Origin of the sequence: Streptomyces sp. CB00455 (assembly GCF_001905445.1) — a bacterium.
Classification (GTDB): Bacteria; Actinomycetota; Actinomycetes; order Streptomycetales; family Streptomycetaceae; genus Streptomyces.
Genome location: NZ_LIVQ01000013.1, coordinates 55,491 through 109,537 on the forward strand (window position 1 = coordinate 55,491; position 54,047 = coordinate 109,537).

Consider the following 54,047-nt stretch of genomic DNA (forward strand, 5'->3'; position numbering starts at 1 on the left):
TCGCCGGTCAGCCCGTTGTCCAGGTGCCGGTTGATCATCTCGATCATGCCGTCCTGACCGAGGCGCTCCCGGCCCTCGCCGATGCGGCCCTCGATCAGCCCGTCGGTGTAGAGCATCAGGCTCCAGGTCCCGCCCAGGTCGACCTGGCGCCGGGGCCACCGGGCCCGGGGAAGCAGCCCCAGCGCCGGGCCGCTGTTCTCGTACGGGAGCAGCCGCGCGGGGCGCCCCGGCCGGGATATCAGCGGGGCCGGATGGCCGGCCAGGCACAGCCCCGCGCGGCGGCCGTCCGCAGAGATGTCCACCGTGCACAGCGTCGCGAATATCTCGTCGCAGGGGCGCTCCACCTCCAGGACCTCCTGAAGGGTGGCCAGCAGGTCGTCACCGCACAGTCCGGCCAGCGTCAGGGCGCGCCAGGCGATGCGCAGCTCGACGCCGAGGGCGGCCTCGTCGGGGCCGTGGCCGCACACGTCGCCGATCATGGCGTGGACGGTGCCGTCGGGGGTGCGGACGGTGTCGTAGAAGTCGCCGCCGAGCAGGGCCCGGCTGCGGCCGGGGCGGTAGCGGGCGGCGAAGCGGAGGTCGGAGCCCTCCAGGAGCGGGTTGGGGAGCAGTCCGCGTTCCAGCCGGGCGTTCTCCTGGGCGCGCAGTTTCGATTCCGCGAGCTTGTACTGGGCCGTGTCGGCCCGTTTTCTCTCGACCGCGTAGCGGATGGCACGGCTCAGCAGCCGCCCGTCCAGTTCGTCGCGGAAGAGGAAGTCCTGGGCGCCGACCCGGACGGCCTCGGCGCCGCGCTCGGCCTCGGTCTCGTCGGTCAGGACGAGGACGGCGTGCCCGGGGGCGATGCGCAAGACCTGGTGGAGGCCGGCCAGCCGGTCCACGGCCGGGCCGGTGGCCGCCGCCGCGGCGCGGGGCCCCGTGTCGGGCAGGGACAGGTCCAGCAGGATGCAGTGCACGTCGGGCGTGAGCAGCCGTGCGGCCTCGGTGAAGTTGCGGGCGGTGCGGAGCCGGATGCGGTGGCCGTCGGTGGCGAGGATCTCGGGGACGGTGAGGCCGCCCGCGGGATCGTCCTCGATGACCAGGAGGGTCAGCGGGGTCGCGTGGGTCGTCGCCGGTGCGACCGACGTCCCGGACACCGGTCCGGAGGCTGCTGCGGGTGCCGGTCCGGATCCCGGATCGGGTGCCGGTGCCGTCGCTCGCGCGAGGGTCGGTGCGGCCGTGTGCAGAACGGCCTGACCGCTCTCCGTGGCGGGGGTGTCCCTCTGCCGCGGTACGGGTACGGGCATCGTCTCCGGTTCCTTCCCTCCCCCCGGGGGTGCGCTCGTCCGGCCGACCCTAGCGGCCTTGGCCCGGCGAACGGAATGCCGTTCCGGGCCAGGGCCTGTGTCATATGCCGCTATCACGGGGGAAAATCGGCCACGCTGGATGACGAAAGTCACGGCGGGGCCGCGTTCGTCCCGTCTGGCGAGACGTCCCGGGGGGCCGGTTGGTTGCCTCCGCGCGCCGGTCAGGCGTCCGGGCGGACCACCGCCTTGATCGGCATGGAGCCCGCGCCCGCCAGGGTGACGCTGCGCCCGGGGCGCGGGGCGTGGACCATCGCGCCGTCGCCGACGTACATCGCGACGTGGCTCGCGTCGTCGAAGTAGATGATCAGATCGCCCGGGCGCATGTCCTTGAGCGCGACCTTCGGCAGCAGCCGCAGCTGCTCCTGCGAGGTGCGCGGGATCGGCCTGCCCGCCGCCAGCCAGGCCTGGGAGGTCAGTCCGGAGCAGTCGAACGACCCCGGACCCACTGCACCCCAGACGTACGGCTTGCCGATCTGGGCCGTCGCGAACTGCACGGCCCGCTTCCCGGCATCCGTCGCCGTGCCGCTGACGTCCTTCATCGCGCCCGTCGACAGCCAGGCCGTCTGCGCCTTGTACTGCGCCTCCTGCTCCAGCTGGATCAGCCGGGCCTTCTCCTCGGCTTCGAGCTTGTTCTCCAGCTCCTCGGCCGCCTTGATCTTCTCCTCGATCTGCTTCTTCGAGGCCTCCTGCTTGAGGCGGTTCGCCTCCAGGGTCGCCCAGTGCGCGCTCGCGTCCTGCGCGTACCGGTTCAAGTCGTTCTGCGTGCGGTCCAGTTCGGTCAGCAGGTCCGAGGCGGCTTTCTCGCCCTGCCGCAGCCGGCCCGCCCCGTCCAGGAACTGGTTCGGGTCCTCGCTCAGCGCCAGCTTCGCGCCCGCCGGCAGTCCGCCCGAGCGGTACTGGGCGCGGGCGGCGGCGCCCGCGCGGCCCTTGAGGGCGGAGATCCGTTCCTGGCCGGCCACGACCAGCCTGGCGATCTCCACGATCTTGTCCGACTGGGCCTTGGTCTCGGCCTCGGCGAGGTTGTAGGCGTCCGTGGCGGTGCCCGCCTGGCGGTAGAGGTCCTCGATCTCCTTGCGGACCTGCTCCAGGGACTTCGTGCCCGGCGCGGGCGCCGGGGTGAGCGGCGCCGCCGGCGCGCCCGGAGCCGCGTACGCCGTGCCCGGCACCAGGCCCGGTGCCGTCAGTATCGCCATCGTGCACAGCAACACGAGAGCGCTCGAACCCCGCCGTCGCCTTTCGGCTCCCATGGTCCCCCCAGGCACCCCGAGTCGGATCCGGCATCACTCTGCCTCAGATCTGACTATTCATCAGTAACTTGTCACTGCTTTCGGGATGGTGCCACGACTCGGTGGATTGCGACACCCTTGTGGACGCCCCGCCGATCTTGTCCGTGTCCACCGGAGCCCACCGGACGCCCGCCCCCACCCGATCGGACCGCTCCGCACACCTCAGCCCCGACGGCACAACGGGCGACTCCCCTCCCCGGTTCCCCGTCCGGCCGCTTTCACCCCGTGGGGCGCAACGCCTCCCAGCGCACCGTCAGTTCCCCCTGCCGCCAGCGCCCCGGCCCGTCCGCGAGCGGCCAGTCGCCCGCCAGCGCGCGCGCCGTGCGGATCCACCGCTGCCGCGCCCCGTACGAGGCGTAGGGAGCCGCCGCGGCCCAGGCCCGGTCGAAGTCCCGCAGGAAAGCCCACACCGGCTCGCCCGGCACGTTGCGGTGGATCAGCGCCTTCGGCAGCCGCTCCGCCAGGTCCGAGGGGCGATCCAGGGAGCCCAGCCGGGTCGCGAAGGTCACCGTGCGCGGCCCCTCCGGCCCCAGGGCCACCCACACGTGCCGCCGCCCGATCTCGTCGCAGGTCCCCTCCACCAGCAGCCCGTCCGGAGCCAGCCGCCCGCGGAGCCGTGCCCACACCGACGCGACCTGTTCCTCGTCGTACTGGCGCAGTACGTTCGCCGCGCGGATCAGCGCGGGCCGCTCCCCGCCGCCCGGCCCGTCCAGCGGAACCTCGAAACCGCCGTGCCGAAAGCTCAGCCCCTCCCGCTCGTACGGCTTGGCGCCCGCGACCCGGTCCGGCTCGATCTCGATGCCGACCACCCGCACCCGCGGAGCCGCCTCGCGCAGCCGCGCCAGCAGCTCCACCGCCGTCCAGGGCGCGGCCCCGTAGCCGAGGTCCACCGCGACCGGGTCACCGGCGCGGCGCAGCGCCGCGCCGTGTGTGGCCGCGATCCAGCGGTCCATCCGGCGCAACCGGTTCGGGTTGGTCGTCCCGCGCGTCACCGAGCCCACGGGACGGCCGGGGGCGCGGCGCGGGGGCGGGGTGGTGCGGGAGGCCATGGGCCGAGGGTAAGCGCAGCGGACCCGCCGGATAAAAATCCGGCAAACGGCGAGGAAGTCCCGTCGCCCCGGAATGCGGGGGACGGCCGTTCGGGTTGCACTCCTTGCAGGGCGCCGACCGCGCTCCTGTCGTCATGCCCGCCGTGGCGGTCGTGGCGGTCGTCACCGCGACGTCCGCCGCAGCCGTCGTGCGGCACGGCGTGCGGTCCCCGTCGCGGGCCCGCCCGTCCGTGTTGCCCGAGCCGTCGTCCGAGCGAGAGGAACTGCTCCCTTGAGCCAGTACGTGTCCCGCCTCGGCGGCAGTCTCGGCGGCCGCCTCGCCGCCGCCCGCGCCACCCGCCACGAACCGCCGCGGCTGCGCCTCCCGGCCGTGGGCCACCACCGCAAGCCCCGCCGCGTGGCCATGCTCAGCGTGCACACCTCACCGCTGCACCAGCCGGGCACCGGCGACGCGGGCGGCATGAACGTCTACATCGTCGAGCTCGCCAAGCGCCTCGCCGCGATCAACATCGAGGTCGAGATCTTCACCCGGGCCACCACCGGCGGGCTGCCGCCCGTGGTCGAGCTGGCCCCCGGGGTCCTCGTACGGCACGTGGACGCCGGTCCGTACGAGGGTCTCGCCAAGGAGGAGCTGCCGGCCCAGCTGTGCGCCTTCACCCACGGCGTGATGCAGGCATGGGCCGGGCACCGACCCGGCTACTACGACCTCGTGCACTCCCACTACTGGCTCTCCGGCCACGTCGGCTGGCTGGCCGCCGAGCGCTGGGGCGTCCCGCTCGTCCACGCCATGCACACCATGGCCAAGGTCAAGAACGCCGCCCTGGCCGAGGGCGACACCCCCGAGCCGGCCGCCCGCGTGATCGGGGAGACCCAGATCGTGGCCGCCGCCGACCGGCTCATCGCCAACACCGCCGAGGAGGCCGACGAGCTCGTCCGGCACTACGGGGCGGACCCCGGCAAGGTGGCCGTCGTCCATCCCGGCGTGAACCTCGACCGCTTCACCGCGGGCGACGGCCGGGCCGCCGCCCGCGCCCGCCTGGGCCTGCCGCAGGACGCCGTCATCCCGCTCTTCGCCGGGCGGATCCAGCCCCTGAAGGCCCCGGACATCCTGCTGCGCGCCGTCGCCGAGATGGTCGACCGGGATCCCTCGCTGCGCCGGCGCCTCTTCGTCCCCGTCGTCGGCGGCCCCAGCGGCAGCGGCCTCGCCAAGCCGGAGGGCCTGCAGAAGCTCGCCGCCAGGCTCGGCATCACCGAACTCGTGCACTTCCACCCGCCGGTCGGCCAGGACCTGCTGGCCGACTGGTTCCGCGCCGCCTCCGTGCTGGTCATGCCTTCGTACAACGAATCCTTCGGCCTCGTCGCGATAGAGGCCCAGGCCACCGGCACGCCGGTGCTCGCCGCCGCGGTCGGCGGGCTGCCCGTCGCCGTCGACGACGGGGTGACGGGCATCCTCGTACCCGGTCACGACCCCGTGGACTACGCGCGCGAGCTGCGCCGCTTCGTGGACGAACCGGGACTCGCGGACCGGATGGGAGCCGAGGCCGCGCGGCACGCGCAGTTCTTCGGCTGGGACACCGCCGCGAGCGGCACGGCGGACGTGTACACGGGCGCCATGCATGATCATCGCCGTCGCGTACGCTCCCACCATGGCTGACACCGCAGCGATCATCGAGAGCACGCTGACCGACGCAGGGCTTTCGTGGGAGAGCCCCGACGAGGGCTCGTACGTCGTCCAGCTCCCCGGTACCCGCAAGCTCAGCACCACCTGCTCGCTCCGCCTCGGCCGGCACTCGCTGTCGGTCAACGCCTTCGTGATCCGCCACCCCGACGAGAACGAGGCCGCCGTCCACCGCTGGCTGCTGGAGCGCAACCTCAAGCTGTACGGGCTGGGTTACGCGGTCGACGGCCTCGGCGACATCTACCTGACGGGCCGACTCCCGCTGGCCGTGGTCACCCCGCAGGAGCTGGACCGGCTGCTCGGCACGGTCCTGGAGGCCGCGGACGGCGCCTTCAACACCCTGCTGGAGCTGGGCTTCGCGAGCGCGATCCGGCGCGAGTACGCGTGGCGCGTCTCCCGCGGCGAACCGACCGCCAACCTCGATGCGTTCAAGCACCTGACGCAGCCGTCCTGAGGGGCGGGGGCGGCACGGGCGGGGGGCCGCCGCGGGCCGGGGCCGGCGGACCGCTCAGGCGGTCTGCGCGGCCGGATCGGCGAGCGGCTCCAGCCCGGCCGCTACGGTCACCTCGGCCACTGCGGTCACTGCGGTCACGTCGGCCACTGCGGTCACCTCGGCCCCTACGGTCACCTCTGCCAACGCGGGCACGGCAGTCACAGCCGTAGCCGCCGCCGCGGCAGTAACGGCGACCGCGGCCGGGGCGGGCGCCTCGCAGGCCCCGTCCGTGTCCCTCGCGCCTGCGCCTGCGCCCGCGCTCTGCGCCGCGCTCCCGCCCGCTGCCTTCCCGGCGGGCTGCCCGTCGCCCAGGTTCCGCATCAGCAGCCAGTAACCGACTCCCGCGGCCGTGCCCAGGAGCGCCGTGGTCCCCCACAACCATCCGGCGCCGAAGCGGTCGATGACCCCGCCCGCGAGCAGCGGTGCGACCAGCGAGGCCACCGCCCACGACAGCGTGTACATGCCCTGGTAGCGGCCGCGTCCGTGCAGCGGGGAGAGCCGCGCGACCAGGCCCATCTGGGTCGGCGAGTTGATGATCTCGGCCAGCGTCCAGACGCAGACGGTCAGCGTGAGGACCCCGAGCGAGCCGCCGAAGAACGTGAGCCCGAAGCCGTAGCCCGCCAGCAGCGCCGAGGCGACCAGCAGCTTCTGGGGGTCGCGGTGCTCGATGAAGCGGGTGACCGGGATCTGCAGCAGCACGATCAGGACGCCGTTCGCGGCGATGACCAGGCCGTAGTCACCGGTGGAGAAGCCCGCGGCGCCCATCGCGAGCGGCAGTCCGAAGGACCCCTGCATGAAGATCAGTGAGATCAGGAACGACAGCCCGACGACGCCCATGAAACGTCCGTCGCGCACCACCGTGCCCAGCCCGACCTCCGCCTCCGCGGCCACCGAGGCCGCGTCGCCCTTCGCGGGGCGGGACTCGGGCAGCTTGACGTACACGAGCACCGCGCAGACCAGCGTGAGGGCGGCCTCCCCGAGGAAGCCGGCCAGATAGCTGTACTCGGCGACGAAGCCGGCGACGGTCGCGGAGACGGCGAAGCCGAGGTTGATGGCCCAGTAGTTGAGCGCGAAGGCCCGGACCCGGTCCTCGGGACGGACGATGTCGGCCATCATCGCCTGCACGGCGGGCCGCGAGGCGTTGGAGGTCATGCCGACCAGCAGGGCCACGGCGGCGATCGCGGCCGGGTGCTCCATGAAGCCCAGCAGCGCCACCGAGAGGGCGGTCGAGGCCTGGGCCGCCATCAGGGTGGGCCGCCGCCCCAGCCGGTCGGTCATCACGCCCGCGACGAGGGAGGAGATCACGCCGCCCAGTCCGTGGAGGGCCACCACGAGTCCCGCGAAGGAGGCGGAGTAGCCCCGGTCCACGGTCAGGTACAGGGTCATGAAGGTGGCGACGAACGCCCCGAGCCGGTTCACCAGGGTGCTCGTCCACAGCCACCAGAACGCGCGCGGCAGACCCGACACGCTCTCCCGGGCGGCCCGTCTCAGACTGGCAACGGACATAAGGAATCCCCCCGGCGATGTAAGCGTCTCTCCTGCATCCCGCACATTACGAGGGGTCGCCTTGCCGACGCCACCCAATTGACGGCGGACGTCAATCGGCGGCCGTGGACACCGCGCGCGAGCGCCCCGGCCCGTCCATTAGGCTCGTACGCATGGCCGACGCACCGTACAAGCTGATCCTCCTCCGCCACGGCGAGAGCGAGTGGAACGCGAAGAACCTGTTCACCGGCTGGGTGGACGTCAATCTCAACGAGAAGGGCGAGAAGGAGGCGGTCCGCGGCGGTGAGCTGCTCAAGGACGCCGGCCTGCTCCCCGACGTCGTGCACACCTCGCTCCAGAAGCGCGCGATCCGCACCGCGCAGCTGGCGCTCGAGGCCGCCGACCGGCACTGGATCCCGGTCCACCGCTCCTGGCGCCTGAACGAGCGCCACTACGGCGCCCTCCAGGGCAAGGACAAGGCCCAGACCCTCGCCGAGTTCGGCGAGGAGCAGTTCATGCTGTGGCGCCGCTCGTACGACACCCCGCCGCCGGCCCTTGAGGACGGCACCGAGTTCTCGCAGTCCGGCGACCCGCGCTACGCGACGATCCCGCCGGAGCTGCGCCCCCGGACGGAGTGCCTCAAGGACGTCGTCGTCCGCATGCTGCCGTACTGGTACGACGGCATCGTCCCGGACCTGCTGACCGGCCGCACCGTCCTGGTTGCCGCGCACGGCAACTCCCTGCGCGCCCTGGTCAAGCACCTGGACGGCATCTCCGACGCCGACATCGCGGGCCTGAACATCCCGACCGGCATCCCGCTCGCCTACGAACTGGACGCCGACTTCAAGCCCCTCAAGCCGGGCGGCACCTACCTCGACCCGGCCGCGGCCGCGGCCGCCATCGAGGCCGTCAAGAACCAGGGCAAGAAGTAGCGGTACCCCTGCACGCGGCCGCCGCTGCGGCGGCCGCGGGTGGTGAAGGGCCCCGGCCGACTGGGTGTCGGGCGGGGCCCTTCCGGTGCGCTTGGCGGTGGGCGTCAGCCGCCGCACTGGCAGGGGGCGCCGGACTGGCAGCCGCAGCCGCAGCCCGAGCCGCAGCCGCAGGCCGCGAGCAGCGGGAGCCGCAGGGGTTGTGGCCGCGGCGGCTGCTCCTGCTCCGGTGTGACGGGGACGGGGGAATCGGGCATGGTTCCTCCTCGCAGGCGGCGTACGGGACTTCGCACGACGGACCGCCCTTCGCCTCATTCATGCCCAGCGGTACCGGCGCGTCAACGGCGCATCGGGGCTCGCGGAGCCGTACTCAGGCGCCGTCGACCTGGGTGGGGGGCTGGAGCTCGTCCGCGTGCTCACCCGTCACCAGGTAGACCACGCGCTTGGCCACCGACACCGCGTGGTCCGCGAAGCGCTCGTAATAGCGGCCCAGCAGGGTCACGTCCACGGCCGTCTCGATGCCGTGCTTCCAGCGGTCGTCCATCAGGTGCTGGAACAGCGTGCGGTGCAGCTGGTCCATCTCGTCGTCGTCCTGCTCCAGCTGGAGGGCGAGGTCGACGTCCTTGGTGATGATGACCTCGGCGGCCTTCGCCATCAGGCGCTGCGCCAGCTGTCCCATCTCCAGGATCGTGGCGTGCAGGTCCCGCGGCACCGCCGTGGCCGGGAAGCGCAGCCGGGCGAGCTTGGCGACGTGCTGGGCCAGGTCGCCGCTGCGCTCCAGGTCCGCGCTCATCCGCAGCGAGGTCACCACGATGCGCAGGTCGGTGGCGACCGGCTGCTGGCGGGCCAGCAGGGCGATGGCACGGGCCTCCAGGTCGTGCTGCAGGTCGTCGACCTTCTGGTCGGCGGCGATGACACTCTCGGCGAGCTTCAGGTCGGCGTCGAGCATGGACGTCGTGGCCCGCCCGATCGCGGAACCGACCAGCCGGGCCATCTCGACCAGACCCTCTCCGATCGAGTCCAGTTCCTCGTGGTACGCGTCACGCATGTTCGGTGTCCCTCTCTTGACCACTTGCCTTACCGCCCGTGGGCCGGGCCGGGGCGGCCTCGTGCCCCACGTTGACACGGTGGGCTCCGAACGCGTCCGACTCCGGCACCGCAAGTGAATCAACACCGTCTCCAGGGTGAACTCTGGGCGACGACTGTTCGAGGTGCCACCCGAACGGCTGTGGAAGTGTCGTTCTGCCTGCTTAACCTGGATGCATGGACGTGAACGCGGCGGTCGCCGCAGCTGCAGCGATTGCCGGTCTTTGCACCGGTGTCATCGCCATGCTGGCGTTCCGCTGGAGCGAGCGCGACCAGGCCCGCCCCACCCGGAGCTCCATGCGCCCCGACATCAATGCGGTGCTGCCGCCGGGGGTGGACACCGTGCTGTCGGTGCTCCGCTCCTCCGCCGTCGTACTGGACGAGGGCGACGCGGTGGTCAAGGCCAGCTCGGCCGCGTACGCCCTCGGGCTGGTCCGCGGCGGGAAGCTGGCCGTGGAGCCCATGCTGCACATGGCCCGCGACACCCGGCGCGACGGCGAGATACGACAGGTCGAGCTGGACCTGCCGCGGCGCGGCACCGGCCGCGGCGAGGCCCTGGCCGTCTCGGCGCGCGTCGCCCCGCTCGGCTCCCGCCTCGTGCTCCTCCTCGTCGAGGACCTCACCGAGGCCCGTCGCATCGAGGCCGTGCGCCGCGACTTCGTGGCCAACGTGTCGCACGAGCTGAAGACGCCGGTCGGCGCGATCTCCTTGCTGTCCGAGGCCGTCATGGACGCCGCCGACGACCCCGAGGCCGTCAGCCGCTTCGCCGGCCGCATGCAGATCGAGTCGACCCGGCTGATCAACCTCGTACAGGAGCTCATCGACCTCTCCCGCGTCCAGAACGACGACCCGCTGGAGGACGCCGAGCCGGTCCGCGTGGACACGCTGGTCGCGGAGGCCATCGACCGCTGCCGCCACACCGCCTCCTCCAAGCAGATCATCATGGCGGCGGGCGGTACTGCCGACCTGCGCGTCTGGGGCAACCGCGGACAGCTCGCGGCCGCCCTCGGCAACCTCGTCGAGAACGCCGTCAACTACAGTCCGGCCCGCACCCGCGTCGGCATCGCCGGGCGCAGGGTGGCGGCGCCCGGGGGAGACTTGATCGAGATAGCCGTGACCGACCAGGGCATCGGCATCCCGGAAAAGGACCGCGAGCGCATCTTCGAGCGCTTCTACCGCGTCGACCCGGCCCGCTCCCGTGCCACGGGCGGAACCGGCCTCGGCCTGGCGATCGTGAAGCACGTGGCGGCCTCGCACGGCGGGGAGGTCTCGGTGTGGAGCTCCGAGGGCCAGGGCTCCACCTTCACGCTGCGACTCCCCGAGGCCGCGGCGCACGCCACCACCGCGACCACCGCGACGGAACCGGCACCGGCACCGGCACCCTCGGCGTCACCCGACCGCACCTTGTCCCAAGCAGCACCAGCCGCAGCACCAGCCACAGCACCAGCACCAGCCATCCCTGCCCCGGAGGTCCTTCCGTGACCCGAGTGCTCGTCGTCGAGGATGAGGAATCCTTCAGCGACGCCCTGTCCTACATGCTCCGCAAGGAGGGCTTCGAGGTCGCGATCGCCGCGACCGGCCCCGACGGGCTCGACGAGTTCGAGCGCAACGGCGCCGACCTCGTTCTCCTCGACCTGATGCTCCCCGGCCTGCCCGGCACGGAGGTCTGCCGGCAGCTGCGCGGCCGCTCCAACGTCCCCGTGATCATGGTGACCGCCAAGGACAGCGAGATCGACAAGGTGGTCGGGCTGGAGATAGGAGCCGACGACTACGTCACCAAGCCCTTCTCCTCGCGGGAGCTGGTCGCCCGCATCCGCGCGGTCCTGCGCCGCCGCGGCGAGCCGGAGGAGGTCACCCCGGCGGCGCTGGAGGCGGGCCCCGTACGGATGGACGTCGACCGCCACGTGGTCACCGTCGCCGGCGGGAAGGTCGACCTCCCGCTGAAGGAGTTCGACCTGCTGGAGATGCTGCTGCGCAACGCGGGCCGGGTACTGACCCGGATGCAGCTGATCGACCGCGTCTGGGGCGCCGACTACGTCGGTGACACCAAGACCCTGGACGTCCACGTCAAGCGGCTGCGCGCCAAGATCGAACCGGACCCGGGCGCGCCGCGCTACCTGGTCACCGTGCGGGGCCTGGGCTACAAGTTCGAGCCGTAGGCCGGCTCCGCACACGGCAAGGGCCCCGGTCGCATCGGCGACCGGGGCCCTTCCCGTGTGCGGGCTGTGCGTGCGGCGTTGCGTACGCCGCCGCGTACCTCAGTGGCCGGCGCCGCCCGAGGCGGAACCGGACGGCGTGGCGGCCGGGCTGCCGGACGAGGCCCCGGCCGGGGTGCCCGGAGCCGCGCCCGAGGGGCTGCCGCTCGGCGAGCCGGACGGGGTACCGGACGGGGTGCCCGAGGGGCTGCCCGACGGGCTGGCGCCGGGGACCGCGGTGGGACCGAAGTTCGCGTACATGCCGGTGGCCGGGACCACGAAGGCGTCCAGCGCGACCTCGCCGGTCCGGCTCAGCTGGAAGACGACCTTCTGGACGTCGCCGTTCTCGGCGGCCTCGGAGCCCTCCTCGATCAGGGCGGAGGCGTTGCCCTTGCCGCCCAGCACCAGGGAGCCGCCCGGCGGGACGGTCACCTTGCCCGCGCCCTCGGCCGGCTTCAGCACGACCTTGCTGCCCTTGGCACCCGGGAGGGTGACGCCCTCCAGGGTCTGCGGGGCGGAGCCCTGGTTGAAGACCGTCGCCGAGACGGCGGCGGGGCCCTTCTTGTCCTTCGCGCCCTGGGTGATCACCAGTACGTTCTGGATCTTGACGTCGCCCTGGGTGACGGCGGCGTTGTCCGGCTTGATCTGAAGGGTCTCCGCGTGCTTGCCCGCACCGCATGCGGCCAGCGAGGCGATCGAGAACACGACGGCGGAGGCGGCGAGGGCGCCGCGTCGAAGGCTGCGGCTCACGGCGGCGGCAACTCCTTGGACGTACGGAAGGGGAGGGTGGGTGGTGGCTCCCCCCGGCTGCGACCGGGAAGTGCCCCCTCGAAGCGGTTGAGGTGAAGCCGCTCTAAGGGTGTGTCAGCGCGCTTAGGTTACCGAGCCGTGGCCCTGGCCCCGCACCCGACCCTCCGCAGCGCGGCGGCCGCCCCGCGCGAGGTGTCCCGGCCGTCCCGCCGCCGTCCCGCGGCCACCTCGCGATCTTGCATTCGGCCACGGGCACCGCATATCCCGCCCCGGCCCCGGATGATCAATTGCACGATTCCCTCGAACGCGGCTTCGTGATCAATTGCGGATTGGGCCGGAACCGTGCCGTGGGGGCGGCCGCCAGTCGAACGGAGTAGTTCGGTTTCTCGGCTGCGAAACGCGCAAAACGGGACGTACGTCACACTGATGCGGGTGCTGGGCGGGTGTAGCGTGGCCCTTTCGCCCGGTCCGTACAGCGCCCCCGACCTGCGAATACCCTCTTCCCGAGGCCCTGCGCAGCACGTTCGTGTTGTTGTTGTCAAGCCCCGAGATGTGCCCTGACCTGCGAAAACGCCATTCATAACAGTCGGTTCTCGTGTTACCCTGGATAGCCACGGAAGGGGTACCTGTCACATGACGTTCAAGGTTGGCGACACCGTGGTCTATCCCCATCACGGGGCCGCGCTGATCGAGGCCATTGAGACTCGTCAGATCAAAGGCGTGGACAAGACCTACTTGGTGCTCAAGGTCGCCCAGGGCGACCTGACGGTTCGTGTGCCTGCGGACAATGCGGAGTTCGTCGGTGTTCGCGACGTAGTCGGCCAGGACGGGCTGGACCGGGTCTTCGAGGTGCTTCGCGCACCGTATGCAGAAGAGCCGACGAACTGGTCCCGGCGCTACAAGGCAAATCTGGAGAAGCTCGCTTCTGGCGATGTCATCAAGGTCGCCGAAGTCGTGCGTGACCTGTGGCGTCGTGAGCGTGAGCGCGGGCTTTCCGCGGGTGAGAAGCGCATGCTCGCGAAGGCGCGTCAGATTCTGGTGAGCGAACTCGCGCTCGCCGAGAACACGAACGAGGACAAGGCCGAGGCCCTCCTCGACGAGGTTCTCGCGTCCTGACGCGAGTTCCCGTGCACTGAAGTTCATCAAAACAGTGGGTTGCACAGTTGTGCCGCGGTGCCCGATGACAGGGCCTCTCCTCAACGGGGGGCCTGTTGCCGGGCGCTGCGGCATGTCTGCATCCACGACCCGCTGAGCCCACCGCCTCACTGGCGGGCCGGGTCCGGGCAGCCTGCTCGACCGGTCGTTCCACGGAAGGGGCGAGGGCGTCGCACCCGGCACGCTTCAGGCCATACCCATGTCGGCCGAAGTCACAAACCTGGCTCGGAGCTACTGATGTCTGACGAAACGCGCCCCCACCGCACCGCCGCGGTGATCCCGGCCGCCGGCCGCGGGGTACGCCTCGGCCCCGGTGCCCCCAAGGCCCTGCGGGCCCTCGGCGGCATCCCCATGCTCATCCACGCCGTCCGCGCCATGGCCCGCTCCCGGGCGGTCTCCCTCGTGGTCGTCGTCGCGCCCTGTGACGGGGCCGCCGAGGTGCGCCTGCTCCTGAACGAGCACGCGCTGCCCGACCGCACCGAGGTCCTGGTCGTTCCCGGCGGGGAGACCCGCCAGGAGTCCGTGCGGGCCGGCCTCGCCGCGCTCCCGCGGGACGTCACCTCCGTCCTCATCCACGACGCGGCCCGGCCGCTGGTCCCCGTCGACACCGTGGACGCCGTCATCGACGCCGTCCGCGACGGAGCGCCCGCGGTGGTGCCCGCGCTGCCGCTGGCCGACACCGTCAAGGAGGTCGAGCCCGGCGGCCCCGGCGAGCCCGAGCCGGTCGTCGCGACCCCGGAGCGGGCCAGGCTGCGCGCCGTCCAGACCCCGCAGGGCTTCGACCTCGCCACCCTCGTGCGCGCGCACGAGGAGATCGCCGTCGCCGGCGAGGGCGCCACCGACGACGCCGGGATGGTGGAGCGCCTGGGCGTCACCGTCGTGGTGGTCCCCGGACACGAAGAGGCCTTCAAGGTCACCCGTCCCCTCCACCTGGTCCTCGCCGAGGCCGTACTCGCCCGCAGGAGGGCCACCGATGCCTACTAGCCCCGCCGACCCGGCGCGCCCCGCTGACGCGACCGCCGCCGCGCCGTTGATCCCGCTCGTCGGCATCGGCACCGACGTGCACGCCTTCGAGGCCGGCCGTGAGCTGTGGTGCGCCGGCCTGCTGTGGGAGGGCGAGGACGGACTCGCCGGGCACTCCGACGGCGACGTCGCCGCGCACGCCGCCTGCGACGCCTTGTTCTCCGCCGCGGGCGTGGGCGACCTCGGGGCGCACTTCGGCACCTCCCGCCCCGAGTGGTCCGGCGCCGCGGGCGTCACCCTGCTGGCGGAGGCCGCCCGCATCGTCCGCGCCGAGGGCTTCGAGATCGGCAACATCGCCGTCCAGGTGATCGGCGTCCGCCCGAAGATCGGCAAACGGCGCGAAGAGGCGCAGAAGGTGCTCGCCGCCGCGGCGGGCGCCCCCGTCTCCGTCTCCGGCACCACCACCGACGGACTGGGCCTCACCGGCCGCGCCGAGGGTCTCGCCGCCCTCGCCACCGCCCTCGTGTACCGGACGAACCGGGTCTGATCGAGACGTACGCCCGCACCGCCGGCCGCACTCTTCGGCAACAAAGACGCCCCGCGTCCCCAAAGGGTCGCGGGGCACTGCTACAGGCGCACTACCCTGGATGCCGTGACTATTCGCCTGTACGACACCAGCGCCCGGCAGATCCGTGACTTCACCCCGCTCACAGCGGGCTGTGTCTCGATCTACCTCTGCGGCGCCACCGTGCAGGCCGCCCCGCACATCGGGCACATCCGCTCGGGCCTCAACTTCGACATGATGCGCCGCTGGTTCGCCTACCGGGGCTACGAGGTCACCTTCATCCGCAACGTCACGGACATCGACGACAAGATCATCGCGAAGTCCGCCGAGCAGCGCCGCCCCTGGTGGTCCATCGGCTACGAGAACGAGCGCGCCTTCAATGACGGCTACGGCGCCCTCGGCTGCCTCCCGCCCACCTACGAGCCGCGCGCGACCGGACACGTCACCGAGATGGTCGAGATGATGCGCGGCCTCATCGAGCGCGGCCACGCCTACGAGTCGGAGGGGAACGTCTACTTCGACGTGAAGTCCTTCCCCGGCTACCTCTCGCTCTCCCGCCAGGAGCTCGACAACATCCGCCAGCCGGAGAGCACCGGCGAGACGGGCAAGCGCGACCCGCGCGACTTCGCCATGTGGAAGTCCGTCAAGCCCGGCGAGCCCTCCTGGGAGACGCCGTGGGGCCGCGGCCGCCCGGGCTGGCACCTGGAGTGCTCGGCCATGGCGCACAAGTACCTCGGCGAGGCCTTCGACATCCACGGCGGCGGCCTGGACCTGATCTTCCCGCACCACGAGAACGAGATCGCCCAGGCCAAGGCCTTCGGCGACGGGTTCGCGAACTACTGGGTCCACAACGCCTGGGTCACCATGTCCGGCGAGAAGATGTCCAAGTCCCTCGGGAACTCCGTCCTCGTCTCCGAGATGGTCAAGCAGTGGCGCCCGATCGTCCTGCGCTACTACCTCGGCACCCCGCACTACCGGTCGATGATCGAGTACAGCGAGGAGGCCCTGCGCGAGGCCGAGTCCGCCTTCGCCCGCATCGAGGGCTTCTACCAGCGCGTCATCGAGAAGGCCGGCGGCGCCGTCGAGCCCGCCGCCGAGGTCCCGCCCGCCTTCGCCGAGGCCATGGACGACGACCTCGGGGTCCCGCAGGCGCTCGCCATCGTCCACACCACCGTCCGCCAGGGCAACAGCGCCCTCGCCGCGGACGACAAGGACGCGGCCATCGCCCGTCTCTGCGAGGTGCGGGCCATGCTCGGCGTCCTCGGCCTGGACCCGCTCGACCCGCAGTGGGCGGGCGAGGCGGACCGGGGCGAGGACCTCCACGGCGCCGTCGACACGCTCGTCCGCCTCGTCCTGGAACAGCGCGAGTCCGCCCGCGCCCGCAAGGACTGGGCCACCGCCGACGCCATCCGCGACCAGCTCCAGCAGTCGGGCCTGGTCATCGAGGACGGTCCGACGGGCCCCCGCTGGACGCTCGGCCCCCGCTGAGCCCGGGCAGCCCGGTCGTTGTGCCGCCCGGCGTTCCGGGCGGCACACTCTTCATACGTACACACCGCAGCACCAACGAAAACAGGTAGAAGTCATGGCCGGGAACAGCCAGCGCAGGAACCGCCGCACGTCCAACAAGAAGGGCGCGACGGTCGGCAGCGGTGGCCAGCGGCGCAAGGGTCTGGAAGGCAGGGGCCCCACGCCCAAGGCCGAGGACCGCAAGAAGCACAAGGCGAACCGCATCAGCAACGCCATGGCCCGGCAGGCCGCCAAGCGCCGCCCGGCCCCGCGCCGTGGCGGTCCCAAGGGCGCCAGCGAGATGGTCGTCGGCCGCAACCCGGTCTTCGAGGCGCTGCGCGACGGGGTCCCGGCCACCACGCTGTACGTGCAGCAGTTCATCGACAACGACGAGCGCGTCCGCGAGGCCCTCCAGCTCGCGGCGCAGCGCGGCAACATCAACCTGATGGAAGCCCCGCGCCCCGAGCTCGACCGCATGACGAACGGGCTCAACCACCAGGGCCTGGTCCTCCAGGTCCCGCCGTACGAGTACGCGCACCCCGAGGACCTCACCGCCGCCGCCTACGACGACGGCGACGACCCGCTCATCGTCGCCCTCGACGGCGTCACCGACCCGCGCAACCTCGGCGCGATCGTCCGCTCCGTCTCCGCCTTCGGCGGTCACGGCGTGGTCATCCCCGAGCGCCGCGCCGCCGGCATGACCGCCGGCGCCTGGAAGACCTCGGCCGGCACCGCGGCCCGCACCCCGGTCTCCCGCGTCACCAACCTGACCCGCGCCCTGCAGGACTACAAGAAGGCCGGCATCACCATCGTCGGTCTCGCCGCCGAGGGCGAGCACACCGTCAACGACCTGGAGGTGCTCGCCGGCCCGGTCGTCATCGTCGTCGGCTCCGAGGGCAAGGGCCTGGGCCGTCTCGTCGGCGAGAACTGCGACTACCTCGTCCGCATCCCGATGCCGGGCGGGGCCGAGTCCCTCAACGCCGGTGTCGCCGCGGGCGTCGTGCTCTACGAGGCGGCGCGCCGCCGCGCCGACCGCGGCCGCGTCTGACCTGCTCCGGCAGGCGGATCCGCTTGATCCACTTGGCTCATGGAAAGTGACCCGTGAGCGTGTCACCCCGCCCCTCGTGGGCGGGGTGGCTTGATCTTGACGGGCCTCGGACAGATCCCTGACGTCAAGGCAGTGTCCTAACCACTGATCACTCGGTTAGATGAGTGTGGACACCAGAACGTCAGGGTTCGACGACCAGCCCGCGCTGAGCATGGTCAAGGTGCCGTGCGACCCCGCACAGGTCATCGTCAACCACGCCAGCTTCCGCGTGCGGCTCGCACCGAGCCCGAGCGCGCGTTCCAAGCCCGCGAACGCCCCCGGCCGCGCGCCCGTCCTCGGCGGCGCCGTGGTCGCAGCCGCGGGCGCCACCCGCCGCAGAGCACCCGTGGTCTGGAGCGGCAAAGCCGCCCCCGGCGACGACGCCGCTGCCATGGGCGGACTGCTCCAGGCCGTGCGGGAGGCCGGCCGCGGCTACGCCGACTACGAAGGCGGCGCCACCCAGGTCATCCCGCGCCTCGACCTGGCCCACGACCTCGCCGAAGGGACCCTGGCCAAGCCGACCGTCATCGGTCAGCGCAGCTACGGGGACCCCGACGAGACGCGCCCCCTGACCCCGGTGCGGGACCTGCCCTACGGGCCCGGCCCCGGCGCCCACCCCGGCACGGGTCCTGGCGGCGGCACCGGAGCGGACTCCCGGCGGGCGGGCCCCGACGCCCGCGGCCAGGCCTCCTACTACCCCGGCCGCCGGATGAACCTGGGCGTCGTGCTGCTCCCGCTGCGCGTCTTCCTCGGCTTCATCTCCATCTACGCCGGCATGGGCAAGCTGTGCGACCCCGTCTACTTCGACGGCGGCGAACGCGGCTCCATGGTCACCTGGCTGCACACCCTCCACCCGTGGGCCCTCGCCGAACCGCTGCGGGACTTCGCGCTCGCGCACCCGGTCGGCGCCGGCCTCAGCGTGGCCTTCCTCCAGGTCATCGTCGGCGTGCTCACCGTCTTCGGCCTGTGGCAGCGGTTCGCCGCCTGCTTCGGAGCCCTGCTCTCCGCCGCACTGCTGATGACGGTGAGCTGGCGGACCGTCCCCGCCTACGACGCGCCCGACATCATCTACCTCGCCGCCTGGAGCCCGCTGATCATCGCGGGCGCCCCCGTTTACTCCCTCGACGGACGCCTCGCCGGCGAGGCGTGGCGCACCCTCGGGCCCCGCTCCGAGGTCTGGCGGCTGCGCCGGCGCGTCCTGCGCCGCGGGGCCGTCATGGCCACCGTCGTCTGCGGGCTCACCCTGCTCATCGGCTCGCTCCTCGGCGGCGCCGTCCGCTCCAGCACCGTGGTCACCGTCCCCGGGCCGGGACAGGACCCCAGCAACTACCTGCCGGGCCGCCCGCTCCCGAAGGCGCCGGCCAGGCAGCAGCCCACGCAGCAGCCCGCCAAGACCGTCCAGCCCACCGCCACCGCCACCGCCTCCGAATCGCCCGCCAAGTCCGGCAAGAGCGCCCCTCCCGGCCCCGCCCGGGAGACCGCCGAGGCCGGCTCCCAGCCGCCCGCCGCGACGAAGGGCGCCACCGGCAGGACGCTGACCCCGCGCAGCACTCCCCGTCAGTCCGCCCCGCAGAAGCCGCCGGTCTCGACGGGGACCAACACCGGCGGCGGATCCAGCCCCTCCGGCGGCGCGAAGAAGCCCGGCCTGGTCGGGGGGCTCCTCGGCTGAACCGGCCGACCCACCCTGAGGACACCGGGGCCCGGCGCGCACGAGCGTGCCGGGCCCTTCCGCGCGTCCCGGGCGCGCGAAGCACCGTACGGGCGGGTGAGGAGCCTCAGGAGCCCGCCTGGGCCGCCAACTCCCGTGCGGCCTCGGTCAGGTCCTTCACGGTGTCGATCGCCCGCCAGTAGGACCCCTGGGGCAGCGGGAAGCCCGCGAGGCGGCGCGCACGCGCCAGGCGCGGGAAGGTGGTGCGTTCGTGATCGCCCAAGTCCGGAAGCAGCGCCGCGAATTCGGGACCGAAGACGTACACCCCGGCGTTCACCGGGTACGGCGAGGGCGGGGCCTCGATGAAGTCCAGTACCTGCCCGAAGTCGTTCGTCTCCACCACCCCCCACGGGATCCGCGGGCGGGCCAGGGCGAGCGTGGCGACCGCGCCGCGCTCCGCGTGGAACCCGGCCATCTCCCGCAGCGAGAAACGAGTCCAGATGTCCCCGTTGGTGGCGTACCAGGCCCGGTCCTGGTGGGGCAGGTGGCGTGCCGCGTACTTCAGGCCCCCGCCGCGCCCCAGCGGCTCCTCCTCCACCACCGTGGTCACCCGCAGCGGCAACTCCGCCCCCGCGAGCCACTCCTGGAGCACCCCGGCCAGGTGCCCGCACGACACGACGGCGTCCGTGACCCCCTCCGAGGCCAGCCACGCCAGCTGGTGCCCGATGATCGGCACTCCCGTCCCCGGGATCTCGACCATCGGCTTCGGCCGGTCGTCCGTGTACGGCCGCAGCCGCGATCCCTGACCGCCCGCCAGGACGACTGCCTGGGTGGGGGCGTCGGGGAACGCGGCCGCGGGGGAGACGGATCGGGGGGCGGGAGCGGAGGGGTCTGCGTCGGTCATGCCCGCCAGCGTAGGGACCGGCCGGGTCAGCCCATGGAGGCGACGCCGGACGCGTACGAGGTGTCGCACACGGGGCGCGCGAAGGACTGCGCCTTCGTCGGGCCGTACATGTCGACGGCCGCGCGCCCGAGCGCCCGCGCGATCCCCACGCAGTGCCGGCCCAGCGACGGGCGCCGGTCCACCTCTTGCTGGAGATGGGTGAGGACGTCACCCGGCTCCTCGCCCTGCTGCAGCTCGCTCAGCAGCTTGTCGCGCAGCACGTCCTGGGCTGCGACGGGCTTCGCGGGGGCGGAGACGCCCTGGGCGGAGGCGGTCAGGACCTGGGAGGAGGACGTGTCCGCCCAGGGGACCATGGTGACCGCGAGGGTCCCGGACAGGACCAGGACGACGGGCAGGACCAGGGCGAGGGAACGGCCGATACGGCGGGCAGTGTGGGTCACGAAGGCGAGAGTAGCGCTCGGTGAAGATGTGGCGACATTCAGTCACTCTGTCGGGGGACGGTTCGACGTGGCTTTTCGAATCGGAGGTTGACGGGGTGGGGTCTATTGGCCCGGTCTGCCCGGGGTTTGCCGCGGCGTACGGCGAAGGGGCGCCCCCGCGGGGGCGCCCCTTCCTGTCCTGTGTGCCGTGTGTGCCGTGTGTGCCGTGTGCCGTGTGTGCCGTGTGGGCGGGACTAGCGGGAGAGTCGCGCCCCGGAGGACGTCGAGAACACGTGGATCTCGTCGGCCCGCGGCACCACGTGCAGGGTCGAACCCTTCTCCGGGACCTGCCGGCCGCCCACGCGGACCACGAGGTCCTGCGAGCCCTCGGCGGCGGAGGTGGAACCGTAGACGTAGCCGTCGGCGCCGAGCTCCTCGACGACGTTGACGACGATGCTCAGTCCGCCGCTCCCGGCGATGTCGAAGTGCTCGGGGCGCACGCCCACGGTGACGGTGCGGTCGCCCGCGTCGGCGGCGGCCGACAGTGCCTCGCGCGACACCGGGACGACGCTGTCGCCGAACTTCACGCCGCCGTCGGCGATCGGGACCTCGACGAGGTTCATGGCGGGGGAGCCGATGAAGCCGGCGACGAAGAGGTTCGCGGGGCGGTCGTACATGTTGCGCGGGGTGTCGACCTGCTGGAGCAGACCGTCCTTCAGGACGGCCACCCGGTCGCCCATCGTCATGGCCTCGACCTGGTCGTGGGTGACGTAGACGGTCGTGATGCCGAGGTCGCGCTGGAGCGCCGCGATCTGCGTGCGGGTGGACACGCGGAGCTTGGCGTCGAGGTTCGACAGCGGCTCGTCCATCAGGAACACCTGCGGCTTGCGCACGATCGCGCGGCCCATGGCGACGCGCTGGCGCTGGCCGCCCGAGAGCGCCTTGGGCTTGCGGTCCAGGTACTGGGTGAGGTCCAGCATCTTGGCCGCGTCCTCCACCTTCTTGCGGATGGTGGCCTTGTCCTCGCCCGCGATCTTGAGCGCGAAGCCCATGTTGTCGGCGACCGACATGTGCGGGTAGAGCGCGTAGTTCTGGAACACCATCGCGATGTCCCGGTCCTTGGGCGGCAGGTGCGTGACGTCGCGGTCGCCGATGCGGATGGCGCCGCCGTTGACGTCCTCCAGGCCGGCGAGCATGCGCAGCGAAGTCGACTTGCCGCAGCCGGAGGGGCCGACGAGGACGAGGAACTCGCCGTCCTCGATCTCCAGCTCCAGCTGGTCGACGGCGGGCTTGTCGCCGCCGGGGTACAGACGGGTCGCCTTGTCGAAGGTGACAGAAGCCATGGTGGTGAATCCCTTCTACCGGCAGGAACGTGCCGGACGATCCGAGTGGAAGGTCTAGTCCAGTAACCCGGACTCCGCCCGACGCTACCGGCCCGGACCGCTCCTGTCAGCACCCCCGGACGCGTGAATTGCGACCTGGTGGCAGAGCAACACACTTTTGACCGAGCCGCGCCCTCACGAGCGGCGGTTCCTGCTTCACCGTCCGCTGCCTCGGTGCGCGGACCTGGGGACCACGCGCCGAGGACTGACACAGACTCCACAGGCTTAAGACCGACGGCCCGTCGGCCTGTAACCGAACGAGGCTCATACCGCCGCGGCACCCTTCGCCGGTTTCGACGCCCGGATGACGGCGGGCGGCAGCCGCCCCGGGGGCAGGGCCATGGCCACCTCCCGGTACAGGCGCAGCCCCTCGTCCCGGAGGTTCACCGCGGCGTTCACGTCACGGTCATGGGTGACCGCGCATTCCGCACAGGTCCACGACCGGGTGGACAGCGGGAGGCGCTCACCCTTCGCGTGGCAGGCGGAACAACGCCGCGTCGAAGGGAAGAAGCGGTCGACGATCACCAGCGTGCGCCCGTACCAGGCGCACTTGTACCGGAGCATGCGCAGGAGCTCACCCCAGGCCGCATCGGCGATCGACTCGCTCAGCCTGGCCTTCCGGCGGCGGCCCACCCCGGACGCGGAGCGCATCAGGTGTGCGACAGCCAGGTCTTCCACCACGAGCACTTGGTTCTCGCGCACGAGGCGGGTGGTGAGCTGGTCGAGTCCGTCCCCGCGGACGTCGCTGATCAAGGCGTAGAGCCCGGCGATCTTCCCGCGGACCTTCCTCCGGTTGCACGATCCCTTCTGCTTGCGGTGCAGCTCCCGCTGGAGCCGCGCAAGCCTCTTCTCGTACTTCCGCAGCAAACGCGGATGCTGCACGGTGCTGCCGTCGTCCAGTGTCACGAGGGCCGCCAGGCCCAGGTCCAAGCCGGCCGCCTTGGGAGCGTCCGCGCCCGGGACGAGCGCGGCAGGCAGGGGCGCGATCCGTTCCTCCACCAGGACGTGAAGGAAGAAGCGGCCGGCTCGGTCGCGGGTGACCGTGAGCTTCACCGGGGTCAGCCCCGCGGGTATCGGCCGGGACCACCGCACGTCCAACGGGTCGCTCTGTTTCGCCAGTGCGATGGACCCCGTACCCGGCCGCTCGGGATCCTCGCGGTAGCGGAAGCCGGTACGGACGTACGTCGCCGCATCCCGCGACCTGCTCTTGCGCTTCGGCTTCGGGTACTTCGCCGTCCCTCGGAAGAAGCGGGTGAAGGCCGAGTCCAGGTGGCGCAGGGACTGCTGGAGGACGGTCGAGGACACGTCCCGGAGCCACGACGTCCCAGCGGCCCGGCGCCAGCCGGTCAGCGCGCGGGACGTTTCGGCGAAGCCGACCGAGACGTGGTGATCCCGCCAGGCGTTCGCCCTCAGAGCCAGCCCTTCGTTGTAGACCCACCGGCAGGCGCCGAACGTCTGGATCAATTGACGGGTCTGCGTCTCGGTCGGATAGAAGCGGTAACGGTAGACCCGCTGTTGCGTACCCGGCTCCGGGGCCCGACCGGTGAGCGCTCGCGGGGCGGCTCCCCGGTACTTCCGGGGCTCGGGGATGCCCAGGACCTCGCGTTTGACGCGTTCGGTCGCCGTGCTCACGACACGATCCCCTTGGTCTGCGGCACCGGCCACAGTCCCTCCCCGGTTTTACGTTCCGATAGTCGGATGTGCACCTCTGTACGGAGAACGAACAGGAGGGCGAGAGGTTACGTTCCTCGGAAAGCTCTTCGCGACCGAGCTCGGAGGCTGTGTAAAGTGAAGGCGATTCTGTGCTTCGCGCAGTGTCACCCGTGCCGCCTTAGCTCAGTTGGCAGAGCGGTTGCCTTGTAAGCTCCAGGTCATCGGTTCGATTCCGATAGGCGGCTCTACCCCAGGCCAGGCTCCTGCCGACCGAGGGGATGCATACACGGTCGAAGGCCCCGGACCCTTGTGGTCCGGGGCCTTCGACCGTGTTCCGGGGCGGTCAGCGGCCCGAGATGCGGTCGGCCAGGCGGGCCAGCGGGGCCGTCGTCGGGGCGTGCGTGGCGCTTTCGCGGCGGTCGGCCTCGCGGTAGGCGGCGTAGAGGGCCTGGACGCCGAGCCAGCGGAAGGGTTCCGGCTCCCAGCGGCGGACACGGTGGTTGACCCAGGGGAGGGTGGTCAGCCCGGTGGATTCACCGAGGACCAGATCGCGCAGGGTGCGGCCGGCCAGATTGGCGGTGGCGACCCCGGAGCCGACGTAGCCGCCGGCCCAGCCGAGGCCCGTGGTCGCGTCCAGGGTGACGGTGGCGCACCAGTCGCGCGGGACGCCGAGGACGCCCGACCAGGCGTGGGTGATCTCCGTGCCGGTCAGGACGGGGAAGAAGGAGTACAGGAGGTCGCGCAGGGAATCGACCGTGGCGTTCTGGGTGCGGCCGTCGTTGTCCGTGCGGGAGCCGAAGCGGTACGGGACGCCGCGGCCGCCGATCGCGATGCGGTCGTCCGCGGTGCGCTGGGCGTACATGTAGGCATGGGCCATGTCCCCCAGGAGCGCGGAGTGGGACCAGGACAGCTGCTTCCAGGTGGACTCCGGGATCGGGGCCGTGACGATCATCGAGGAGTTCATCGGGAGCCAGGAGCGTTTTTGGCCCTTGAGGGCGGCGGTGAAGCCCTCCGTGCAGCGCAGCACGTGCGGGGCGCGGACGGTGCCGTAGGGGGTGACGGCCCTGCGCGGAGCGATCTCGGTGACCGGCGTGGATTCGTGGATCACCACGCCCAGGCGCTCGCATGCGGCGGCCAGGCCCCTGGCCAGCTTCAGGGGATGGATGCGGGCGCCGTGGGGGCTCCAGGTGGAGCCGACGGCGTCGGCGATGTCGATGCGGGCGCGGGTGGCGGTGGCGTCGTGGAGCTCGCGGTCGGTTTCGCCGAAGGCGAGTTCGGCGGCGTGGAAGGCCCTCAGGCGGGTGAGCTGGGCGGGCGTGCGGGCGACTTCGAGGACGCCGCCGCGGTGGATGTCGGCGTCGATGCCTTCCGCGGCGGCCGTGTCGATGACCTCGGTGACGGTGTCGTTCATGGCGCGCTGGAGGCGGCGGGCGGCGTCGTGGCCGTGGAGGGAGGCGTAGCGGTCGCGGCCGGCGATGCCGTTGTAGAGCCAGCCGCCGTTGCGGCCGGAGGCCCCGTAGCCGCAGAACTTCTGCTCCAGGACGGTGACGCGCAGGTCGGGCGCGGACCGCTTGAGGTAGTACGCGGTCCACAGGCCGGTGTAGCCGCCGCCCACGATGACGACGTCGGCCGTGGCGTCGGCGGTGAGGGGCGCGCGGGGTGGGGTGGCGGGGGTGGTGCGGTCGGTCGCGTACCAGAAGGAAATGCCGCCGTTGATCGTCATGGGGGAGTTGGTACACCCCGTCTCGGAGGGGTGTCCAGGGACGGGGTGTCGTGCGGTGCGGGGTCTTTCCAGGCCTGATGGACGGTGTGGGCGGGGTGGGGTGAGGCGTAGTGGGGGCGCGGCCGGCCGGCGGCGTCCGGTGGTGGCCGGTGGTGGCCGGCTCGCGGGTCCGGTGGGACGACCGGCGCGGCTGTGGGGGCTCCCGGCCGGATCGGCAGGCCACGCCCGGCGGTCACTGACCGGCGGGCTCGCGAGGGGCCGGGGTGTCGGTGGGGTGGGCCACGATGGGGGCATGGCGCGCAAAGGGCAGCAGGAGACGGTGAAGGCGGCGCGGCGGCCGCAGGTGCGGTTGCCGGAGCTGGCGGTGTGGCCGGGGGGCGGCCTGGAGCCGGACGGGGACTACGACGGTGTGGAGTTCGCGGATCTGGATCTGGCCGGGGAGGAGGGCGTCGGGGCCCGCTTCCTGGACTGCGCGGTACGGCGGTGTGCGCTGGACGAGGCGGGGCTGGCGAAGGCGCGGTTCGTGGACTCGGTGCTGGAGGGGGTCCGGGGGGTGGGGACGGACCTGTCGGAGGCTTCGCTGCGGGACGTGGAGCTGGTGGACGCCCGGTTGGGCGGTGTGCAGTTGCACGGGGCCGTGCTGGAGCGCGTGGTGGTCCGGGGCGGCAAGATCGATTACCTGAACCTGCGGAAGGCACGGCTGCGGGACGTGGTCTTCGAGGGCTGCGTGCTGGTGGAGCCGGACTTCGGGGGCGCGGTGCTGGAGCGCGTGGAGTTCCGGGACTGTGCGCTGCGGGGAGTGGATTTCAGCGGGGCGCGGATGACGGACGTGGATCTGCGGGCCACGGGTGTGCTGGAGATCGCGCGGGGGGTGGATGCGCTGGCCGGGGCGGTGATCAGCCCGTCCCAGCTCTTCGACCTGGCCCCGGCACTGGCGGCGCAGGTGGGGGTACGGGTGGTGCCGTAGCCGTAGCCGTAGCCGTAGCCGTAGCCGTAGCCGGGCCCGGGCGCAGGTGCCGCCGGGCCTCGGCCGGTGCACGGGACCGGTGGCCTGATCCGAGAGCCGCCGCGCCGGGGCGGCGGCGCAGGCCGGTGGCCGGTGGCCGTTGCGCAGGCCGCGTCCGGTGGCCGGTGGCCGTTGCGCAGGCCGCGTCCGGTGGCCGTTGCGCAGGCCGCGTCCGGTGGCCGTTGCGCAGGCCGCGTCCGGTGGCCGTGGGGTCAGGCCGGGACGCGGGGGAAGCGGGACTGGAGGGTCCAGATGACGGGGTTGTCGGCCAGGTCCTCGTGCATGTCGACGAGGTCGGCGATGAGGTCGTGCAGGAAGTCGCGGGCCTCGCGGCGCAGCAGGCGGTGGCTGAAGGTCAGCGGATCCTCGTCGCCCGGCATCCAGTCGGCCTCCACGTCGACCCAGCCGAAGCGGCGCTCGAAGAGCATCCGGTCCGTGGATTCGGTGAAGTCGAGCTCGGCGTACTGGCGGTGGGCGGAGCGGCTGCCGCGGGGGTCCTGGTCGAGTTGCTCGACGATGTCGCACAGGGCCCAGGCGAAGTCGAGTACGGGCACCCATCCCCAGGCTGTGGACACTTCCCGGTCCGCGTGGGTGTCGGCGAGGTAGACGTCCCCGCAGAACAGGTCGTGGCGCAGGGTGTGGACGTCCGCCGAGCGGTAGTCGGTCTGCGGGGGGTCGGGGAAGCGCCGGGAGAGGGAGTAGCCGATGTCGAGCACGTACCCGATGGTGTCACGGTCCGGGGCGCCCCCTCACCCCGCCGGCCGAGCGGGTGGCCCGTGGCGCCGGGGGCGGTCAGGACGGCAGGAGGCGTTGTTCCTTGGCCACCGAGACGGCGCCGGCGCGGGTGTCGACGCCGAGCTTGTCGTAGATGCGGCTCAGGTGCGTCTTGACGGTGGCCTCGCTGATGAAGAGGGCGCGGGCGATGTCGCGGTTGCCCAGGCCGCGGGCCAGCTGCCCGAGGATGTCCAGCTCGCGGTCGGTGAGCGTGGGCCGGGCGCCGCGCATGTGCGCCATGACGCGGCTGGCCACCGGCGCGGAGAGCGTGGTGCGGCCCTGGGCGGCGGAGTGGATGGCGGCGAAGAGTTCCTCGGGGCGTTCCGCCTTGAGCAGGTAGCCGGTGGCGCCCGCGCCGATGGCGCGGGTGATGTCGGCGTCCGTGTCGTAGGTGGTCAGGACCAGGACGTGCGCAGGCGTGGGCAGGGCCGTGATGCGGCGGGTGGCCTCGACGCCGTCGATGCCCTCGCCGAGCTGGAGGTCCATGAGGACCACGTCGGGGCGGAGTTTCGCGGCCAGGGCGACCGCCTCCTCCCCGCTGCCGGCTTCGCCGAGGACTTCGATGTCGGGCTCGCTGTCGAGGAGGGCCAGCAGTCCGGCGCGGACCACCACGTGGTCGTCGCAGAGCAGGATCGTCGTCATCGGGTGGACTCCAGGGGGATGGCGGCGGAGAGCACGGTGCCTTCGCCCGGCGTGGATTCGATGGTGAGGGTGCCGCCGAGCTGGCGCACCCGGGCGCGCATGGCGGGCAGGCCGTGGCCGCGCTCGGAGGGGGTGGTGGCGCCGCCGCGGGGCTGGGTGAAGCCGTGGCCGTCATCGGCGACGTCCAGGACGACCTGGTCGCCGAGGAAGCTCAGGGTGAGGGCGGCGGTGCGGGCGCCGGAGTGCTCGCGGACGTTGGCCAGGGCCCCCTGGGCGATGCGCAGCAGGGCGGACTGGACGCGGTCGGGCAGCGGGGCCGGCGTGCCTTCGAGGTGGAAGCGGACCCGGACGCCCGGCCCGGCGTCCAGGGCGCGCAGGGCGTCGGCGAGGCCGGCGCCGTCGGCGAGTTCGGCCGGGGCCAGGTCGTGGACGAGGCGGCGGGCCTCGGCGAGGCCGCGGGCCGCGATGCCGGTGGCGGTGCGGACGTGGGCGCGCGCGGTGGCCGGCTCGGTGTCCCAGGTGCGGTCGGCGGCCTGGAGCAGCATCCGCTGGCTGGAGAGGTTCTGGGCGAGGGTGTCGTGGATCTCCATGGAGAGGCGCTGGCGCTCGGCGAGGGTGCCCTCGCGGCGTTCGGTGGCGGCCAGTTCCCGGCGGGTGCGGATGAGGTCGTCGATCAGGATGCGCTGGGCCTGGGCCTGGCGCTCCATGTGGACGAAGACGGCGGTGGCGAGGGCGGCCACGGCGGGCGGGGCGAGGAGGAGGTTGGGGTCGAAGGCGGGGGCGAGCTGGAGCTGGGCGATGACGACGAAGACGGTGAGGAGGGCGACGAGGACGATCGCGGCGCGCGGGGGGAGCGTGCGCAGGGCGGTGTAGAAGAGCGGGACGGCGCACCAGGCGAAGCTGGGGGCGAGGACGACGAGGACCACCCAGGTGGCGACCACCAGCCCGAGCCAGAGGAGGCGGCGGGGTGGCTGGTGTTCTGCGGGGCTGGGGGTGGCGCTGGGGCCGGGGGTGGGGGTGGGGGTGGTGCGGGGCGGGAGCGAGGGGGTCGGGGTCGGGGCCGGGGTCTGGGCCGGGGCCGGGGTCTGAGAGAGGGCGGGGGCGGGGGTGCGGGTGGCGCCGGCTGCGGGGCCGAGGACGTACAGCAGGGCGAGGGTGATGCTGAGGGCGATGATCCAGGGGGTGCGGGGGCCGTAGGGGTGGCGCAGGAGGAAGCGCGCCACCGAGGCGCCGAGGAGCAGGAAGAACGCCGTGTGCATGACGGCGGCCAGGGCGCGGGTGTCCGGGTCGGCCGGGGGGTGCAGCCGCGGGGGCGGTGCGGGGGTCACGGGGGCTCCTGGGGTGGGGGCGTGTCCCCATCGTGCCGGGTGCCGGGTGCCTGCGGCGCTCGGCGGGGGTAGGGGGTCGGCCTCTGCCGGGGCTGGCCGGGGCCGGTGGGGGTCGGTGGGGTGCCGTCGCAGGTGCGGCGCCGCTGCGGGGCTCCGCCCCGGGCCCCGCGCCTCAAACGCCGGCGGGGCTGGAAAATGGTCGCCGGTGCGGGTCGGGGGTGGTGCGGGTTACCGATCGGGGCTCCGCCCCGGGCCCCGCGCCTCACACGCCGGCGGGGCTTGATTCTCCGCCGGGGTCGGTGAGTGTCGGTGGGGCAGCCGGGAGCGTCGGCAGGGCCGGGTGGTTTCTGGCAGGAAGGCCGGGAACAGCCAATACGGGGGCTGGGGTGAGGCGCATCGGCCGATCGGATGACACGGGGGTCAGCCGGTGCGGTAGGGGGCGGGAGCCGGAACGGGGACGGGGTGGCGGGGCGTTCCGGGACAGGCTTGGAGCAGTGGAGGGCCGTCCCGGCCCGCCCGAGCGACAACCCGACCAGCCATCCCGCCCAAGCCGCCTGATCGGCAGTGGCCGAGCAGCTCGCTCGGCCACGCCGCCTGATGGGCAGCGTCCGACCAGCCATCCCGCCCAAGCCGCCTGATCGGCAGTGGCCGAGCAGCTCGCTCGGCCACGCCGCCTGATGGGCAGCGTCCGACCAACCCGGGCGGACGCAGCACCCGTTGGCTTCGGGCCGGTCTGGCGGTACGGGGGAGCGGACTGGCCGTTCGGCAGCTGTCGGGGATGGGCGTCCGGTCGGCAGTACCGGCCTCGGACCGGCCGCCGCCGGTCGGTGGGCGGGCTCGGGTTTTCCACGCCGTCACCGTGTTCACCGTGTTCACCGTTCTCAGGAGCAGAGATGAAGACCCGCACCCGCGTTCTCACCGGTACCGCCCTCGTCGTCGCGCTCGGCGCCGGGGCCTTCGGCGCCGTCAGTGCCAGTGCCACCACCGGTACGCCCGCCCACACCGTTGCCGCCAAGGACGACAAGGACTTCACCACCAGTACGCACCTCACCGTCGACGCCGCGACCCGCGCCGCCCGGGCCGCGCTGGAGGCCGCGCAGAAGGAGGACCAGAAGGTGACCGTCGCGGTGGTGGACCGCAACGGCAACACCATCGTCACCCTGCGCGGCGACGGCGCCGGACCGCAGTCCTACGAGTCGGCGCAGCGCAAGGCCTACACCGCCGTGTCCTGGAACGCGCCCACCTCGGTGCTCGCGGGCCGTCTCGCCCAGGCCCCCAACCTGAAGGACATCCCCGGCACCCTCTTCCTCGCGGGCGGTACCCCCGTGCAGGCCGGCGGCGCGCCGGTCGCCGGTGTCGGCGTGGCCGGTGCGCCGAGCGGGGATCTGGACGAGAAGTTCGCGAAGGCGGGTGTCGACGCGCTCGGCAAGTAGCGCCCGCCCTCCGGCCGCCCTCACGCGCCGACTCCCCCGCAGAGCGATCCCGCCCCGCCTAGGATCGAGCGTGTGGAACACCGCGCGCTCTCCCGCCTCGCCGCCCCCGCCGTCGCTGCCCTGCTCGCCCTCACCACAGGGTGCACGGGCAGCGCCGTGCAGGGGCGGCCGGGTGCGTCGGGGCTGCGCGATCCGTACTTTCCGAAGGCGGGCAACGGCGGCTACCAGGTCGACCACTACGAGCTGGACCTGGACTACGACCCGGCCGACGGGCGGTTGCACGGCACCGCGGTGATCACCGCCCGCGCCGAGCAAGGGCTGAGCGCCTTCAACCTCGACCTCAGCGGCCTGGAGGTGGAGGAGGTGACGGTGCAGGGCGCCGGGGCCCGGTACAACCGCAGCGGCAACGAGCTGACCGTGCGCCCGGCCGAGGACCTGGAGAAGGGCGAGGTCTTCCGCACCGAGGTCGACTACAGCGGCAAGCCGAAGGCCCTGACGGACGCGGACGGTGCGAAGGAGGGCTGGATCACCACCGGGGACGGTGCGGTCGGCGTCGGCGAGCCGGTCGGTTCGATGACCTGGTTCCCGGGCAACCACCATCCCAGCGACAAGGCCGCCTACGACATCACCCTCACCGTCCCCAAGGGCTACGAGGCCGTGTCGAACGGCGAGCTGCGCTCGCGGACGACGCGGCCCGACGGGCGGACCGCGTTCGCCTGGCACAGCCCGGAACCGATGGCGAGCTACCTGGCGACCGCCGTCGTCGGCAAGTACGAGGTGGCGACCGGGCGGACCCCCTCGGGGGTGCCCTTGTACAACGCGGTGGCGCCCGGCGAGGCGGCGGCGAGCGCCGCGAAGCTGGCCCGGCTGCCCGAGATGGTGGAGTGGGCCGGCGCCCGCTTCGGCCCGTACCCCTTCGGCACGGCGGGGGCGATCGTGCTGCCCGCCGGGAGCCTCACCTACGCGCTGGAGACGCAGACCAGGCCGGTCTTCTCGGGGGCGCCGTCCTCCGAGGAGCTCGTCCTGCACGAGCTGGCCCACCAGTGGTTCGGCGACTCGGTGTCGCCGGCGTCCTGGAAGGACATGTGGCTCAACGAGGGCTTCGCGACCTACGCGGAGTGGCTGTGGACCGAGGACCACGGCGGGCCCACCGCGCAGGAGCACTTCGACGCCTTCCTGACCGGCGACACCGAGGTGGACGCGGAGGCGGGATCCGACTGGTACGCCTTTGCGCCGGCTGCCCCGCCCGGCCCCGAGGACATCTCCGGCGATCCCGTGTACCACCGGGGGGCGATGGTGCTGCACCGGATCCGCCAGGAGGTGGGCGACGAGAAGTTCTCCGCCCTGCTCGGCGGCTGGGCCGCCGAGCACCGGCACGGGAACGCCACGACGGCCGCGTTCACGGCCTACGCGCAGGAGAAGACCGGGCACGACCTGAAGAAGGTCTGGGACGTCTGGCTGTACGGGCAGGCCCGCCCCCGCTGACGCTACGTGAGCGGCTTGCGCAGCACCGTGCAGTCGCGGCCCCGTTCGCGGTCCTTGGACCGGCGCAGGGGCGAATACCCCATGGACTGCCAGAACGCGAGCCCCGTGGAGTTGTCGTCGAGTACGGCGAGGCGCACCCCCGTGCGGCCGGCGGCGCGGAAGCGGTCCTCGACGAGGGTGGCCAGGGCGCGGCCGTACCCTTCGCGGTGCGCGGTGGCGTCGATGAGCAGCAGGCCGATCCACGGGTCCGGATCGCCGGAGGCCGGGTCGGGGTGACGGGCGAGGGTGACGGCCAGGCCGACGAGCCGGCCGGCGGAGCGGGCCAGGAGGATCTCGGCGCCGTCAAGGGCGAGTTCGTCGGCGAGTGAGGCCGCGACCTGTTCGACCGTGATGCGGTTCGGGTCGGGGAAGTCGCCGCTCAGTTCGAAGAACGTGTGGTTCGTCGCGTACAGGGCGGCGATCTCGGTGAGGACCGGACCGGGCAGGGCGCCGTCCACGGGGACGAGCGGTTGGAGAATCACCTGGTGAACGGTAGCGAAGGCCCCTCCCCGGACGGCCGGGGAGGGGCCTTCGCCTGCGGTGTGTCCGCCGGGGCCGGACTCAGACGTTGACGCCGAAGTCCTGCGCAATGCCGGTGAGGCCGGAGGCGTAGCCCTGGCCGACGGCGCGGAACTTCCACTCGGCGCCGTTGCGGTAGAGCTCGCCGAAGACCATGGCGGTCTCGGTGGCCGCGTCCTCGGAGAGGTCGTAGCGGGCGATCTCGGCGCCGCCGGCCTGGTTCACGACGCGGATGTAGGCGTTGCGGACCTGGCCGAAGTTCTGGCTGCGGGCCTCGGCGTCGTAGATGGAGACCGGAAAGACGATCTTGTCGACATCGGCGGGCAGGCCGGCGAGGTTGACGTTGATGGCCTCGTCGTCGCCGGCGCCTTCGCCGGTGCGGTTGTCACCGGTGTGGACGATGGTCTGGTCCGGGGTGGACTTGTTGTTGAAGAAGACGAAGTGGCCGTCGGAGACGACCTTGCCCGTCGGGTTGACCGCGATGGCCGAGGCGTCGAGGTCGAAGTCGACACCGGTGGTGGTGCGGACGTCCCAGCCGAGGCCGACCGTGACGGCAGCGAGGCCGGGGGCCTCCTTCGAGAGCGAGACGTTGCCGCCCTTGGACAGGCTGACAGCCATGGGAATGTCCCTTTCCTCATCCGACATGCACGTACAGGCGGTCAAATTACCGCTCATCCCCCTAACGCGACGAGGGGCTGCCCGGTTCCCGCGCGGAGCGTCCGGGGAAATGAGGGTGACGGGGCGTGGCGGGGCACGGATCATAGGGGGCATGCCTGGTCCCTATGTCATCCGCGGTTCGGTCGTGCTCCCCGAGGGCGAGCTCGCCTGGCGTTTCTCGCGGTCCTCCGGGCCGGGCGGTCAGCACGTGAACACCTCGGACTCGCGCGCGGAGCTGTTGTTCGACCTGGCGGCGACGAAGGCGCTGCCCGAGGTGTGGAAGGCGCGTGCGCTGGAGCGGCTCGCTCCGCGGCTGGTGGACGGGGTGGTGACCGTACGGGCTTCGGAGCACCGCTCGCAGCTGCGCAACCGGGAGATGGCGCTGGTGCGGCTGGCGTCGCTGCTCGCCGAGGCGACGGCGCCGCCGCCGAAGGCGCGCCGGGCGACGAAGATCCCCCGCGGGATCAACGAGCGGCGCCTGCGCGAGAAGAAGGCGCGGGCCGAGACCAAGCGCGGCCGCACCGGCCGCGACTGGTAGCCGCCGGGCGGGCCGTACGTGCGAGCGGCAGGCCCGCGTCCGCCGGGCGGGCCGTGCGTGCGAGCGGCGCCCCCGCATCCTCCGGGCGGGCCCCTTCCGGTGTCACTGGCCGAGGTGGCGGTAGCGGCCGCGGAAGTACGTCAGGGGCTGGGCGTCCGGCGCGGGCAGGGAGGCGGTCAGGACGCGGCCGATGACCAGGGTGTGGTCGCCAGCCTCGACCCGGTTCTCCGTACGGCACTCCAGGGTGGCCAGCGCACCGCTCAGCACCTGGGCGCCCGAGACCTCACCGCGTACACAGGGCAGGTCCGCGAAGAGGAGCCGGTCGCTGATCCGCCCCTTCATCGAGAAGCGGCCCGCGACCTGCAGCTGGTGGTCCGCCAGGAGCGAGACCGCCCACAGCGGCTGCTCCGCCAGCAGGTCGTCCATGCGGGAGCCCTCGCGCAGGCTCACCAGCACCAGCGGCGGGTCCAGGGAGACGGACATGAAGGCGGTCGCCGTCATGCCGACGTCCTCACCGCGCGGGCCGTCCGCCGATAGAGGGGGCTCGTGCGCGGTGACCAGGCACACGCCCGCCGCCAGCCGGGACATGGCGGCCCTGAACTCTTCGTTGCTCACCCCCTCAGCATGGGGGGCGGCGCGGGGCGTAAGGGGTACGGGGGTCGTCTTCAGCACGTTCGAACGCTAATCCCGCCCTCCCGCGGGCACATCGGGCCCCGGTCCGAGTCGCGCCCCCGCCGCTTGGCCTAGGCCCGGGCGTATCGTTTGCTTCCGCCAATGAGGGGGAGCGCTCCCAGCCCTCGGGCGCCCCGTGGGGCACTGTAATGCATTTCATGTGACTTAAGTCACAGAGGGCAAGATTTGTTGACCCTGTGTACCGGCCGCACAGCTCACTGTGATTCAGTGGACGGGACACCGCAACGAAACGCCGATGACAAACATGGAGTTGCTGTCGAGGTCTCGGGGAGAGCGAGCAATGGAGACCGAGTCGGAGCCGTACGTCCGTCTTGCGACCTTGCGGCAGCTGCACCGGGTGGTGGCCGAGCTCAACACGGCCCGGAGCCTGGCCGACACCCTGCAGACCGTCGTGGACGGCATCGTCGTGGGCCTCGGCTACGAACTCGCCTGTGTCAACCTCGTACGCCCTGACGGTGATCTCGTCGTCGCCGCCTTCGCAGGTGACCCCGCGGCCGAAGCCCTCATCACCGGTCGCGTCGGCTCCCGCAGCTCCTGGGAACGCCGCCTGACGATGGGTGAGAACTGGGACGGGCTGCGCTTCATCCCGCACACCGAGGGCTGGGTCCTGATGGAGGACGACGTCCCCCAGTGGCACACCGAGGGCCCCGAGCCGCGGTTCCAGGACGAGTGGCACCCCGAGGACCGGCTCTACGCCCCCATGTACGCGTCCGGCGGGGAACTTCTGGGTGTCATTTCGGTGGACAGACCGCGCAACGGGCGCCGGCCCGGCGCGTGGGGCCGCGAAGCGCTCCAGATGTACGCCTTCCAGGCGGCGATTGCGATCAGCAATGCCAGGCTCCGCGCGAACATGCAGCGCGCCCTGGTCCGGCTGGAGCGCGAGCAGCAGGCGCTGCGCGCCAGCGAGGAGTCCTTCCGGCAGGCCTTCGAGTACGCGCCCAGCGGCATGGCCATCGCCGAGATGGGCGGCGACCAGCACGGCCGGCTCCTGCGGACCAATGACGCGCTGTGCCGGCTGCTGGGCCGGCCGGCCTCCGTCCTGCGCCGCTACTCCTTCTCCGACCTGGTCCACCCCGAGGACATCGGCACCCTGCTGCGCACCTCCGCCGAGGGCGGCCGCGCCGAGCTGCGGCTCGGCCGGCGGGACGGTACGTACGTGTGGGTCTCGCTGCGCAATTCCGTGGTCGCCGACGCCGCCGACGGGCCGCGTTTCCTGCTCACCCACGTCGAGGACATCGAGGAGCGCAAGCGGCACGAGCTCCAGCTCGCCCACCGCGCCAGCCACGACTCGCTGACCGGCCTGCCCAACAGCGCCGAGCTGCGGTCCCGGCTCGGCGCGCGGCTGTGCCGCAGACCGCAGTCCGTACGGGCTACCGCTGTGGAGGCCCTGGACGCAGCTTACGAGGGCCGGGAGGGATACCCGGGCCACGCGGCGCGGGCCGCGGCGGGGGGCGCCGGCGAGCACGGCTTCCCGCCCGATGGGACCGACCGGTACGGCGGTGCCGATGCCTTCCAGTTCCCGGGCGGTGCGGCGGCCGGGGGCGTGGACGGCCCCTACGACCACCACGTGCACACCGTGGCGCCCGCGACCGAGGCCGACGACGGCACGAAGGGCCTCGCGGTGCTCTTCTGCGACCTCGACGGCTTCAAGTCGATCAACGACCGGTTCGGGCACCACACGGGTGACGCGGTCCTGATCGAGGTGGCACGGCGGCTGACGACCGGTGTCAGGGACGGTGACACCGTCGCCCGGCTGGGTGGTGACGAATTCGTCGTCCTGGCCGACGGGCTCGGCGCCGCGGACGCCGCCGACCTCGCCGTCCGGCTGCGCAACGCGATCATCCCGCCGATCCGGGTGGACGGCCGCGCGGTGCGCGTGGGGGCCAGTTTCGGCATCGGCTGGGCCAGCTGCGGGATGTCGGCGGACGAGGTCCTGCGCTCCGCCGACCAGCGCATGTACATCGAGAAGCGGTCCCGCTCCAAGGCGCACCGCAGGGCCGGCTGAGGCGATCGGCCGCCCGTGGGCGCACGTGTTCGGGGTAGGCTCCCGGGGGTCGAAAGGAGTGACCTGCGATGACGACGCCCGCGAACAACGGCCCGCACGGTGGGGCGAACAAGCCCGAGGACGATGATCCGTTCGGCTATCTCTACGCGGACGGCCAGGCGGCCGGAGCCACCCCGCCCGGCTCGGGCGGTGGATACGGCTACCCCGGTCCGGCGGCCGGTGGTCACCCCGGTACGCAGCCCGGCGTTCCGCGGACCTCCCACCACCAGGTGCGGACGGTCGGCGACCGCAGGAGCAGCGGCGGCCCGCGCGGCCCCGTTCCCCAGCAGGGCCAGCCCCCCTACCAGGCGCAGTACCAGGCTCCCGAGGCCCTCCAGGCCGGTGGTTACGGCGTTCCGCCGCAGGCGCAGCCCCCCCAGCACCAGACCCAGACCCTCTCGCACTCCGGCGGGCACGGCGGCGGTGGCGGCGGCTCCAGCCGCAAGGGCCTGATCATCGCGGCGATAGCGGTGGTCGGCGCGGTCGCGATCGGCATCGGCGCGGCCGTGGCCTTCGGCGGCAAGGACGAGAAGAAGGACGACAAGGCGGACGGCGGCCAGCAGTCGGCGGCCCCGCAGGATCCCGCGTCCCCCGCCCCGAGCGGCGGCTCCCCGAAGCCGTCCGAGGCCCCGCTCCCGAAGGGCGAGGCCGCCGGTGCGGGCATGGTGCTGAGCGGCGGCGCGCAGTTGCAGAGCACGGTGCCGGGCTCGAAGAGCTCGGGCGGCCAGTACGTGGGCAACTTCAACCAGCCCGGTGCGGCCGTGACCTGGAGCCTGGACGTTCCCAAGGCCGGGAAGTACAAGTTCTACGTGCGCTTCGGTATCCCGGGCGAGGACGCCGACGGCACCCTGACCGTCAACGGCACGCCCAACGGGGCGCCGATCAGTATGCGCAACTTCGCCAAGTCGCCCAAGGGCGACTGGGAGAAGGGCTGGCAGACGACCTGGGGCCAGGTGACCCTCGTTCAGGGTGCCAACACGGTCAAGCTGTCGTGCGAGGCCGGCAACAAGTGCAACGTCAACATCGACCAGCTCTGGCTCGAACGGTTCTGACCCCCGAAGCGGGTCTGCCTCCGCCGCCCACGGGGCAGGGGCAGACCCGGCGTTCACATCGGGTGCTAGCCGCAGTGGACCCAGGGGCTGCCGCCATCGTGCGTCTTCTCCAGGTACGTGGAGTTGTCCCCCATCCAGACGCCCGTGAGCTGGCCGTCGACCTGGACGCACCTGCCCGGTGCCTTGAGGTAGACCGGGCCCGCGTACTGGGTGTAGGCGCGCTGGCCGTCGCTGACGCTGTGGCCGGCGTCGTCCCGCAGGGTGACGCCCATGCCGTAGGTGACGCGGAAATTGGCGTCGCGGCGCAGGATCGCGCAGTTCGTGCCGTTGGAGCTGTTGTAGTACAGGAAGACGACGCCGGCACCGGATATGCCGCTGTCGTCGCCGAGCGCGTAGGCGTCCTGCTGGCGGTACCCGGCCCCGCACGAGCCGCCGTTGATGGTCTGGGCCTGGGCGGGAACCGCGGCGAGGCCGGCGATGGCCACCACACCGGTGGCCACTGTGAGGAGGTTGCGGACGAGTCGGTTCATGGATCAGCCTCGTAAATTCGAAGATCAAATAGGCTTGTTGATCTTAAGTGCGCTCTACTTCGGCCCGCGCCACTCAGTGGCATCGTCCATCACACTCCGGCCAAGATGTGCTGACGCGAGCTCAGCGGTCCGCGTCGCCGGTGACGCAGACGGCCGTCCGCAGTTCCTCGTAGACGCCGGGGTCGAATTCTCCCGCCGCCGGGGCGGCGACCGTGGCCGCCGAGAGGGCCACCGCGCGGGTCAGCCGGGACGGCCAGTCCAGGTCCTCCGCCAGGGCCGACAGCAGCCCCGCGACCGCGGAGTCGCCGGCACCGGTGGGGTTGCCGGACAGGGCGCGCGGCGGAGCCGCCTGCCAGACGCCCTCGGGGGTCGCCGCCAGCAGGCCGGCCGGGCCGAGCGAGGTGACCACCGCGTGGGCGCCCCGGCGGCGGGCGTCGCGCGTGGCGGGGAGCGGCTCGCGCGACCCGGTCAGCTCGGCCAGTTCGGCGGCGTTCGGCTTGATCATCTCCGGGCGGGCGGCAACGCCGCGGCGCAGGGCCTCACCGCTGGTGTCCAGGAGGACCGGGACCCCGGCCGCGCGGGCCGCCCGTACGAGTACCGCGTACGCGCCGACGGGCACGCCGGGCGGGAGGCTGCCGCTCAGTGCCACGGCCCGGGAGCCGGCCAGCAGCTCCTCGTACCGGGCGAGGAACCGCGACCACTCGGCCGGCGTGATCATTGGGCCCGGCTCGTTGAACTGCGTGGTGTCGCCGGAGGTCTCGTCGGTGACGGCCAGCGTGCGGCGCGTGGTGCCCGCGCAGGGGACCAGGGCGTCCGTCACACCGGGGGACCGCGCCAGCAGTTCCTGTACGACGGCCCCGGTGGGGCCGCCCGCGAAGCCGGTCGCGGTGACCTCGTGGCCGAGGGCGGCCAGGACGCGGGCCACGTTGATCCCCTTGCCGCCGGGGCGTTCGCAGACGGCGGTGACGCGGTGCGAGGCGTGCGGGAGCAGCCGCGGCACGCGGTAGGTGACGTCGAGCGCGGTGTTGAGCGTCACGGTCAGGATCATGGGCACCCCCGGGTCTGTTGCTGCCGGGATCATGCCAAACGTGAGGCGGTCGGCCCAGTCCTGCGGGCCGACCGTCCCGGCCGGTACAGCCGCTTGGCCGTCAGGAGCCCTCGCGAGCGGCGGGGCTGACGATCCATTCACCGCGGCGCATGACGCCCCTGATGTCGAAAGCGGCGTCCAGGACGACCAGGTCGGCGTACTTGCCGGGCTCCAGCGAGCCGATCTCGTCGTAGAGGCCGATCAGCCGGGCGGGATTGGCGGAGATCGCCTGGACCACGGACTCCACCGGCAGCTTGTCGAGGGTGACCGAGCGCTTGAAGGCGGTGTCGAGGGTCAGCGTCGAGCCGGCGATGGAGCCTCCCTCCACCAGCCGGGCCACCCCCTCCTTGACCTCGACCTCCAGCGGGCCGAGGTGGTAGGTCCCGTCGCCGAAACCGGCGGCGTCCATCGCATCGGTGATCAGCGCCACGCGGTGGGCACCGGCGTGGTGGAAGGCCAGTTCCAGCGCCGCCGGATGCAGGTGGGTGCCGTCGTTGATGAGTTCGACGGTGATCCGCTCGTCCTCCAGCAGCGCTGCGATCGGGCCCGGCTCGCGGTGGGCGAGGGCGGGCATCGCGTTGAAGAGGTGGGTGGCCACGGTCGCGCCCGCGTCGATGGCGGCGCGGGTCTGTTCGTACGTCGCGTCGGTGTGGCCGATCGCCGCGACGACCCCGTGCTCGGCCAGCAGCCGTACGGAGTCCAGGCCGCCCGGCAGTTCGGTGGCCAGGGTGAACATCCGGGCGGAGCCGTGGGCGGCGTCGATCAGCTTGCGGACCTCCGCCGGGTCGGGGTCGCGGAGCAGGTCCTCCTTGTGCGCGCCCTTGCGGCAGGGGGAGATGAAGGGGCCCTCGAAGTGGATGCCCGCGATCTCGCCCTGCTGGGTGAGCTCGGCGAGCAGGCCCGCCCGCCGGGCCAGTTCGTCCAGGTCGCCGGTGACGGTGGAGGCGACCAGCGTGGTCGTCCCGTGCTCGCGGTGGGTGCGGACGCCCTTGAGGACCTCCTCGGCGGTGCCCGAGGTGAAGGAGGCGCCGCCACCGCCGTGGTTGTGCATGTCCACGAAGCCGGGGACGATCCAGTGCCCGGACAGGTCGACGACCTGCGCGCCCTCCCGGGCGCTGCCGGCGATGCGGTCGCCGTCGACGATGACCCGCCCGTTGGCAACGGTCCCGGTGGGCAGCACCACCCTGGCGCCGGAGAGAACGGTGCTGTGTGCGCTTGCGGACATCAGGCAGGTACCTCCGTGGCGAGTAGGTCCCAGGCGAGCAGCCCTGCGCCCAGGCATCCGGCGGCGTCCCCGAGGGCCGCCGGAACGATGTGGGGGAGCCGCTGGAACGTCACGCGCTCCTCCACGGCCGTCCGTAGTGGTGCGAACAAGGTTTCCCCCGCCTCCGCGAGGCCGCCACCGATGATCAGCGTGCGCGGGTCCAGCAGGGTGATCGCGGTCACCAGTCCGTCCGCGAGCGCCCCGACCGCGGCCAGCCACACCCCGCGGGCCCGCTCGTCGCCGGACGCGACGGCCTCGGCGCAGTCCGCGGCATCGGCCGCGGGATCGCCGCAGACGGCCGCCCAGGCACGGCTGACGGCGGAGGCGGAGGCGAGGGTTTCCAGGCAGCCGTACTGGCCGCAGCCGCAGGCGGGGCCGCCGGGGCGGACCACGATGTGGCCGATCTCGCCCGCGTAGCCGTGGGCCCCCGCCTCGATGCGGCCGGCGATGCCGATGGCTCCGGCGATGCCGGTGCCGAGGGGGACGAAGAGGAAGCGGTCGGCGTCCCGGCCGGCGCCGATGCGGCCCTCCGCCAGACCGCCCGTGCGCACGTCGTGGCCGAGGGCCACCGGGATGCCTCCGAGGCGCTTGCCGAGCAGGTCGCGCAGGGGTACGTCGCGCCAGCCCAGGTTCGCCGCGTAGACGGCGATGCCGTTCTCGGCGTCGACGATGCCGGGGACGGCGACCCCGGCGGCGGAGGCGGGCCGCCCGAAGTGCTCCGTGCCGATGCCGAGGAGCTCGGCGGCGAAGTCCTGGATCGTCTCGACGACGGCGTCGGCGCCCCGCTCGCGGCCCGTGGCGCGGCGCGCCTCGTGGAGCAGGGTGCCGTCGTCGGCGACGAGGGCGGCCTTCATCCCGGTGCCGCCCACATCGAGGGCGATGACGTGTTTCACGGATTTCACAGGTGACAGTCTCGCGCGCTCGAAGGGGAAAGGTCTAGTCCATTGGGGTGGATTGTTGAGTGGCCATACAAAATGGGGACCACCGGCGGGGCGCGGTCGGGACACGGAGCGGATCCACGGGGGATCCGGATGTGGACGAGCCGCCAAAGTGGTGTAGACCTTACGTGGATCGTACGTACAACAAGGGGTGGTCGAGAACTGTGAAGCGCCGATACCTGAGCCTGGCCGCAGCCGGCGCCGCACTGTGCCTGACCGCCGTGACCCTGACGGGCTGCGGCGCCGTCGGCGGCCTCACGGGGGACAACGAGGTGACCCTGCGGGTCGTGGCGGCCGAGTACGGGGACAATCCGCAGAATTCCTCGGCGACGTACTGGAAGAACCTCGCCGACGGCTTCGAGAAGGCGAACCCGGGCGTCAACGTCGAGGTGAGCGTCTACTCCTGGTCGGAGGTCGACGCCAAGGTCGCCGAGATGGTCAAGGCCGGCAAGGCGCCCGACATCGCGCAGATCGGTGCCTACGCCGACTACGCGGAGGCGGGCAAGCTGTACACCGCCGACGAGCTGCTCTCCGTCAAGACCGAGGCCGACTTCCTCGCGCCGCTCGCCGACGCGGGCAAGGTCAAGCGGGTCCAGTACGGCCTGCCCTTCGTGGCGAGCACCCGGCTGCTCTTCTACAACGAGAAGCTGCTGACCGACGCGGGTGTCATCGCCAAGGACGCCAAGACCGGCTGGCAGCCCAAGAGCTGGGCGGAGCTGGAGGCGGCCGCCAAGAAGCTCAAGGGCGCCGGCGTCCCGACCCCCTTCGCGCTGCCGCTGGGCCGCGAGGAGGCGCAGGCCGAGACGATGATGTGGATGCTGGCGGGCGGTGGCGGCTACACCGACAACGAAGAGCAGTACGCCATCGACTCCCCCGAGAACGTCAGGGCCTTGGAGTTCCTGCGGGACAAGATGGTCGGGCAGGGGCTCACCGGCCCGGTCGAGCCGGGGAAGCTGAACCGGCAGGCGGCCTTCGACGCCTTCACGCGGGGCGAGGTCGGCATGCTCAACGGCCACCCGACGCTGCTGAAGCAGGCCGCCGGGAAGGGCGTCAAGTTCGGCATGGTCACCATGCCGACGGCCGACGGCACCGACCACTCGGCGATGGGCGTCGCCGACTGGGTGATGGCCTTCAGGAACGGCCACCAGAAGGAGTCCGGGAAGTTCCTGGACCACCTCTACGAAGCCCAGAACGTGACCGCCTTCACCAGCATGTACGACCTCCTGCCGGTCACCACCACCGGCTACCGGGCGATCCAGTCCGGCACCGGTACCGGCAGCGCCGCGCCGCAGCTGAAGACCTTCCTGGACGCGCTGCCCAACGCGCGCCTGTACCCGGTCGGCAAGAAGTCCTGGGCGGGCGTCAGCGAGGACATCAAGCAGAACATCGGCAAGACGGTGCAGCCGGGCGGCGATCCGGCGAAGGTGCTGGAGGACATCGCGTCGTCGGCGCGCGCGGCCGACCCGCGCTGACGGGCGGCCCGCGCTGACGGCCGGCCCCGCGGTCGGCCGGCCCCGCGGTCGGGCGGCCCCCGCGGCCGGGCGGCCCCCGCGGCCGGGCGGCCTCCGCCCGGCCGCGCGGGCCCGTGTCGGTGGGCGGCGTTAATCTGGCGGTATGACGGACGAGGGGCGGCTGACGGCCACGGAGGCCGCGGTGCTCGCGTACGAGGCCCGTACCTGGCCCGGGCCCGGGGCCAAGGAGCGGGCCATACGGGAAGGGCTGGGGATGGCCCCGGTCCGCTACTACCAGCTGCTCAACGCCCTGATGGACGACCCTCGGGCGCTCGCGCACGCGCCGGGCACGGTGAACCGCCTGCGCCGGATCCGCGAGGCCCAGCGGGCCCGGCGGTGACGGGGCGCCGGGGCGGCGCGAGTGGCGGGGATGGCGGGGGCACGGGACAGACGGCGGGGCGGACGGCGACGGCTGCGGCCGGGCGGACCGCGCCGTAGCCGTCGCCCCGCGGGGCCGTTAGGGTCGTCCGTATGGGGAGCCATCCGAACGATCTGCCGACACCCGTCACCGCAGCCGGACGCGAGGGACTGGAAGCCCTCCTCCGCACACCTCGACGGTCCGTGGTCGCCCTCGACTTCGACGGCACGCTGGCCGACATCGTGCCGGACCCGGACCAGGCGCGGGCCCATCCCGGAGCCGTGCCCGCGCTGGCCGCGCTGGCTCCCGAGGTGGCCTCCGTCGCCGTGGTCACCGGCCGGCCGGCGAGCGTCGCCGTCCGCTACGGGGGTTTCGCCGGGGTCCCCGGTCTGGAGCACATGGTCGTCCTCGGCCACTACGGGGCCGAGCGGTGGGACGCCGTCACCGGAATCGTCCACGCCCCCGCCGAGCACCCCGGGGTGGCGGCGGTCCGCGCGGAGCTGCCGGGGTTCCTGGACTCGATCGGTGCCTGGCAGGGAACGTGGATCGAGGAGAAGGGCCGGGCCCTGGCCGTCCACACCCGCCGGGCGGCGGACCCGGAGGCGGCCTTCGCGGCGCTGCGGGAACCCCTGACCGAGCTGGCCGCGCGGCACGGGCTGATGGTCGAGCCGGGCCGGGCCGTGCTGGAGCTGAGGCCGCCGGGGATGGACAAGGGCGTCGCCCTCACGGAGTTCCTGGCGGAGACGGACGCGGAGGCGGTCGTGTACGCGGGGGACGACCTGGGTGACCTCGCCGCGTATGCGGCCGTCGAGAAGCGGCGGACGGACGGGCTGCCGGGGTTGCTGGTGTGCAGTGGTTCGGCGGAGGTGCCGGAGCTGGCGGCCCGGGCGGATCTCGTCCTCGCCGGCCCGGGCGAGGTGGTGTCGTTCCTGGCGGCCCTCGCCGCCGCCGTACGGGCCTGACGGGAGACGGCCCCGCGGCGCCGTCTCCCGGGGCTCCGCCCCGGGCCCCGCGCCTCGGACGGTGGCGGGGCTGAGTGTGGGGCTCCGCCCCGGGCCCCGCGCCCCAAACGCCGGCGGGGCTGAGTGTGGCCCGGCGGGGTCCCGGGCGGGTGGGTCAGGAGGTCAGGGCGGTCAGCTGGGACTTGAACCACTGGGACGGGGGGAGGGCCGTCGCGGCGGCGGCCAGGCGCTTGGTGCGGTCCGCCCGCTCGGCGTCCGGCATGGACAGCGCTTCGTGCAGCGCCTCCGCGGTCTGCGTCACGTCGAACGGGTTCACGGTCAGAGCGTCCCGCCGCAGCTCCTCGTACGCCCCCGCCCCGGTGGACAGCACCAGCACGCACCCCGCCTCCGACACCACCGGGATCTCCTTGGCCACCAGGTTCATCCCGTCCCGCACCGGGTTCACCAGCGCCACGTCCGCCATCCGGTACGCCGCCAGCGAGCGCGTGAAGTCGTCCTTCACCGACACCAGCACCGGCTCCCAGTCCTCCGTGCCGAACTCCGCGTTGATCTCCGCCGCCAGCTCGCGCACCGAAGCCGTGTAGTCCCGGTAGACCTGGAGGTCCTGCCGGGACGGGTACGCCGACGCCAGGTGCACCACCCGGCCCCGCCACTCGGGACGGGTGGTCAGCAGCTCCCGATAGGCCAGCAGGCCGCGCAGGATGTTCTTCGACAGCTCGGTCCGGTCCACGCGCACGATCGTCTTGCGGCCCGCCGCCTGTGCCCGCAGCTCCGCCAGCTTGTCGTCGACCTCCGGCCGGTGCGCCAGTGCCCGCAGCTCGTCCGCGTCCACGCCCAGGGGGAACTGCGTCACCTCGGTGAAGCGGCGCTCCCCGTACCCGCTGCCGTCCGCCTTCATCCGGCGGTGCCACACCCCGCGCTCCGCGGACCCGCTCGGCGAGGACCCGTCCGCGACACCGCTCGCGTCGTCGATCTGCGCGCCGGTGATGAAGTTGACCGCCCACGCCCAGGTGTGGAAGCCCAGCAGGTCCGCCCCGAGCATGCCCCACACCAGCTGCATCCGGATGTCGTCCGGCAGCATGTCCAGGAACTCCCGCGACGCCCACGGCGTGTGCGTGAAGTGCGCGATCCGCAGGTCGGGCCGCAGCTCCCGCAGCTGTCCCGGCACCAGCGCCAGCTGGTAGTCCTGCACCAGGACGCAGGCACCCTGCGCCGCCTCCGCCGCCAGGGCCTGCGCGAAAGCCCGGTTGTAGGCGACGTAGGAGTCCCACTGCCGCCGGAAAGCCGCGTCGAAGACCGGCTCGCGCGGCACGTCGTACAGGTGGTGGTGGGTGAACCACAGCACCGAGTTCGCGATGCCGTTGTAGGCGTCGTCGTAGACCGCGGGATCGATGTCCAGCATCCGCACGCCCGGCTCCGATACGCCCCGGCGGACGGCCTCGCGGTCCGCCTCCGACAGGGCCGCGCACACCCACACCGCATCCGGCTGCTCCGCGAGCGCCGCCGAGAGACCGGAGACGAGCCCGCCCCCGCCGCGCCGCGCGCTGAGGGTGCCGTCCTCGGCCAGGGCGTAGGAGAGCGGACCGCGGTTAGCTGCAACGAGTACCTGAGAAGCCATGCCGCCAACCTAGCCCGGCTCGCACCGGCTCAAACGTCCCGCGCGGCGAGGTGCCCGGCGTCACGCCACACGGCGCAGCGTGTACTCCTTGACGCCCAGCATCGGCGGCCGTTCCTCGGTGTCCACCGCGTAGGTCCGCGGCACGAAGCCGTCCGGACCCCGCTCGAACTGCGTCAGCTCCGGCCGTACGAGGTGCCCGCGCGAGAGCCGCAGCTGCGCGGTGCGGTAGATCGCCGCGGCCATCCGGCCCAGCGCCAGGCCGTCCTGGTGGCGGTGGCGCCGCACGCCGACGTCCACCTGGGCGAGCGCGTCCAGCCCGACCGTGTGCAGCGCGTCGACCAGCAGGCCCAGCTCGACGCCGTAGCCGACGGGGAAGGGCAGCCGCTCCAGCAGGGAGCGGCGCACGGCGTACTCCCCGCCCAGCGGCTGGACGAAGCCGGCCAGCTGCGGCCAGTGGAGGTTGAGCAGGGGGCGGGCGACGAGCTCGGTGACCCGGCCGCCCTGGGCGGGGGGCCCGCCGGGCCCGGACGGCTCGGATCCCGTGTCCAGCGGGCGGTCGTACATCGCCTTGACGAACTGCACCTCCGGATCGGTCAGCAGCGGGCCGACGATCCCGGAGACGAAAGCGGAGGAGAAGTCCCGCAGGTCGGCGTCGACGAAGCAGACGATGTCCCCGGTGGCGGCCAGGAGGGAACGCCACAGCACCTCGCCCTTGCCCGGCAGCGCCGGCATCCGCGGCAGGATGTCGTCGCGGTGCACCACATGCGCGCCGGCCTTCGCCGCCACCTCCGCCGTACGGTCGCTCGATCCCGAGTCGATGACGATCAGCTCGTCCACCAGCGGGACCGGCAGCCCGTCGATCAGATCGCGCCGGATCACCTCGACGATCGCGCCGACCGTCGCCTCCTCGTCGAGCGCCGGCAGGACCACGCTGACCGTGGTCCCGGCCGCCCGTTTCCGCTCCAGCAGCCGCTCCAGCGGTCGGTCGGCGGCGGACCAGGAGCGGTCTGCCAGCCAGCGCTCCACCTCTTGCAGCACTCTCAGCACTCCTTGCCGCTCGGTCTGTTCGACGGGAAAAGTGATCCATCTCGCGGTTCGGACGGCTGTCTCAACCACGCGGGCCTTCGGTTACAGTCTTGAACAACGCGAAGGACCACCGCATGCCGGGGGTCCTCGCGCACAAACGCACCGGTGCGCTCCAGAGCGCGCTGCCCGGTGCCATACCGCTCATCCAGAGGGGCAGAGGGACACGGCCCGTTGAAGCCCCGGCAACCCTCCAGTCGGTTCTCGCGATCGCGCATCCAGCGACGTCAGCGAGGTCCCCGGCTAGGGAAGGTGCCAATTCCGTCTCATGGCGAAGTGCGCCATGGGGAAGATGAGGAGAAAGGGCCTCGCCATCATGGCTGCACAGACTGTTCCCACCTCTGTCGATCTCGGACCCGCCACCGGCCTTTCCTGTCGGGAATGCGGTACCCGTTTCGCACTCGGTCCCCTCTTCGCCTGCGCCGAGTGCTTCGGACCGCTCGAGGTGGCCTACGACCTCCCCACCGGTGACCCCGAGGCCCTGCGCGCCGCGATCGAGGCCGGCCCGAACAACATCTGGCGCTACGCGCCGCTGCTGCCCGTCCCCGCGGACGTGGCCTCCAAGCCGAGCCTGAACCCCGGCTTCACCAAGCTCGTGGACGCGGCCAACCTGGCCAAGGAGCTCGGCGTCACCGGCAAGCTGTACGTCAAGGACGACTCCGGCAACCCGACGCACTCCTTCAAGGACCGCGTCGTGGCCATCGCCGTCGAGGCGGCCCGCGCCTTCGGCTTCACCACCCTGTCCTGCTCCTCCACCGGCAACCTGGCCGGCGCCGTCGGCGCCGCGGCCGCCCGCGCCGGCTTCCGCTCCTGCGTGTTCATCCCGCACGACCTGGAGCAGGGCAAGGTCGTCATGGCCGGTGTCTACGGTGGCGACCTCGTCGGCATCGAGGGCAACTACGACGACGTCAACCGCTTCTGCTCCGAGCTCATCGGCGACCCGCTGGGCGAGGGCTGGGGCTTCGTCAACGTCAACCTGCGCCCGTACTACGGCGAGGGTTCCAAGACCCTGGCGTACGAGATCTGCGAGCAGCTCGGCTGGCAGCTGCCCGACCAGATCGTGATCCCGATCGCCTCCGGCTCGCAGCTGACGAAGATCGACAAGGGCCTGCAGGAGCTGATCAGGCTCGGCCTCGTCGAGGACAGGCCGTACAAGATCTTCGGCGCCCAGGCCGAGGGATGCTCCCCGGTCTCCACCGCCTTCAAGGCCGGCCACGACGTGGTCCGCCCGCAGAAGCCGGACACCATCGCCAAGTCGCTGGCCATCGGCAACCCCGCGGACGGCCCGTACGTGCTGGACATCGCGCGGCGCACCGGCGGCTTCGTCGAGGACGTCGACGACGAGCAGATCGTCGATGCCATCAAGCTCCTGGCGCAGACCGAGGGTATCTTCGCCGAGACCGCGGGCGGCGTGACCGTCGGCGTCACGAAGAAGCTCATCGAGAACGGGCAGCTCGACCCGGCGCTGACGACCGTCGTCCTGAACACCGGCGACGGCCTCAAGACCCTGGAGGCGGTGGCCGCGGACAGCGGCCAGAGCGCCGTCATCCGCCCCAGCCTGGACGCGTTCCGCGCCGCCGGCCTGGCCTGACCCACCCCTGCGTCCCGGAAAGGCAGTAGCGCCATGAGCGTCAACGTCCGCATCCCCACCATCCTGCGCACCTACACCGGCGGCAAGGCCGAGGTCCCCGCCGACGGCGCGACCCTGGCCGAGGTCATCGAGTCCCTGGAGAAGAGCCACCCGGGCATCGCCGCGCGCGTCCTGGACGACCAGGGCAAGCTGCGCCGCTTCGTGAACGTCTACGTCAACGACGACGACGTGCGCTTCGAGGGCGGGCTGCAGGCGGCGACGCCGGACGGGGCCGGCGTTTCGATCATTCCCGCCGTGGCGGGCGGCTGCTGACCGGCCCCGGCCGGCACGCGCACTGACACGCGAAAACCGTAATTGCCCCCTCCGCTAATAAGCGGAGGGGGCAATTCTGCTTGATTGGGCGCGGTAGAGTTGGGGAAGTCCCCTCCGCTGCTCTTGCCCGCCGCATATGAACGGGTCGCGTGAGGGTCGACATCGGGTCAATGTCCAGGCGCGCTATGGGGCTTTGGCGAGATATGCCGGGCCCGAGTTGCCCAGGAATATTCCAAATTTTCACTCTATTTCAATCTTTCCGGGTGTCCGGATTTCTCGTCGGATTGACCTGTTGCAGACAGCACCCGCGCAGATACATTCAGCCTCGGTCGACGCGTTCCGACGCAAGTTCTGACCCGGGATCGCGAAGTGCGTTCCTGCGCAAGGGCCAGTAATAGGGGAGTTAGGCATGGCTCAGGGCACCGTCAAGTGGTTCAACGCGGAGAAGGGCTACGGCTTCATCGCGGTCGACGGTGGTGCGGATGTGTTCGTCCACTACAGCGCCATCCAGATGGACGGGTACCGCACCCTTGAAGAGGGTCAGCGGGTCGAGTTCGAGATCTCGCAGGGCCAGAAGGGTCCGCAGGCGGACATGGTCAAGCTCGCACTCGGCTAGTCCTGGCGCGATCGACCACCGACGCACACACACGAGGGGCCCACATCCTGGACACGGGGTGTGGGCCCCTCGCGTGTCGCGGCCGATCCTCGTGTGCCACCTGCGTCTTCGCGCGGCGTTGCCCGAAGCCGCTTGCACTCGACGGGGTCGAGTGCTAATCATTGGCGTTAGCACTCTCCTGCTGAGAGTGCTACCAAAACGAGGACCGGGTCGGTGAGGCCCGCAGCGTCCGGCGGGAAGGAACCGCCGGGCACGCAGGCCGTCCGTCGCGGGCGCGGGCGCGGTCCGGAGCAATCCACCCCTTACCCCCATGGCCTACGGCATGGGAGGGACCCCCTGGGAGGACCACTTCAGATGGCCAAGATCATTGCGTTCGACGAGGAGGCCCGGCGCGGCCTCGAGCGTGGGATGAACCAGCTCGCCGACGCCGTCAAGGTCACCCTTGGCCCCAAGGGTCGCAACGTCGTCCTTGAGAAGAAGTGGGGCGCGCCCACGATCACCAACGACGGCGTCTCCATCGCCAAGGAGATCGAGCTCGAAGACCCGTACGAGAAGATCGGCGCCGAGCTGGTCAAGGAAGTCGCCAAGAAGACGGACGACGTCGCCGGCGACGGTACGACCACCGCCACCGTGCTGGCCCAGGCGCTCGTCCGCGAGGGCCTGCGCAACGTGGCGGCCGGCGCCAACCCGATGGCCCTCAAGCGCGGTATCGAGAAGGCCGTCGAGGCCGTCTCCGGTGCCCTGCTGGAGCAGGCGAAGGATGTCGAGACCAAGGAGCAGATCGCTTCGACGGCCTCCATCTCCGCCGCCGACACCCAGATCGGCGAGCTCATCGCCGAGGCCATGGACAAGGTCGGCAAGGAAGGCGTCATCACGGTCGAGGAGTCCCAGACCTTCGGTCTGGAGCTGGAGCTCACCGAGGGCATGCGCTTCGACAAGGGCTACATCTCGGCGTACTTCGCCACCGACATGGAGCGTATGGAGTCGTCCCTCGACGACCCGTACATCCTGATCGTCAACTCCAAGATCAGCTCGGTCAAGGACCTGCTGCCGCTCCTGGAGAAGGTCATGCAGTCCGGCAAGCCGCTGCTGATCATCGCCGAGGACGTCGAGGGCGAGGCCCTGTCGACCCTGGTCGTCAACAAGATCCGCGGCACCTTCAAGTCCGTCGCCGTCAAGGCCCCGGGCTTCGGCGACCGCCGCAAGGCCATGCTCGGCGACATCGCCATCCTCACGGGCGGCACCGTCATCTCCGAGGAGGTCGGCCTCAAGCTGGAGAACGCCGGTCTCGACCTGCTGGGCCGCGCCCGCAAGGTCGTCATCACCAAGGACGAGACCACCATCGTCGACGGTGCCGGTGAGAGCGACCAGGTCCAGGGCCGCGTCAACCAGATCCGCGCCGAGATCGAGAACTCCGACTCGGACTACGACCGCGAGAAGCTCCAGGAGCGCCTCGCGAAGCTGGCCGGCGGCGTGGCCGTCATCAAGGCCGGTGCCGCGACCGAAGTCGAGCTCAAGGAGCGCAAGCACCGCATCGAGGACGCCGTTCGCAACGCGAAGGCGGCCGTCGAGGAGGGCATCGTCGCCGGTGGTGGCGTGGCCCTGCTCCAGGCCTCCGCGGTCTTCGAGAAGCTTGAGCTCCAGGGCGACGAGGCGACCGGCGCCAACGCCGTCCGCCTGGCGCTGGAGGCTCCGCTCAAGCAGATCGCCGTCAACGGTGGTCTCGAGGGTGGCGTCGTCGTGGAGAAGGTGCGCAACCTTCCGATCGGCCACGGCCTGAACGCCGCGACCGGCGAGTACGTCGACATGATCGCCGAGGGCATCATCGACCCGGCGAAGGTCACGCGCTCCGCGCTGCAGAACGCCGCGTCGATCGCCGCGCTGTTCCTGACGACCGAGGCCGTCATCGCCGACAAGCCCGAGAAGGCCGGCGCCGGCGCCCCGGGCGGCATGCCGGGCGGTGACATGGACTTCTGATCGACCCCGGCTCCGGCCACTGGTTGATCGGCTGTTCTCGAACGAGGGCGGCACCCCCCGCGGGGGGTGCCGCCCTCGGGCGTTCGCCCGCAGCCCGGCAGCCCGGCAGCCCGGCAGCCCGGCAGCCCCGCAGCCCCGCAGCCCCGCAGTCCCTCAGCCCGGTCCCCGGGACGGGACGCCGGCGGCCGGGCGGTTCTGGTTGACTCGGGGCATGAGCGAGAGCAGCGCACCCTTCGTGAAGATCTGCGGGCTGCGGACCGCACGGGACGTGGACGCCGCCGTCGAAGCCGGGGCCGACGCCATCGGCTTCGTCTTCGCCCCCGGCAGCCCGCGTACGGTCGACCCCGCCACGGCGCGGGAGCTGGGCGGGCGGGTACCGGCGGGCGTCCTCACGGTCGGGGTGTTCCGCGGCCAACCGGTGGCGGAGGTCCGGCGGCTGACCGAGGAGAGCGGATTGCGCGCCGTACAGCTCCACGGGGACGAGGGCGCCGAGTACTACGAGGAACTGCGTGCGCCGGGCCGGACCCTGCTGCGGGCCACGGCCGAGCACGTGGCGCGCTGCGGCGAGCTGGGCGAGGACCTGCTGCTGCTCGACGCCCCCGACCCCGGCTCCGGCAAGCCGTGGAACTGGGGCGCCCGCGAGTTCACGCCCCCCGAGGGCCGCTGGCTGCTCGCGGGCGGTCTCACGCCGGGCAACGTCCGGCAGGCCGTCCGGTCCACCGGCGCGTGGGGGGTGGACGTATCCAGCGGCGTCGAGCGCGAGCGCGGGGTGAAGTCGCCGGAGCTGATCCGCGCCTTCGCCGAGGCGGCGCGCGCCGCTCGTCGCTGAACGCAACCGTTCGACTACCCTGTGCGAGAATTCCGGCATGGACTACTCCGGTTGAGGGCACACAACCGTCATGGACACGGACATGCCCGGATGGCTGCGGCGCCTGACGCGCCGCCTCGCTCCAGGGGGTGGTGGCGGCGGTGACGTGGCGGTCTTCCAGCCGCGCAGCGCCCCCGCCTTCACCGCCGACTTCACCTCCACCACGCAGTGGGTCGCAGGCCGCTCATGGGCCTATCCCCATGGCGGCCCGGTCAATCCGGGCGACAACAAGCTCGACCACCTGGTGGAGGACCCCGCCTACAGCCGCAGCGGCGTCTTCCGCGCCACCCGCCGCCCCGACGGCAACTGGGACACCGGTCTGCTCACCACCGAGGGCAGCGACGACGGTTTCATGGTGCGCACCGGCGACGTGCTGGAGGCGCGGGTGCGGCTCCCGGAGGAGCTGGGGGCCTGGCCCGCGATCTGGACCTGGCGGGACGGCGGCCAGGAAATCGACGTCTTCGAGTACCACCCCGACAACCCGGACCTGCTGGAGCTGTCCAACCACGTCCGCCAGGGGCACCGCTACTACCGCGACCCGTCGGTGCGGCCGGGCTCCTGGGTGGACCTGAGGGTGGAGTTCGGGCGGAGCTCGGTCGTCTGGTGGGTCAACGGCGCCCGCGTCTTCTCCGACCGCCGGGGCGTCGGCCGCGGCTGGCGCGCGTACCTCATCGTCAACCTGTCGGTCTGCGCGGGCAACTACCACCCGGCGCCGGAACCGGAGGTCACGGAAATGTCCTACGAGGTATCGGAGCTGCGCGTGTACCGGGGCTGAGGGCGGGACGGCCCTCAGGACCGGCCCTCCTGGCCGGCCCGGCGCGTCAGGGTGTTCAGGAGGGCGGCGCCCCGCGGGGCGTCGTCCACGCTGACCGCGAAGTCCCTGCCCCGGGAGCGGATCACGAGGCAGGGGCCCCGTCGGATCAGCACCGTCGTGCCGAGCTTGCTGATGCGGTAGCCCCAGCCGCCGACCTGCACGGGCCGGCGGTCCTCCACGCGGGCCGGCCCCTCGATGTCCTCGGGCGACCAGCGCCTGACGGGCCGCCCGACGGGGCCGTAGGCCACCTCCAGCGCCCGGCCGGTGATCCGCACGGTCACGGAGGCGAACACCGCGACCAGCAGGGCCGCGAGGAGCAGCACCGCGATCGGCGCCCACACCACGGCCACCGAGCCGGCCAGCCCGGCGACCGCGAGCCCGGCCGCGATGAGGGCGAGGACGACGGCCGTCGCCTGCATCCACCGGTTCGACGCGTGTGACTGCCACAGGACCTGTTCGGCGTGTGCCATGACGCCTCCCTCCTCCCCTCCAGTTTCCCTCAGGAGGGCCCGCCCACCCCGGCGTACGGTGGGAAGTGAGCGGATCGGGCCGCAGTCCTCGGCGTCCTGGGAGGCCGGCGATGAACGACGAACGTGACGCGTTCCTCAAGTGGGCGCGCTCCCGGCTGCGGGACGCGGAGATCGCCCTGCACAACGGGGACGCCGGGCCGCGCGCCGCCATCTGGTCCCGGCGCGAGCCGGTCTCGGTGACGGGTGCCTGGATGTCGGCGCTCGGGTCCGAGGAGGTGGGCGAGCTCTTCCACAAGCTGGCGGAGGCGTTCTCGGACTGCACCGCCTACGAGCACGAGATCGTCGCGGCGGACGTGGCCGGCGACATGGCCTACACCGTCGGCTACGAGCGCACGCAGGCTCGCGTCAACGGCGAGCCGCGCCGGTACGTCCTGCGGGCGACGCAGGTGTACCGCCGCGAGGACGGCGAGTGGAAGGTCGCCCACCGCCACGCGGACACGCTGGAGAGCGACCAGCCTTGAGGCCGGTGGGCACAAGGA

52 protein-coding genes, 1 tRNA gene and 1 riboswitch (1 of these 54 only partly in view) are annotated in these 54,047 nt (G+C 72.3%); of the genes, 28 read left to right on the forward strand and 25 right to left on the reverse strand.

Annotated features, from left to right (window positions below; genetic code table 11):
• The 3 genes from AMK16_RS32250 to AMK16_RS32260 all read right to left on the reverse strand — a co-directional run.
• Window positions 1–1,283, reverse strand: partial view of a PP2C family protein-serine/threonine phosphatase gene (locus tag AMK16_RS32250; RefSeq protein WP_073920888.1) — the 5' portion only. Its footprint begins 100 nt before the window's first position; only the first 1,283 of its 1,383 coding nucleotides appear in the window; its start codon is at window positions 1,281–1,283; its stop codon lies off the left edge, out of view.
• A 221-nt stretch (window positions 1,284–1,504) separates the two neighbouring features.
• A complete protein-coding gene (locus AMK16_RS32255; RefSeq protein WP_338014526.1) occupies window positions 1,505–2,536 on the reverse strand; it encodes a C40 family peptidase in 1,032 nt (343 codons plus the stop codon).
• Window positions 2,537–2,847: 311 nt separating this feature from the next.
• Complete coding sequence (locus tag AMK16_RS32260) at window positions 2,848–3,678, reverse strand: SAM-dependent methyltransferase (RefSeq protein WP_073920890.1); 831 nt, start codon at window positions 3,676–3,678, stop codon at window positions 2,848–2,850.
• A 271-nt stretch (window positions 3,679–3,949) separates the two neighbouring features.
• Between AMK16_RS32260 and mshA the strand changes: the two genes are divergently transcribed.
• Entirely contained in the window at window positions 3,950–5,332 is a 1,383-nt protein-coding gene (gene mshA / locus AMK16_RS32270; RefSeq protein WP_073920892.1) for a D-inositol-3-phosphate glycosyltransferase, read from the forward strand.
• Window positions 5,325–5,810: a YbjN domain-containing protein gene (locus AMK16_RS32275; RefSeq protein WP_079191880.1), complete on the forward strand. Its 486-nt coding sequence runs from the start codon at window positions 5,325–5,327 to the stop codon at window positions 5,808–5,810. The genes mshA and AMK16_RS32275 overlap by 8 nt, the downstream gene beginning before the upstream one ends.
• Before the next feature lie 54 nt (window positions 5,811–5,864).
• On the opposite strand, the gene AMK16_RS32280 is transcribed toward AMK16_RS32275, so the two are convergent.
• Window positions 5,865–7,355 carry an MDR family MFS transporter gene (locus AMK16_RS32280; RefSeq protein WP_073920894.1) on the reverse strand — a complete coding sequence of 497 codons (1,491 nt, stop codon included), beginning with the start codon at window positions 7,353–7,355 and terminating at the stop codon, window positions 5,865–5,867.
• 152 nt (window positions 7,356–7,507) lie between these two features.
• Here AMK16_RS32280 and AMK16_RS32285 point away from each other — a divergent pair, with 152 nt between their 5' ends.
• Window positions 7,508–8,266, forward strand: coding sequence for a phosphoglyceromutase (locus AMK16_RS32285; protein ID WP_073920895.1), 759 nt, complete (start codon window positions 7,508–7,510; stop codon window positions 8,264–8,266).
• Between the two features lie 104 nt (window positions 8,267–8,370).
• On the opposite strand, the gene AMK16_RS36820 is transcribed toward AMK16_RS32285, so the two are convergent.
• Window positions 8,371–8,520, reverse strand: a complete 150-nt coding sequence (locus AMK16_RS36820; RefSeq protein ID WP_199885674.1) for a hypothetical protein — start codon at window positions 8,518–8,520, stop codon at window positions 8,371–8,373.
• Window positions 8,521–8,633: 113 nt separating this feature from the next.
• Window positions 8,634–9,311 (reverse strand): phosphate signaling complex protein PhoU, encoded by a 678-nt coding sequence (gene phoU / locus AMK16_RS32290; RefSeq protein WP_073920896.1) that lies wholly within the window; start codon window positions 9,309–9,311, stop codon window positions 8,634–8,636.
• A 215-nt stretch (window positions 9,312–9,526) separates the two neighbouring features.
• On the opposite strand from phoU, the gene AMK16_RS32295 reads away from it, so the two are divergent.
• Together AMK16_RS32295 and AMK16_RS32300 are read left to right on the forward strand one after the other, a co-directional pair.
• Window positions 9,527–10,831 (forward strand): sensor histidine kinase, encoded by a 1,305-nt coding sequence (locus AMK16_RS32295; RefSeq protein WP_073920897.1) that lies wholly within the window; start codon window positions 9,527–9,529, stop codon window positions 10,829–10,831.
• Window positions 10,828–11,508, forward strand: coding sequence for a response regulator transcription factor (locus AMK16_RS32300; protein WP_030387286.1), 681 nt, complete (start codon window positions 10,828–10,830; stop codon window positions 11,506–11,508). The genes AMK16_RS32295 and AMK16_RS32300 overlap by 4 nt, the downstream gene beginning before the upstream one ends.
• Window positions 11,509–11,607: 99 nt before the next feature.
• Here AMK16_RS32300 and AMK16_RS32305 read toward each other — a convergent pair whose 3' ends face one another.
• Window positions 11,608–12,294 (reverse strand): DUF461 domain-containing protein, encoded by a 687-nt coding sequence (locus AMK16_RS32305; protein ID WP_073920898.1) that lies wholly within the window; start codon window positions 12,292–12,294, stop codon window positions 11,608–11,610.
• A gap of 633 nt (window positions 12,295–12,927) precedes the next feature.
• Between AMK16_RS32305 and AMK16_RS32315 the strand changes: the two genes are divergently transcribed.
• The 6 genes from AMK16_RS32315 (at window position 12,928) to AMK16_RS32340 (ending at window position 19,239) form a co-directional block, all read left to right on the forward strand.
• Window positions 12,928–13,410, forward strand: a complete 483-nt coding sequence (locus tag AMK16_RS32315) for a CarD family transcriptional regulator (RefSeq protein ID WP_003953493.1) — start codon at window positions 12,928–12,930, stop codon at window positions 13,408–13,410.
• A gap of 276 nt (window positions 13,411–13,686) precedes the next feature.
• Window positions 13,687–14,433, forward strand: coding sequence for a 2-C-methyl-D-erythritol 4-phosphate cytidylyltransferase (ispD, locus tag AMK16_RS32320; protein WP_073920899.1), 747 nt, complete (start codon window positions 13,687–13,689; stop codon window positions 14,431–14,433).
• On the forward strand, window positions 14,423–14,959 hold the full coding sequence (gene ispF, locus AMK16_RS32325) for a 2-C-methyl-D-erythritol 2,4-cyclodiphosphate synthase (protein ID WP_073920900.1): 537 nt from the start codon (window positions 14,423–14,425) through the stop codon (window positions 14,957–14,959). The genes ispD and ispF overlap by 11 nt, the downstream gene beginning before the upstream one ends.
• 105 nt (window positions 14,960–15,064) lie before the next feature.
• On the forward strand, window positions 15,065–16,465 hold the full coding sequence (gene cysS, locus AMK16_RS32330; RefSeq protein ID WP_073920901.1) for a cysteine--tRNA ligase: 1,401 nt from the start codon (window positions 15,065–15,067) through the stop codon (window positions 16,463–16,465).
• A gap of 94 nt (window positions 16,466–16,559) precedes the next feature.
• Window positions 16,560–17,531, forward strand: coding sequence for a 23S rRNA (guanosine(2251)-2'-O)-methyltransferase RlmB (gene rlmB / locus AMK16_RS32335; protein ID WP_073920902.1), 972 nt, complete (start codon window positions 16,560–16,562; stop codon window positions 17,529–17,531).
• 160 nt (window positions 17,532–17,691) lie between these two features.
• Entirely contained in the window at window positions 17,692–19,239 is a 1,548-nt protein-coding gene (locus AMK16_RS32340) for a DoxX family protein (protein WP_073920903.1), read from the forward strand.
• A gap of 106 nt (window positions 19,240–19,345) precedes the next feature.
• On the opposite strand, the gene AMK16_RS32345 is transcribed toward AMK16_RS32340, so the two are convergent.
• The 4 genes from AMK16_RS32345 to AMK16_RS32360 all read right to left on the reverse strand — a co-directional run bounded on the left by AMK16_RS32345 (window position 19,346) and on the right by AMK16_RS32360 (window position 23,555).
• Window positions 19,346–20,122: a nucleotidyltransferase family protein gene (locus tag AMK16_RS32345; protein WP_073920904.1), complete on the reverse strand. Its 777-nt coding sequence runs from the start codon at window positions 20,120–20,122 to the stop codon at window positions 19,346–19,348.
• A 26-nt stretch (window positions 20,123–20,148) separates the two neighbouring features.
• A complete protein-coding gene (locus tag AMK16_RS32350) occupies window positions 20,149–20,562 on the reverse strand; it encodes a hypothetical protein (RefSeq protein ID WP_073920905.1) in 414 nt (137 codons plus the stop codon).
• A 233-nt stretch (window positions 20,563–20,795) separates the two neighbouring features.
• Window positions 20,796–21,884, reverse strand: a complete 1,089-nt coding sequence (locus AMK16_RS32355) for an ABC transporter ATP-binding protein (RefSeq protein WP_073920906.1) — start codon at window positions 21,882–21,884, stop codon at window positions 20,796–20,798.
• Window positions 21,885–22,187: 303 nt separating this feature from the next.
• Window positions 22,188–23,555 (reverse strand): RNA-guided endonuclease InsQ/TnpB family protein, encoded by a 1,368-nt coding sequence (locus AMK16_RS32360; RefSeq protein ID WP_242439027.1) that lies wholly within the window; start codon window positions 23,553–23,555, stop codon window positions 22,188–22,190.
• Between the two features lie 193 nt (window positions 23,556–23,748).
• On the opposite strand from AMK16_RS32360, the gene AMK16_RS32365 reads away from it, so the two are divergent.
• Window positions 23,749–23,821: transfer RNA gene (locus AMK16_RS32365), tRNA-Thr, on the forward strand.
• A gap of 98 nt (window positions 23,822–23,919) precedes the next feature.
• On the opposite strand, the gene AMK16_RS32370 is transcribed toward AMK16_RS32365, so the two are convergent.
• Window positions 23,920–25,299 (reverse strand): NAD(P)/FAD-dependent oxidoreductase, encoded by a 1,380-nt coding sequence (locus AMK16_RS32370; RefSeq protein ID WP_073920908.1) that lies wholly within the window; start codon window positions 25,297–25,299, stop codon window positions 23,920–23,922.
• A gap of 292 nt (window positions 25,300–25,591) precedes the next feature.
• Between AMK16_RS32370 and AMK16_RS32375 the strand changes: the two genes are divergently transcribed.
• Window positions 25,592–26,266: a pentapeptide repeat-containing protein gene (locus tag AMK16_RS32375; RefSeq protein ID WP_073920909.1), complete on the forward strand. Its 675-nt coding sequence runs from the start codon at window positions 25,592–25,594 to the stop codon at window positions 26,264–26,266.
• A gap of 251 nt (window positions 26,267–26,517) precedes the next feature.
• Here AMK16_RS32375 and AMK16_RS32380 read toward each other — a convergent pair whose 3' ends face one another.
• The 3 genes from AMK16_RS32380 to AMK16_RS32390 form a co-directional block, all read right to left on the reverse strand.
• Window positions 26,518–27,021, reverse strand: coding sequence for a hypothetical protein (locus AMK16_RS32380; RefSeq protein WP_073920910.1), 504 nt, complete (start codon window positions 27,019–27,021; stop codon window positions 26,518–26,520).
• A gap of 76 nt (window positions 27,022–27,097) precedes the next feature.
• A complete protein-coding gene (locus AMK16_RS32385) occupies window positions 27,098–27,721 on the reverse strand; it encodes a response regulator (RefSeq protein WP_073920911.1) in 624 nt (207 codons plus the stop codon).
• Complete coding sequence (locus AMK16_RS32390; protein ID WP_073920952.1) at window positions 27,718–28,980, reverse strand: sensor histidine kinase; 1,263 nt, start codon at window positions 28,978–28,980, stop codon at window positions 27,718–27,720. Before AMK16_RS32390 ends, AMK16_RS32385 begins: the two co-directional genes overlap by 4 nt.
• A gap of 962 nt (window positions 28,981–29,942) precedes the next feature.
• On the opposite strand from AMK16_RS32390, the gene AMK16_RS32395 reads away from it, so the two are divergent.
• Together AMK16_RS32395 and AMK16_RS32400 are read left to right on the forward strand one after the other, a co-directional pair.
• Window positions 29,943–30,482 (forward strand): GlcG/HbpS family heme-binding protein, encoded by a 540-nt coding sequence (locus AMK16_RS32395; protein WP_073920912.1) that lies wholly within the window; start codon window positions 29,943–29,945, stop codon window positions 30,480–30,482.
• Window positions 30,483–30,554: 72 nt separating this feature from the next.
• Window positions 30,555–31,967, forward strand: a complete 1,413-nt coding sequence (locus tag AMK16_RS32400; protein WP_073920913.1) for a M1 family metallopeptidase — start codon at window positions 30,555–30,557, stop codon at window positions 31,965–31,967.
• A gap of 2 nt (window positions 31,968–31,969) precedes the next feature.
• Here AMK16_RS32400 and AMK16_RS32405 read toward each other — a convergent pair whose 3' ends face one another.
• Window positions 31,970–32,488 carry a GNAT family N-acetyltransferase gene (locus AMK16_RS32405; RefSeq protein WP_073920914.1) on the reverse strand — a complete coding sequence of 173 codons (519 nt, stop codon included), beginning with the start codon at window positions 32,486–32,488 and terminating at the stop codon, window positions 31,970–31,972.
• A gap of 79 nt (window positions 32,489–32,567) precedes the next feature.
• Complete coding sequence (locus AMK16_RS32410; RefSeq protein WP_030009238.1) at window positions 32,568–33,143, reverse strand: TerD family protein; 576 nt, start codon at window positions 33,141–33,143, stop codon at window positions 32,568–32,570.
• Between the two features lie 142 nt (window positions 33,144–33,285).
• Between AMK16_RS32410 and arfB the strand changes: the two genes are divergently transcribed.
• On the forward strand, window positions 33,286–33,720 hold the full coding sequence (arfB, locus tag AMK16_RS32415) for an alternative ribosome rescue aminoacyl-tRNA hydrolase ArfB (protein WP_073920953.1): 435 nt from the start codon (window positions 33,286–33,288) through the stop codon (window positions 33,718–33,720).
• Between the two features lie 102 nt (window positions 33,721–33,822).
• Here the strand turns inward: arfB and AMK16_RS32420 are convergent, their stop codons facing one another.
• Window positions 33,823–34,392 (reverse strand): flavin reductase family protein, encoded by a 570-nt coding sequence (locus tag AMK16_RS32420; RefSeq protein ID WP_073920915.1) that lies wholly within the window; start codon window positions 34,390–34,392, stop codon window positions 33,823–33,825.
• 301 nt (window positions 34,393–34,693) lie between these two features.
• Here AMK16_RS32420 and cdgB point away from each other — a divergent pair, with 301 nt between their 5' ends.
• Together cdgB and AMK16_RS32430 are read left to right on the forward strand one after the other, a co-directional pair.
• Window positions 34,694–36,418, forward strand: coding sequence for a diguanylate cyclase CdgB (gene cdgB, locus AMK16_RS32425; protein ID WP_073920916.1), 1,725 nt, complete (start codon window positions 34,694–34,696; stop codon window positions 36,416–36,418).
• Window positions 36,419–36,486: 68 nt separating this feature from the next.
• Entirely contained in the window at window positions 36,487–37,509 is a 1,023-nt protein-coding gene (locus tag AMK16_RS32430) for a CBM35 domain-containing protein (RefSeq protein WP_073920917.1), read from the forward strand.
• 65 nt (window positions 37,510–37,574) lie between these two features.
• On the opposite strand, the gene AMK16_RS32435 is transcribed toward AMK16_RS32430, so the two are convergent.
• The 4 genes from AMK16_RS32435 to AMK16_RS32450 all read right to left on the reverse strand — a co-directional run bounded on the left by AMK16_RS32435 (window position 37,575) and on the right by AMK16_RS32450 (window position 41,283).
• The gene (locus AMK16_RS32435; protein ID WP_073920918.1) at window positions 37,575–38,039 is read right to left on the reverse strand and encodes a hypothetical protein; all 465 of its coding nucleotides are present in this window, start codon (window positions 38,037–38,039) and stop codon (window positions 37,575–37,577) included.
• 121 nt (window positions 38,040–38,160) lie between these two features.
• Window positions 38,161–39,087, reverse strand: coding sequence for a 1-phosphofructokinase family hexose kinase (locus AMK16_RS32440; protein ID WP_073920919.1), 927 nt, complete (start codon window positions 39,085–39,087; stop codon window positions 38,161–38,163).
• A gap of 100 nt (window positions 39,088–39,187) precedes the next feature.
• Window positions 39,188–40,351 (reverse strand): N-acetylglucosamine-6-phosphate deacetylase, encoded by a 1,164-nt coding sequence (gene nagA, locus AMK16_RS32445; RefSeq protein ID WP_073920920.1) that lies wholly within the window; start codon window positions 40,349–40,351, stop codon window positions 39,188–39,190.
• Window positions 40,351–41,283, reverse strand: a complete 933-nt coding sequence (locus tag AMK16_RS32450) for an ROK family protein (RefSeq protein ID WP_073920921.1) — start codon at window positions 41,281–41,283, stop codon at window positions 40,351–40,353. Before AMK16_RS32450 ends, nagA begins: the two co-directional genes overlap by 1 nt.
• Window positions 41,284–41,492: 209 nt before the next feature.
• Between AMK16_RS32450 and AMK16_RS32455 the strand changes: the two genes are divergently transcribed.
• The 3 genes from AMK16_RS32455 (at window position 41,493) to otsB (ending at window position 44,159) form a co-directional block, all read left to right on the forward strand.
• Window positions 41,493–42,800 (forward strand): extracellular solute-binding protein, encoded by a 1,308-nt coding sequence (locus AMK16_RS32455; protein WP_073920922.1) that lies wholly within the window; start codon window positions 41,493–41,495, stop codon window positions 42,798–42,800.
• A gap of 142 nt (window positions 42,801–42,942) precedes the next feature.
• Window positions 42,943–43,179 carry a DUF3263 domain-containing protein gene (locus tag AMK16_RS32460; protein WP_073920923.1) on the forward strand — a complete coding sequence of 79 codons (237 nt, stop codon included), beginning with the start codon at window positions 42,943–42,945 and terminating at the stop codon, window positions 43,177–43,179.
• Between the two features lie 131 nt (window positions 43,180–43,310).
• Window positions 43,311–44,159 (forward strand): trehalose-phosphatase, encoded by an 849-nt coding sequence (otsB, locus tag AMK16_RS32465; protein ID WP_073920924.1) that lies wholly within the window; start codon window positions 43,311–43,313, stop codon window positions 44,157–44,159.
• A 154-nt stretch (window positions 44,160–44,313) separates the two neighbouring features.
• On the opposite strand, the gene AMK16_RS32470 is transcribed toward otsB, so the two are convergent.
• Together AMK16_RS32470 and AMK16_RS32475 are read right to left on the reverse strand one after the other, a co-directional pair.
• Window positions 44,314–45,777: an alpha,alpha-trehalose-phosphate synthase (UDP-forming) gene (locus tag AMK16_RS32470; RefSeq protein WP_073920925.1), complete on the reverse strand. Its 1,464-nt coding sequence runs from the start codon at window positions 45,775–45,777 to the stop codon at window positions 44,314–44,316.
• Window positions 45,778–45,837: 60 nt separating this feature from the next.
• The gene (locus AMK16_RS32475) at window positions 45,838–46,815 is read right to left on the reverse strand and encodes a glucosyl-3-phosphoglycerate synthase (RefSeq protein ID WP_073920926.1); all 978 of its coding nucleotides are present in this window, start codon (window positions 46,813–46,815) and stop codon (window positions 45,838–45,840) included.
• Window positions 46,816–47,001: 186 nt separating this feature from the next.
• A riboswitch (SAM riboswitch) is annotated at window positions 47,002–47,159 on the forward strand.
• Between AMK16_RS32475 and thrC the strand changes: the two genes are divergently transcribed.
• The 6 genes from thrC (at window position 47,153) to AMK16_RS32505 (ending at window position 52,999) form a co-directional block, all read left to right on the forward strand.
• The gene (thrC, locus tag AMK16_RS32480; RefSeq protein ID WP_073920954.1) at window positions 47,153–48,451 is read left to right on the forward strand and encodes a threonine synthase; all 1,299 of its coding nucleotides are present in this window, start codon (window positions 47,153–47,155) and stop codon (window positions 48,449–48,451) included. Its footprint overlaps the riboswitch before it by 7 nt.
• Before the next feature lie 33 nt (window positions 48,452–48,484).
• Window positions 48,485–48,763: a MoaD/ThiS family protein gene (locus AMK16_RS32485; RefSeq protein ID WP_073920927.1), complete on the forward strand. Its 279-nt coding sequence runs from the start codon at window positions 48,485–48,487 to the stop codon at window positions 48,761–48,763.
• Between the two features lie 409 nt (window positions 48,764–49,172).
• Window positions 49,173–49,379, forward strand: a complete 207-nt coding sequence (locus tag AMK16_RS32490) for a cold-shock protein (RefSeq protein ID WP_030009783.1) — start codon at window positions 49,173–49,175, stop codon at window positions 49,377–49,379.
• Between the two features lie 354 nt (window positions 49,380–49,733).
• Window positions 49,734–51,356, forward strand: coding sequence for a chaperonin GroEL (groL, locus tag AMK16_RS32495; protein WP_073920928.1), 1,623 nt, complete (start codon window positions 49,734–49,736; stop codon window positions 51,354–51,356).
• Window positions 51,357–51,567: 211 nt separating this feature from the next.
• On the forward strand, window positions 51,568–52,185 hold the full coding sequence (locus tag AMK16_RS32500) for a phosphoribosylanthranilate isomerase (protein ID WP_073920929.1): 618 nt from the start codon (window positions 51,568–51,570) through the stop codon (window positions 52,183–52,185).
• A 70-nt stretch (window positions 52,186–52,255) separates the two neighbouring features.
• Entirely contained in the window at window positions 52,256–52,999 is a 744-nt protein-coding gene (locus tag AMK16_RS32505; RefSeq protein WP_242439028.1) for a beta-glucanase, read from the forward strand.
• A 14-nt stretch (window positions 53,000–53,013) separates the two neighbouring features.
• Here the strand turns inward: AMK16_RS32505 and AMK16_RS32510 are convergent, their stop codons facing one another.
• Complete coding sequence (locus tag AMK16_RS32510) at window positions 53,014–53,508, reverse strand: hypothetical protein (protein ID WP_073920930.1); 495 nt, start codon at window positions 53,506–53,508, stop codon at window positions 53,014–53,016.
• A gap of 110 nt (window positions 53,509–53,618) precedes the next feature.
• On the opposite strand from AMK16_RS32510, the gene AMK16_RS32515 reads away from it, so the two are divergent.
• Window positions 53,619–54,029, forward strand: a complete 411-nt coding sequence (locus AMK16_RS32515) for a nuclear transport factor 2 family protein (protein WP_073920931.1) — start codon at window positions 53,619–53,621, stop codon at window positions 54,027–54,029.
• The last annotated feature ends 18 nt before the right edge of the window (window positions 54,030–54,047 follow it).

What these genes read in the sequence shown, in the direction of transcription:
- AMK16_RS32255 (WP_338014526.1), bottom strand. Translation starts at nt 2,536, where the DNA reads ATGGCGATACTGACGGCACCGGGCCTGGTGCCGGGCACGGCGTACGCG.
- AMK16_RS32260 (WP_073920890.1), bottom strand. Translation starts at nt 3,678, where the DNA reads ATGGCCTCCCGCACCACCCCGCCCCCGCGCCGCGCCCCCGGCCGTCCC.
- AMK16_RS32275 (WP_079191880.1), top strand. Translation starts at nt 5,325, where the DNA reads ATGGCTGACACCGCAGCGATCATCGAGAGCACGCTGACCGACGCAGGG.
- AMK16_RS32280 (WP_073920894.1), bottom strand. Translation starts at nt 7,355, where the DNA reads ATGTCCGTTGCCAGTCTGAGACGGGCCGCCCGGGAGAGCGTGTCGGGT.
- AMK16_RS32285 (WP_073920895.1), top strand. Translation starts at nt 7,508, where the DNA reads ATGGCCGACGCACCGTACAAGCTGATCCTCCTCCGCCACGGCGAGAGC.
- AMK16_RS36820 (WP_199885674.1), bottom strand. Translation starts at nt 8,520, where the DNA reads ATGCCCGATTCCCCCGTCCCCGTCACACCGGAGCAGGAGCAGCCGCCG.
- phoU (WP_073920896.1), bottom strand. Translation starts at nt 9,311, where the DNA reads ATGCGTGACGCGTACCACGAGGAACTGGACTCGATCGGAGAGGGTCTG.
- AMK16_RS32295 (WP_073920897.1), top strand. Translation starts at nt 9,527, where the DNA reads ATGGACGTGAACGCGGCGGTCGCCGCAGCTGCAGCGATTGCCGGTCTT.
- AMK16_RS32315 (WP_003953493.1), top strand. Translation starts at nt 12,928, where the DNA reads ATGACGTTCAAGGTTGGCGACACCGTGGTCTATCCCCATCACGGGGCC.
- ispD (WP_073920899.1), top strand. Translation starts at nt 13,687, where the DNA reads ATGTCTGACGAAACGCGCCCCCACCGCACCGCCGCGGTGATCCCGGCC.
- ispF (WP_073920900.1), top strand. Translation starts at nt 14,423, where the DNA reads ATGCCTACTAGCCCCGCCGACCCGGCGCGCCCCGCTGACGCGACCGCC.
- rlmB (WP_073920902.1), top strand. Translation starts at nt 16,560, where the DNA reads ATGGCCGGGAACAGCCAGCGCAGGAACCGCCGCACGTCCAACAAGAAG.
- AMK16_RS32340 (WP_073920903.1), top strand. Translation starts at nt 17,692, where the DNA reads ATGAGTGTGGACACCAGAACGTCAGGGTTCGACGACCAGCCCGCGCTG.
- AMK16_RS32345 (WP_073920904.1), bottom strand. Translation starts at nt 20,122, where the DNA reads ATGACCGACGCAGACCCCTCCGCTCCCGCCCCCCGATCCGTCTCCCCC.
- AMK16_RS32355 (WP_073920906.1), bottom strand. Translation starts at nt 21,884, where the DNA reads ATGGCTTCTGTCACCTTCGACAAGGCGACCCGTCTGTACCCCGGCGGC.
- AMK16_RS32370 (WP_073920908.1), bottom strand. Translation starts at nt 25,299, where the DNA reads ATGACGATCAACGGCGGCATTTCCTTCTGGTACGCGACCGACCGCACC.
- AMK16_RS32375 (WP_073920909.1), top strand. Translation starts at nt 25,592, where the DNA reads ATGGCGCGCAAAGGGCAGCAGGAGACGGTGAAGGCGGCGCGGCGGCCG.
- AMK16_RS32385 (WP_073920911.1), bottom strand. Translation starts at nt 27,721, where the DNA reads ATGACGACGATCCTGCTCTGCGACGACCACGTGGTGGTCCGCGCCGGA.
- AMK16_RS32390 (WP_073920952.1), bottom strand. Translation starts at nt 28,980, where the DNA reads ATGCACACGGCGTTCTTCCTGCTCCTCGGCGCCTCGGTGGCGCGCTTC.
- AMK16_RS32395 (WP_073920912.1), top strand. Translation starts at nt 29,943, where the DNA reads ATGAAGACCCGCACCCGCGTTCTCACCGGTACCGCCCTCGTCGTCGCG.
- AMK16_RS32410 (WP_030009238.1), bottom strand. Translation starts at nt 33,143, where the DNA reads ATGGCTGTCAGCCTGTCCAAGGGCGGCAACGTCTCGCTCTCGAAGGAG.
- cdgB (WP_073920916.1), top strand. Translation starts at nt 34,694, where the DNA reads ATGGAGACCGAGTCGGAGCCGTACGTCCGTCTTGCGACCTTGCGGCAG.
- AMK16_RS32430 (WP_073920917.1), top strand. Translation starts at nt 36,487, where the DNA reads ATGACGACGCCCGCGAACAACGGCCCGCACGGTGGGGCGAACAAGCCC.
- AMK16_RS32435 (WP_073920918.1), bottom strand. Translation starts at nt 38,039, where the DNA reads ATGAACCGACTCGTCCGCAACCTCCTCACAGTGGCCACCGGTGTGGTG.
- AMK16_RS32440 (WP_073920919.1), bottom strand. Translation starts at nt 39,087, where the DNA reads ATGATCCTGACCGTGACGCTCAACACCGCGCTCGACGTCACCTACCGC.
- nagA (WP_073920920.1), bottom strand. Translation starts at nt 40,351, where the DNA reads ATGTCCGCAAGCGCACACAGCACCGTTCTCTCCGGCGCCAGGGTGGTG.
- AMK16_RS32460 (WP_073920923.1), top strand. Translation starts at nt 42,943, where the DNA reads ATGACGGACGAGGGGCGGCTGACGGCCACGGAGGCCGCGGTGCTCGCG.
- otsB (WP_073920924.1), top strand. Translation starts at nt 43,311, where the DNA reads ATGGGGAGCCATCCGAACGATCTGCCGACACCCGTCACCGCAGCCGGA.
- AMK16_RS32470 (WP_073920925.1), bottom strand. Translation starts at nt 45,777, where the DNA reads ATGGCTTCTCAGGTACTCGTTGCAGCTAACCGCGGTCCGCTCTCCTAC.
- thrC (WP_073920954.1), top strand. Translation starts at nt 47,153, where the DNA reads ATGAGGAGAAAGGGCCTCGCCATCATGGCTGCACAGACTGTTCCCACC.
- AMK16_RS32485 (WP_073920927.1), top strand. Translation starts at nt 48,485, where the DNA reads ATGAGCGTCAACGTCCGCATCCCCACCATCCTGCGCACCTACACCGGC.
- AMK16_RS32490 (WP_030009783.1), top strand. Translation starts at nt 49,173, where the DNA reads ATGGCTCAGGGCACCGTCAAGTGGTTCAACGCGGAGAAGGGCTACGGC.
- groL (WP_073920928.1), top strand. Translation starts at nt 49,734, where the DNA reads ATGGCCAAGATCATTGCGTTCGACGAGGAGGCCCGGCGCGGCCTCGAG.
- AMK16_RS32500 (WP_073920929.1), top strand. Translation starts at nt 51,568, where the DNA reads ATGAGCGAGAGCAGCGCACCCTTCGTGAAGATCTGCGGGCTGCGGACC.
- AMK16_RS32505 (WP_242439028.1), top strand. Translation starts at nt 52,256, where the DNA reads ATGGACACGGACATGCCCGGATGGCTGCGGCGCCTGACGCGCCGCCTC.
- AMK16_RS32510 (WP_073920930.1), bottom strand. Translation starts at nt 53,508, where the DNA reads ATGGCACACGCCGAACAGGTCCTGTGGCAGTCACACGCGTCGAACCGG.
- AMK16_RS32515 (WP_073920931.1), top strand. Translation starts at nt 53,619, where the DNA reads ATGAACGACGAACGTGACGCGTTCCTCAAGTGGGCGCGCTCCCGGCTG.